The sequence below is a fragment of the Paenibacillus etheri genome (assembly GCF_001012825.1).
In the GTDB taxonomy this organism is placed as follows: domain Bacteria; phylum Bacillota; class Bacilli; order Paenibacillales; family Paenibacillaceae; genus Paenibacillus_AQ; species Paenibacillus_AQ etheri.
On record NZ_LCZJ02000034.1, the window covers coordinates 82,787 to 140,457 of the forward strand.

Sequence of the window (57,671 nt, forward strand, 5' to 3'; positions counted from 1 at the left end):
ACTCTCTGCAAGGACTGCTTCGCTATCCTCACCTTCGGCTCTTTATCGTGACTAAAGCTAAACCCAAGAAATTTCCGTCTCCATGGGCGGTCCACCGCACTCTTCGCTTGGTTCACCTTTAGTTTTAGTCTTGTCTCAATGAATATAGTAATGGATGCCTTCACTCGCTCTCCTGCTCTTGGTGTTTTCACATAGATGTTACAGTCGTCCGCATAACGAACGAAGCGGTGTCCACGTTTCTCGAGTTCCTTGTCGAGCTCGTCCAAAACGATGTTAGATAACAACGGACTGAGTGGACCTCCTTGCGGTGTCCCTTCTGTTGTCGGTTTTACTAACCCGTTCTCCATCACTCCTGACTGAAGATATTTTCGAATCAGCAGGAGAACTTTCTTGTCCTTCACTTTAGCCGAAATCTTCATCATCAGTCGGTCATGGTTGACGCGATCAAAGAATTTCTCCAAGTCCAGGTCAACGACGTATCGATAGCCTTCTTTCATGAATTCTCTAGCTTTCCTTACCGCCTCATGTCCTCGCCTTCCCGGACGAAATCCATAACTGTGGTCAGAAAACTCTGGATCAAATAATGGGGTTAGTACCTGAGCGATTGCTTGTTGAATCATTCGGTCTGTCACGGTAGGTATTCCTAATAACCTAACGCCTCCGCCACCGGGTTTCGGGATTTCGACTCGGCGCACGGGGCTCGGTTCATAGGTTCCTTCTTCTATCGCTTGCCGCAAGGTTTGCCAGTTTTGTACGATGTGTTCTCGTAAGGATTTTACGGACATCCCATCTACGCCATGACTTCCTTTATTCGCTTCAACACGCTTTAAGGCTTGCAGAAGATTTTCCCGTGACAACAGTTGCTCCAACATTTTTTTTACCTCTCTTTACGTGATTTGTATCTTCCTCTTGTGCCAGAGATGAATTCTGCCCTGCCGAAGCTCCTCACGGGATTCACCGCTTCCTTCTTCAGTCAGGTCCTTTCGGATTTTTTTTTTTTCTGCTTTCATTACTCATCTTGAACGCCTGGATGTACAAATACCTACTTCATGTTCAGCCCTTCCGCAGCTGTTGCAACAGCTTGCGTACTATGGCGTCTGCTGACTTCTGTGCGTTCAGCCTGCTCTCACAAGCAGGGTTACGAAGTGGCTTCGCCTACCGCACAGATCTCCCCAGGTAAGGACGCTATCTTCCTCTCCATCTATCTGCTTCATTTACTCTCGTATGCCTTTGACAGTATGGACTTTGGTTTGTTATGCAACCTCATCCAGCCTACGTTAGCCTTGTATGAAGTTCGCGTTCCTCAGACCGGAGATTTGCCGCCGGCTTCCTTCAGATTCCACCTCGCGGTGGACACCCTTGCCTTAGGCTAATGGCTACTACTGCCTTCGCCATTCGGGACTTCAACCCTATAGATAGCGCCCATGCTGGGCGCACATAGTAAAAAGAGCCCTCCTTCTATTGAAGAAGAGCTCTTCTATATCTTCAAAAATCCAATCAGAATTTATTTAGTCAGGGATTGAATATCCACAAAAGGAGTGGCTCCTCCTGTTACAGACGGCAGCACGCCATTCCATTTTTCTAACGCTTTCTCTTGGACCTCTATTTGCTTCAGCTGCACCAGTTCAGGGGTAACCTCCTGCTTCTTAAGCCTTAAAGATTCGGCTTCGGCTTGAGCCTGTGCGATCTTTTGCTTCGCTTCGATTTCAATCCTCCGGAGATCATTTTCGGCCTTCAGCGCCTGCTGCTGGGCGACCTGTTTCGCTTCAATCGACTGGTTGAACGCTTCCGAGAATTTAAAGTTAACGATGTTAATATCGTTGACGATAAGGTCATATTTTGCCAGCCTGGCAGTTAAATGCTCACTAATCTCACTCGACACTACATCACGACGCGTAATCAAATCTTCTGCTGGATATTTTGCCGTCACTTCCTTGACGATTTCCTGAATGGCCGGATTGATAATTACATTATCAAAATTACCTCCGATATTGTTCATCAGATTAAAGGCGGAAGTCTTATTTACGGAATAATTCACCGCCACATGTGTGGACACAGGCTGAAGATCTTTTGAAGAAGCTGAAGTATCGGTCTCCGCCTTCGTTACCTGCGTATTGACCTGAATCACCGTCTGGATAAACGGAATTTTAAAATGAATACCGGGTGACAATGTATTGTCATTTAATTTGCCAAAGGTTTTGTATAAACCTACATGCCCATATTCTACAGATACAAAAGAGTTCGCGCCAATCAACAATACAATGAGGACTGCTGCAACACCGCTAACTATTTTTCCCGGACGCAGCTGTTTCAATTTCGGATTCATTTGCATATTCATCCAATACCCCTCCTAGATTATGGATAATCTTTTAAGCTTAACCGTCTATACGGAGGTTTGGGGTAAATGGTCGCAGGAAATATTTCAGCACAGCAACATTCCAGCGGTAAATGTAGGCACTCATCGGATTTCCATGTGCGGCTCCCCCTCAATAGATCCATCCTGATCAACATCCAGCTCCTTGGAATGTCCGGTATATATCTGGAGCAATCCCGAGGGATTACCGCTATAAATGGCATACAAAAAACCCGCATCAAATGCGGGTTTGAGAGGAAAGTTTCAAGAACCTAGCAGTTCACGCGCCAATAGTCGGTAAACCTCTAGCCGTTTCTCCTGTGAGTGTGGGATGCTGCATATCATTGCTTCCTGGAAGCCATATTGTGCTTGTTCTTCTTGCAAGCGGACAGCGATATCTTTAACCGCTCCAACCAAATGAATCTTACGCCCTTCCATGATTGCCATCCGGTCAATTTCCGATAACGATATGTTCTGAGCTTCTTCTGGTGTCAGCACCTGAGTAATCCTGCCCTTGCTCATCATCAAACGGAAAATATCCTGAGGTAATGCCTCATACTCGGCTTCTTCCTTCGTTTCTGCTGTGGTCACCATATAGGATACACTAATCTCAGGTTTGTCCATGAAGATAGAAGGCTGGTAGTTATTCCGATATTGATCCAAGATCTCATTACTCATCGCACCATTAAAAAATTGCGCAAAAGAGTATCCGACTCCCATCTGTGCTGCTTTTCGCGCACTGTTGCCGCTTGAGCCTAACAACCATACTTCAGGGAGCGCCACCTTCGTTGGAGCAGCGAGATTTTTGGCATATAGCTCATCTTCTGGAATCTGATCACTAAGTAGCTGCATGGTAATGCCAAGCTTGTCATACATATTATGCAGCATTAACTCGCGGCCTTCAGACAGAGCGTACATGGCGCTTGTATCGCCACCAGGAGCTCGTCCCACACCGAAATCAATTCTCCCCGGGGAAAAGGCACTTAACGTTTTAAATACTTCCGCCAGCTTAAGTGGAGAATAATGCATCATCATTACACCGCCGGTGCCGATTCGAATACGGTTGGTCTTGGCGGCTAAACGGGCTGCCGTTACTTCTGGAGCTGAGCTAGCAAATGTATTTCCGCCATGGTGCTCTGCCATCCACATTCTGCTATATCCCAGCTCATCTGCTAAAATAGCCAGTTCTTCTGCTTTATTCAGGGCACCTTCCACTGTGTTACCGCTTGTCACAGGTGCCTGATCCAATACGCTTAATCTCATGCGAATACATCCCTTCTTTGGTTAAATGACCATTTTATTGCTGACCCATTCCTCTAAGGCTGCAATCTTATCTTTAAAGCGTTCACCACGCATTTCCTCCGACAACGAAGCAATAGTCTCCCGCTTTAATACAGCTTTCCAGGAGGATTCAGCTTCTTCCATCAGATTCGTTAACAGGCAGCAGCTGTCTTCTTTTTCTAAATCCAACATGTCTACCAGAATACCATTGGATGAATACAGCGACTGCTGTCCCTCCACCGCGAGGTAAACGTCATATACACGAATATCTTCAGGTCTCTTCTTTAATTTAAAACCGCCTTTAATGCCAGGAACAGACGTGATGATGTCTGCGGTTACCAGCTTTCTTAGCAGTTTCTGAAAATAGGTTGCCGATGCTCCGAGCTGTTGGCTAATCGCTTCTCCAGACAGCACCGCCTTATCTGGCAGCATGTTGAGCAGAACCAGTGCATACACTGACTGTTCTACCCCTGTTTTCATATGCATGTACAGCACCTCGATTTAAGTAAATAGCTTGATCAAACTGGAGATTCCATTATCCGCGTATAAAGCGGATAAACAATATCCACTTTATATTTTATATCAGTTTGCACCGAAAGTAAAATCTTGCTCATCTTCTATTACAGTTAATATCTGCTATAAAAAAAAGATCACGCATATAGCGCAATCTTTTTTCAGGGTATCCGTTATTTTTCTTATATGTCCTACTGTAATGATAATCCCACCCGCTGAACCAGCTGTGAGCTCTGATCATTAAGTCCGGTAATGGTGACTTTTTTGCCATGCCCGGCGTATTTGCTCATCGTCTTCGCTATGGCATGGACTGCGGATTGGTCCCACACATGGGAGTGTGAAAAATCGATAATAATATGATCCGGATCGCTATCGTAGGCGAATTCATGAATGAAGTGGCTTGTCGTGCCGAAGAACAGCTGGCCGGAAACCGCATATGTTTTGGAAGAGGTTGCTTCCTGAACAGTTAGGCGGATCGAAGCTATTTTCCAAGCAAACGTTAAAGCACTTAGCAGAACCCCAAACAAAACCCCAATAGAAAGGTTGTCCGTAGCCACCACGGTGACCACCGTCACAATCATAACCAGCGCATCGCTTAGCGGAACACGGGGTAGAGATTTAAGCGAGCCCCATTCAAAGGTGCTGATACAGACCATTATCATTACACCAACGAGGGCGCCCATCGGGATCTGCTTCACCACATCGCCAAGTACGATAATTAGAAACAATAAAAAGATCCCTGACACAAACGTGGACAGACGCGTGCGCCCTCCTGACTTCATGTTAACCATCGACTGGCCAATCATTGCACAGCCTGCCATCCCTCCGAAAAAACCAGTGACTACATTGGCAAGCCCCTGTCCCTTCGCCTCTCTGTTCTTATCACTACCTGTGCCCGTAATATCGTCTATTAAGGTGGCTGTCATCAGTGATTCCAATAACCCAACTACGGCGAGAGATAGCGAATACGGTAAAATAATAAGAAAAGTATCCAGTGTCAACGGGATCTGCGGGAGATGGAACAGTGGCAATGTCGCTGTAATATTGCCCATATCGCCAACAGTTCTCACGTCTAGATGAAGAGTTATACTAAGGAATGAAACAATAACAATCGCTACAAGTGCTGAAGGTACGGCTTTGATAAACCGAGGAACCGTGTAGATAATAAGCAATGTCAGAGCTACCAGGCCATACATCACCCAGCCTTGTCCCTTAAAATGGGTAAGCTGCGCCATAAAAATAAGAATCGCCAGCGCGTTAACAAACCCCGTCATAACCGGCTGCGGCAAAAACGTGATAAATCGCCCCAGCTTCAACATGCCCATCAATATCTGAAACACACCAGCCAATACAGTTGCTGCGAACAGATACTCTATTCCGTGTTCTAGTACGAGACTCCCGACTAACAGAGCCATGGCCCCAGTAGCTGCCGAGATCATTCCGGGTCTGCCTCCGGCAAGTGCAGTTACAATAGCAATGCAAAAAGAGGCATATAAACCAACCATCGGGCTTACTCCCGCAAGGATCGAAAAAGCGATCGCTTCAGGAATCAGCGCAACGGCCACGGTCATCCCCGATAAAATATCGGTTCGAGTGTTAGAAAACCACCCATTATTTAAGGTAAGCTGCTTCAAAATCTAATTTCCTCCTGTGACTATTAAAATGTGTGGACCTTTTTTCAGAAAAGACCCGGGGCCGGTGCAACGCTAATGTTACTTATTGTACTCGCCCCACCTTCACCTTCACAAAAAGATTAATTAGACTTGTAAGCGCTTATTCACCTCATTTTCTAGCGAATCCTTAAAATATCTTTCAAATTCTATATTTCTAGATTACCGGTACAATCCGGAAGCTTTCACTTCATTAAAGAAGGTGTTAAATTCATCAATGTTCAGCTGCTGAGCGGCATCAGACAATGCGGTTGCAGGATCAGGATGAACTTCCACCATAATACCGTCAGCTCCAGCTGCGAGTGCGGCTTTCGCACATGGAATAAGAATGTCTTTGCGGCCTGTCGAGTGCGTTACATCAACCAATACTGGCAAATGGCATTCCTGTTTGAGAATTGGCACTGCTGAGATATCAAGCGTGTTGCGGGTCGCTTTTTCATAGGTACGAATTCCACGTTCAATCAACATGATCTGTGTATTACCACGAGACATGATGTATTCCGCTGCATGGATGAATTCATCGAGTGTGGCAGCCAATCCGCGTTTCAGTAGCACTGGCTTATTGACTTCTCCGACCGCTTTTAGCAGCTCGAAATTGTGCATGTTCCGTGCACCGATTTGAATAATATCTACATAATCTAAGGACTCTTCAATATGTCTTGGATCTACAATTTCACTGATGGTCAGCAGGCCATAATCATTTGCTGCTTCACGTAATATTCTTAGGCCGTCCATACCTAGACCTTGGAAGTCATAAGGGGAAGTCCGCGGCTTGAAAGCACCTCCACGCATAACACGTACGCCAGCTTTTTGCAGAGCTGCAGCTACGGTGCGGGTCTGTAGTTCGCTCTCCACGGAGCAAGGACCAGCTACCATCAGTGAAGAAGAACCGCCAACAGTCACATCTCCCGGCAAGACAATCACTGTATCTTCTTTGTGACTCTTACGTGCTACTAGTAAAGTCTTTTTATGTTCATCGGATTGTAAGTCCAGAGATGCTGAAAAAATTTGTTTGAAGAGGCTGCGGATAGTCCCGTTAGTGAAAGGTCCTTTGTTACTCGCTACGAGCTGATCTAGCATTTTCTTTTCACGTTCTGGATCGAATTTAGGCACACCTTGCTTTTCTTTAACTACTCCAATCTCCTGCACAATTTTAGCCCGCTCGGAGATCAGCTCCAGCAATTGCCCATTAATTTCATCCAGACGACCTCTAAGAACATCCAATTCCACGTTACTCATTACCCTTCCACTCCCTCTTCTTATTTATAATTTGAAACGCAAAAAGGCCCCCCGTCGCAAGGGACGAGGAGCCGTGGTACCACCCTTATTTAGAATTAACCCGAATACTAGCACAAAGGAATAGATTATCATGTTCCCCTGACTAAGAATTAATTCTGTCTTTCACCCGGTAACGCGGGGCGCGGGCCTCCCTACTCATACCTGTCACGACCTGTGACAAACTACTTCAGGGGCCGACTCGGAAGTGAACTTCGGCATTAATCGTCTCATGAGGGTGCTCTCAGTCTCCGGCACGCCTTCCCTGTTAAGATCCGCTATAATGCTTACTCTCTTCGTCATAGTCCTTATTTATGTCAGCGCGTCTTCTGCGCTGGTTTCTGCTATCTTAATCAAAAAATGTTTCCGATGCAAGATAATAATGGAACGCTGAGTAGCTTTAACGTATTAAAATAACATGAGCTAGAATTGTTCTTATAACAACTCGCTTGAATAGGCTTTGAAATATGAAATAACCCATATCCATACTATTCTAGTACCGCTTTAAAGGTTCCAACCCCTTTCTAGGTACGAAGTTGACAGTGATATTTTGATTGTTTACAATTAAATCATTGAAAATATTTCCTATTTTTATTCACTGGCAGCTTTAGCATTTACAATACATAACTGAAGGGATGTAGTAGCATGAGCATTTATCCATATACAGCACGCAGTATTCGTGGAAAAGAGATCGAACTAGAGGAATACAAAGGTAAAGTACTTTTGATTGTGAATACGGCAAGTAAGTGTGGCTTTACCCACCAATACTCCGACCTGCAGAAGCTCTATGAGCGATACGAAGATCGCGGCTTCCAAATTCTCGGTTTCCCTTCTAACCAATTTGGGGAGCAGGAGCCTGGCAGCAATGAAGAAGTAAATGTTTTTTGCCAAATCAACTACGGCGTTACGTTCCCTCTCTTTGAGAAGGTTGAAGTAAAGGGTGAAAATAAGCATCCACTCTTCACTCACCTTACAAAGCAGGCCGGATTTGAAGGCTTCGACATGAACCATTCTTCAGGAAAACTGCTCCAAAGCATGCTTGAGAGCAAAGATCCGGAAGCACTGAACAATGACGAAATCAAATGGAACTTTACTAAATTTCTAATTGATCGCGAAGGCAATGTAGTTACAAGATTCGAATCGACTGTGGATCCGCTGGATATTGAGCCAGCGATCGAAGCACTGCTATAGATTTTTTTAGATATATACCGAACTAATGATATTAGCTTAAAGCACAGTAGTCACTGCGGTGAATAATTGGACTTCCGGCCGCTGTTGTCCCCAGACTTCTTGATTGAAACCGCTCTTCGCGGTGGAAATCCCGGGACAAAGGCCTATATAGATTGAATTTCTATACAGCAATAAGCCGCCCAGACTCCAACTCTGGGCGGCTTTTTCATGTACGGTACTGCTCGGTAAATACTTCAAAATAAGGGGTCGTGTCTCTTTCAGCCATCGAGCCGTTAGCGCCCGGACCCCAGCCGATCTCAGCCCGCCAGCTCCCTAACAACCCCGTCTGGATTAACGCCTCCTCACTTACACCGATCAGCTGATCTGCCTGTGGCGCTACATAAAGTGCATCTACAGGGCAATAAGCTTCACACATAAAACAAGTCTGGCAATCTTCCTGACGCGCAAGAACCGGAATCTTCCCCTGCATTTCGAATACGTTTGTCGGACATACTTTCGTGCACAGTTTACAACCCACGCAGCGTTCCACGCTGATTAGTTCGATCATATCGCCTGCCCCTCCTTTAGTAGATTCAGTTCATGAGCATGGGGCACAGCCTCGGTACCGATGCTTATTTGCTCTATACCGGATACAATCAGCCGGTGGGTTTGACGCGGATCAAGCTCCGGATATTCCGCGAGCTTTTGCAGGCCGCGCGTCTCCTTCCGGGCAAGCGCGGCGGTGTACATCCATCTGCCAACCGCGAGCATCGCCGCGGCTTCACGCGCTTGCACGATGCCCTGTACGGTGGCGGAAACCCGCCCGTTCAAGAAGGGCATCAAAGCATTCAGCCGCTTCAAGGCTGAAGAAATACCCGGTTCGCTGCGGAAATAATTAATCTGCAGCGGTAAGATTTCACGCTGGATCGCCGCGACTAGCGGCTTCACCTCCAGCGTTTCCGAGGTGTCGGCGCCAGCCGCCAGCCCGTAGCGTCCCGCTGCGGTCAGGTTGCGGCTGTTCGCCTGCCCCCGGCAGGACCGCGCATGCTGCGCGGCTCCCTGGCCTGCCCAGCTTCCGCTGCATATAGCCCAGGAAGCGTTATAAGCCCCGCCGCCGGAGATAGCGCCGGTCACTTTCTCTCGAGATGCGGCATCTCCGGCCGCATAAAGTCCAGGCACGGTCGTCCGGCAGTCTGTGCCGCTCAACCGCAAACCTCCAGTGCCGCGCATCGTTCCCTCATAGCGCAGGGTGAGCGGGAATTTCTGCTTAAATGCATCAATCCCCGCCCGCTCCAGCGGCATAAAGAATATCGGATGCGCTTTTCGCAGAAAGTCCTGTTTCTCCGCTGTATCTGCCAGATCCAGCGAAGCATAAACCGGCCCCTTGAGCATCATTTCAGGGATGCTGCCAAAGGTCCGATCCCCTTTATGCAGCGGATGACCGTCCGCATCATAAAGTGTGGCCCAAGCCAGCATACGACCACGTGTTACGGTTCCGTCCGCAAAACTCGGCGCATATTGGCGGCTGAATTCCATGCCCGACAGATCGGCTCCCACTTCGGCGGACATCAGCAGCCCTTCGCCTGTCAGTACGTTGCAACCAAGACCTTTGCTGAGAAAGGCACAGCCTCCGGTTGCCATCACAACGGCATTAGCCTTCACTTCCCAAGACGCTCCTGTCAGACGGTTGATCCCGCGTGCCCCGCCAACCCCATGTTTATCATTAAGAAGCTCCAACGCTGGCGACTGATCGAGGATGGTGACCCCCGCTTTGCGGACAACTCTTCGCATAATCCGCATGTATTCTGGTCCATGCAGATGTGTGCGCATTGAGTTTCCAGCCTCATCTTTTGGAAAAGGATAGCCCCACTGCTCAACTAGAGCCAGATTCAGCTCTACCTGATCCAGAACTCGGTGAATCCAAGCATTCTCCGACAAATATCCACCGGATTTTAGTCTGGATTGAACCGCCTGCTCTCGCAATTCGGCAATCGGAGGAATAACGAGCAGCGTTGTACCGCCTGGAGCAGTGGCGCCGCTTGTGCCCAAGTAGCCCTTATCTGCCAGAACTACCTGAACACCTTGCGACGCTGCACTCCATGCCGCCCAAGCTCCTGCGGGACCTCCGCCAAGCACGAGCACATCCACTGTCATTTCCTTCTTAAGCTGCGACATATCTTTTCCTCCCAAGTATTTGCGCTTTCCAAGCATCATTATTTCAGCTGCCAATCACCAATATTGAAGTCTTTTTTCGCTAATTTTTCTTCGACAAGAAAGTTCTTGGTACCCTCCAGCAGCTTGGTTCCTTCGTCTGTGAATGCGGTATCCTTGATATCGCTGATTGGATTTACTTGCTTCGCCAACTCAGGTGTTGTATCTCCGATTTCGGCCAGAAATTGATAATATTCATCCTCGTGCTGCTTCAAATCCGCCAAGGCTTTCTCACGAGCTTCGTTCCACACCTTCGGAAAGTCTGGGAATTTCGCCAGATATTCCTCAGACACGACAGTTGCACTAGTGCCAAGCAGGTTCGGGTGCTTCGAGGCATCGTCTAAGTGAGTGTAGCCTTGGTCAATTAACTTCAGCGCAGGAACACCCAAGTTAGTCGTAGCATCTACATCTCCACGAGCCAAAGCTGCGGTAGCATCCGGAATGAGCATATGCACGAGTTTGTAGTCAGTTACATCTTCCTCCTGAAGTAATCCAACGACATAGCGGTGCATGAAGGAGCCTTTTTGAATGGCTATAGTCTTCCCTTGCAGATCTTTCACCGTCTTAGATCCATCCTTCTTACCGATTAAATAACCGATAGTGTTGGCTGAAGATTGTGAAATCAGACGTGTCTTGGCGCCAGAAGCATAAGCAATAATAGCAGGGGTATCCCCAAGGCTGCCGATATCCAGCCGACCACTAATTAAGGATTCTGTCTGATCTGGTCCGTTTGGAAAACCCGTAAGCTTCACTTCAGTAATGCCATGTTTCTTCAGCTCTTCTTGAATAATCCCCTTATAAAAGCCCCAGCCCTCCGCGCCACCTGGCATATTCAGCTTATTGGAGCCGATAAAGCCGAAGTTCAGTACCGCAGGAACGTTACTTGTTGCCTCGCCCCCAGATTTCTCTGTATTAGAGCCACCGGATGCAGATGCCCCATTGCCCCCAGCGTTATTTCCGCAAGCCTGAAGCACCAGCATGACCATCATAATCGTAGTTAAAAGCGCAAAGCGTATCCTTTTAGATCGTGTCCCTTGACTCTCTCTGTACGCTTGTTCCATTTGTTTCTCCCCCTCGGTTTATGTTATTTATCTAAATTTGCATCAAGATCAGAACCCTGCCCTCGACGCCAATTTGTACATAAAGTCATGACTTGCTACCGGCTGTCTGCCTTTGCCCCAGCCTACCTTTTCACGATAACCACCAAGTAGCCCCTGCGCTTTAAGCCCTGCCTCTGTCACCCCGATCACTTTCTCTGAATCTGGTGCAACGTAGAGAGCATCCACAGGACAATACAGCTCAGACATAAAACATGTCTGGCAATCGCTCTGCCGGGCAATAACAGGAATGCCATCCTCTACCCGTTCGAAGACATTAGTCGGGCAGACGGATACACATTGGTTGCACTCTACACATCTGGCAGCGCTGATCACCTCAATCACGATAGAACACCCTCCTTGGCCACGGCTTCTGTCTTTACCCATACCTGATCCAATCCACCGCTAATCAAGCGATGATGCTGACCCTGATCCGTTCCTTTAAAGTCCTCACGCTTATGCATGCCCCTCGTCTCCGTACGGGCAAGCGCAGAATTGTACATCCAGCGGGCGGTTGCAGTCATGGCTTCTGCTTCACGCGCTTTAACCCCTTCAGGTGTACGCTGAATCTCACGGCTGCGCTGTTCTTTCCACAGTTCATCCAGACGACCTAATGAAGAGGTCAGCCCTTTGTCCGTACGAAATAAATTAATGTCATACGGCTTCACTTCAGCCTGCACAGCAGATACAACCTCTGTCGTTTGAGCTGCCACTCCAGGCTTCACTTCTTGGTGAACCAGTGGGGAAGACGATAAGCCAACTGGATTACGGTGTATTGCATGTGCCCCAAGGCTCTGCGCATAGACAGCAGCCCCTTCTCCTGCAAAAGAGCCGGATGACATAGCCCAAGCCGCATTATGGCTGCCACCACCAGTAAATCCCCCGCAAATCAGCTCACGGGTAGCTGCATCTCCTGCCGCATAAAGTCCAGGAACACCTGTGCCACAGCTTTCGTCTATGATATGAATACCACCCGTCCCACGGACCGTTCCTTCAAGACGAAGCGTAACCGGAAAAGCATCCTTGAAAGGATCGATCCCTTGTCGATCAAAGGGGAGGAAAAAGTTCGTCTGCGCCACCCGCAGCAGCGGTCTTAAATCCTCGGGCGCTCCATCCAGCTTGGCGTACACCTGATTGCCTGCTAGTAGATTCCGAGCGATGACTGAACGCCCTTTCTTGGAACCTGCACCTTCCACAATACTCCCATCCTCATAATAAAAGCTGGCATAACTGTAGTACGCCGTCTTAGTCACCGATGAGAACGTAGGGCAAATCGCGTAGGCATTAGAGAACTCCATACCTGACAGATTCGCACCAGCCTCAGCAGCGAATAAATAGCCATCACCAGTAAGCACGTTGCAGCCAAGCGCCTTACTTAGGAAAGCACACCCACCAGTAGCAATCACAACAGCTCCTGCTTGAACCGTCCAGGTTTCCCCACTCTGTGTATGGACTCCAGCCGCTCCGGCTACGCCATGCTCATCCGCAAGGAGCTCCATGGCTGGGCTATGATCTAAAATTTTAACGCCCGCCTTTTTCACCAGCTTACGCATTAATTTCATATATTCCGGTCCCTGAAGACTCTTACGAAACTGATTACCCTGCTCATCTACAGGGAATGGATATCCTGAAACGCCAAGTTTGTTCATATTGGCATAGGTACGGTCTAGCACTCGGTCCATCCAGCGGGATTCAGCCAGCTGACCGCCCAATATATAACGGCTTGCCTTAGCTTCCTCCCGGAGCTTTTCATCCGGCTTGACATACCAGACCCCTGTTCCCGACGGCGCAGTTGCACCACTCGAACCGCAATAGCCTTTATCTGCGAGGATTACTTTGGCTCCCTTTGCTGAGGCTGTAAGGGCTGCCCATGTTCCTGCCGGTCCTCCACCTATAACGAGCACATCCGCCACCAAATTCAACGATCCTTTTTGTACCGATCCACTCATATGTTCAAGACCTCCTCAGTTTGTTTACCCTTCGTAACTGTCGCGCCAGAACAGGAACCTTCGTTCAATGATCCGGAATAAGGAATCTATCAGCTTACCAACAATAGCGAAAATAATAATCCCTACGAATACAATCTCTGTATTAGAGTTCTGCTTCGCCTCATTGATCAGGAATCCGATTCCGGACTGTGATCCAATGAGTTCAGCTACAACAAGACCAATCCATGCGACAGCCAATGACAGCCGTAAACCTAACAAAATCCCGGGTAATGCTGCCGGTAATATTAGCCTCCGCAGCTTCTGGTAAGGGCTAAAGCCTAACACCCGGGACACCTCAAACAGCTTATTGTCCACATTGCGGATGCCCATAAACGTATTAATATAGAGTGGAAAAAATGAACCTGTCAAAATGATCACTACTTTGGACATCTCCCCAAAACCGAACCACAAAATAATCAGTGGAGCTATAGCTAGATGTGGGACAAGCCGCAACACTTGTACGCTAGGATCGAGCACATATTCCACACTGCGAAACAAACCAGTCAGTACTCCGAATAGAAGGCCTAGAACACCTCCGATAAGAAACCCAATTCCCGCTCTCCCCATACTGACACCTAGATGATGTGTTAATTCACCAGTAATCAATAGGTCTGTAAAAGCTCTGGCGATCGACAATGGAGTCGGCAGAAACTGCGCAGAGATCAGTCCGGTACTTCCTGCCAGCTGCCAAAGGAAGATCGTCACCACTGGAATGATAGCGCCCGTTCCCCAATCCGACAGCAGGGATTTCCATGCTATAGCTGCTGCGGATTTCTTCGATTTCTTTATCGGTAACGGAGCAGCATCACTGCTATCTAGCGAATCTCTTACCCTTGTAGTGTTTTTAAAAATAGCTTCTACTCCATCGCTCATGGTCCATCCCCCTTTCGTTTCATGCGCGTATCCGTTTATCCACGATAGTTGTCCTGCCATCTCAGCAACCGCCGTTCAATGTAACGAACAATAGAATCACTCACCAATCCTGCAATGGCAAAAATAATAATTCCTACGAAGACCACAGGTGTATCCGCAAATTGACGCGCGTCCGACATCATATACCCAATGCCTGAAGTGGAAGCAATCAGCTCAGCCACTACCAGACCTAACCAAGAAAGCCCTAAGGAAAGGCGCACTCCGAGAATAATGTTCGGCAGCGCCGCTGGAAGTACTAACCTTACAACCTGCTTAATAGGGCTGAATCCAAGCACTCGAGAAACTTCAAACAGCTTATTATCCACGCCGCGAATGCCCATGAACGTATTAATATAAAGAGGGAAAAATGCTCCCTTAGCAATCAATAACACCTTCGACTCCTCACCGATCCCGAACCATAAGATGAACAACGGCACTACCGCCAAACTCGGTATCATGCGAATCATTTGCAGAGATGGATCTAGCAGCTTCTCAGATCTGCGGAACAGTCCAACGAGAATGCCTAACAGAAGACCAAGTCCGCCACCGAGCAGGAATCCGGAAAGGGCTCTGACCAAGCTGATCCTAAAGTTCGGCCATAAATCCCCTGAAGCGGCCAAGGTTACAAATGATTCCGCAATCGTATACGGTGTCGGGAACAGCATCTCTGAGATTTCTCCATAGTGTCCAAGGGTCTGCCACAGAATCAGCACAGTTCCCGGCAGCAGAAGGCCCAGTCCTAATGTTGTTACCTTTCCGGGGCGTCCGGAAGTTCTTACGGCCATAGCCTGATTTGTCATGCTCTGCCCCCACCTTTTTTAGCTTTTCAATCTCTTTAAATAACAAAAAGAGACCCTCGAATATTGAACAATTCCGGAGGTCTCCATTGATATGGTCGACATATTTATATTCCTGCCCCATCTATAAGTTCAAGCTCATCTACTTTTTCAAAATAATTCAATACCTTCAGGCGTAGCTCTTGAAAGGAAGACGTTGTTTTTTTTCGTGGATAAGGTAAATCAACCGGCACAATCTTACGTATTTTCCCGGGGCGCGGTTCTAGAATCACTACCCGATTGCCTAGGAATACAGCCTCATCAATATCATGCGTTACAAAAATCATGGTTGTTTTGTTAGCACGCCAAATGTCCAGCAGTACCGTCTGCATATGTGCTCTAGTGAAAGCATCCAGTGCACCAAACGGTTCATCCAGCAGCAGGATTTTGGGATTTCGTAGTAGTGCACGGGCTATCGCCACCCGTTGGGCCATCCCACCCGATAGCTCCCGGGGATAGGATTTCTCAAATCCATTTAACTTGACGAGATTAATCAACTCATCGACCTTACGTCTAATTTCCTTGTTGCCTAGCGGCAAATCGGAAGCGATATTCTTCTCTACGGTGAGCCAAGGAAAGAGACGATGCTCTTGAAAAATAAACCCCTTATCGATTCCGGGACCCCCGATCTCCGTCCCTCCTAAGGTAACGCTCCCCGTATAGCCATTGTCCAAACCGGCCACGATGCGCAGCAGCGTGCTTTTACCACAACCACTGGGACCGATCACTGTAATGAATTCCCCCTCTTGCACATGGAGATCAACATTATACAGTGCCTGAACATGCCCTCCGGTAGACTCAAAACGTTTATTTAGATTTGAAATAGATAGCAATGCTTCTTCCACCGTGACCCCTCCTTCTAGTTTGAGTCAAGTATAAACACCTTCGGCGTCCTTATATTCACAAAAAAAAACAGAAGTACTGCGCTTTTACATTCGCAATACCTCTGTAGGAACAGTCGGTAAATTTATTCAAAGTAAATCAATTGGAATTATAATATTTAAAATATCATCCATTTGAAAAGCTGTCAACAATAAAACTTATTTCAGACACACTTGTTCACATCAGATATCTTAAATATAAATATATGCTTGAGATCACAATGGACAGTAGCATTAAAGGGAAGCCCACCTTCAAGTACTTCATGAACGAAATCGGGTAGCCCTCTTTTCCAGCTAGACCAGCAACGATCAGATTGGCACTTGCACCTATCAATGTCCCGTTGCCACCCAAGCAAGCACCCAAGGCCAAACTCCACCAGAGGGGCTCCAAATTAGTGATCCCCATCTGCCCCATCTCCTGAATCAAAGGAATCATCGTTGCTACAAAAGGGATATTATCAAGAAACGCAGAAGCAATTGCACTGACCCATAAGATCATCATCGAGCTCATAAGCACATCCCCACCAGTTAAATCAATCGCTTTGGCAGCCAGCTCCGCGATGACACCTGTCTCGACGAGTCCTGATACCAAAACAAACAGTCCGATAAAAAAGAAGATCGTAATCCATTCCACGCTGTGAAAAGCTTTTTCCAGCATGTGTTCTCCTCCGGTTAATAAGAGCAGTAAAAAAGCCCCTGCTAAGGCAACCGTCGCTGACTCCAAATGTAACGCCTGATGTAAAAAGAAGCCCGTAATCGTAATTCCAAGTACAATCAAACATTTTCGCAGCAGCTTATGATCTGTAATCATTGCCTTCTCATCCATGTCCATGATGCTCTGCTGCAATTCCGGTGTAGATTTAATTTGCTTACTAAACATCAGTAGTAAAAGCGGGATATACGCTAACATAATGATGATAATCACGGGTGCCAGATTGTTGATAAAAGACATAAACGTTAGCTCTTTCACAGCACTGCCAATCATAATATTAGGCGGATCTCCGATCAATGTTGCCGTTCCGCCGACGTTTGATGCAATAATTTGTGACATCAAAAAAGGCAGCGGATTTATGCGCAGTTGCCTTGTAATACTGAAGGTAACGGGTACCATTAGCAGCACTGTTGTAACATTGTCCAAGAAAGCTGAAGCGAGTGCAGTAATAACAAACAAGGCAATCAGTATCCGTCTAGGCTTTCCTTTCGCTAACTTAGCTGATTTCACAGCCGCATATTTAAAGAGTCCTGTCTCAGCAGTAATCCCTACAATCATCATCATCCCTACAAGTAGTCCAAGAGTATTAAAATCAATATGATGCAGTGCCGTCTCCTGATCTACAATGCCCATCGCCACCATAACAATAGCGCCTAACATCGCTAAGATTGTACGGTGAATTTTCTCAGAAATAATCAGTCCATAAATCAGTAGAAAAATACCTATCGCCCAAATCGCTTGCTGTTCCATGATATCCCCCGGTCCTTCTCTTTAATTTCGTTAATGTATAACCTACTCATTATATAACCTATTTATCATAAAATAGATTTTTTTTTCGCACTGGGATTTTAGAGTCCAATTCAAAGAAAACGACCCCACCGAATATTCTTCGGCGAGCCGCTTAGGTGTTAAATATTATTTCATCTTTAGAGCCTGAGGCTCCTTGAAAGCAGTTAACTTTCCTTTGCTCTGCACAATGATCATACCGCTTTCCAGCAAGGTTGGTCCAAATACTCTATCCGATGTTTTGAGCTGCACAATCGGTTTTGCGGAAATCAAATCTATCGCGATTAATTTGCCGTCAGTCTGGGCTACATACATGCCATGTCCGAGCAGATCAAAGCGGGCAATTGGATTGCTGATTCCACTGTACTGGAACACAGATTTATTAGAGATTTTAACGCCATAGATGCTCTGTTCGTTGCTGAAGAGGATTCTTCCGTCGTAAGGCCCCGCCGCGTAGGACAGCTTAGCTCCAATAGACGCGAAGGAATAATTATCTCGTGTTACGGTAGCAGGATCAACATTGACTGGGTAGCCAAACACTCCTTTTTGTCCCCCAATATATATTCTATCCCCAATGATCCAGGCTCTACCTCCGCTAGTCATATATTCTTCATTTGGTGCCGGATTATTAGGGTCTATATTATTAGGGTTATACTCTACAGACTTTACAAGCTTACCTTTCTTCACATCCAGATGATCCAGTGTCGTCAGAGGAAGAAGATCTACTAAGGTTGCTTCCCGTTGTGAGATAAGCGTACTACTATCTGCTGCAATGGGAAGACTATGATTACCACTATTCCAAAGCTCCTTACCCGTTGTTCGATCAAACGCATGCAAGATGTTATACGTATAAGCTCCAGATACTGAGTTTTGAGCTAATACTAGATCCCCCTCAACCATGAACGGTTCAAACAGCTGCTCGCCAAAATCATCGCGCCACTGCAACTTGCCATCCTTCAGACTGTAGGCCTCGATATCACCATTGGCGGCAAATAGCTGATCTTTATCAATAACCAATTGGGTGGAACCTTTACTATTCGCTGATGAGCTCCATTTATTTTTACCAGTAGCTGCATTAACTGCATAGATTGTACCCGCTTCCGAAGTCACATAAGTCACACCGTCTTGATACAGAAGCGGCATCTTTAATTTAGAACCGTATTTCCACGCTACTTTACCGGTCTGAACGTTAATAGCTAACAGTTGGCCCTTTTGAAGTATAAAAGCCTTACCTGCGCCGACTGCAACGACTCCCTTATTACTCATGAGGTAATCCGTCGGTACATTTTCTAAAGCTGGTACATCCATTGTGGTTGACCACTCAACCTTTGCAGCAGGCAGGTTTGCATAATAATCATCAATATTCGAACCTATATACGAGGTGTGTGAATCAACCGCAGCAACTTGTACCGGATTTACCATAAGCAATACCCCTAAACCAATAACCGCAGTACGAAGATATGATTTCAACAATATTCCTCTCACCACCACACGCCTCCTGTTATTAATGCCTCCATTGGATAGATTCTCAAAATTAAATATAATACTATTGACGAGCATGTTGTAAAAACATGGATTATTATTCCTCATTTTGCCATTAGTAAAAGCAGAAATCAAAACATTTACTCATAAACTTACAATTTGTAAGTCATTGTGTTATAATAATCACATTCTTCCATAAACGAACAAGCTTTATCAAATATATAAATAACAAGGGGTTTGCGATCATGAGTAACGAGGTAAACACAGCACCAGCATCCGATTTTGAATTCGGTATCTACACCCTAGGAGACATAGTAGCTGATTGTCATACCGGTGATAAGATCAGCCCGAAACAACGGTTGGACGAAGTTATAGCTGCGGCCAAGTTGGCGGATGAGGCGGGGCTTGATGTGTTCGGTGTAGGTGAGCATCACCGACTTGATTTTGCGATATCTTCGGTTCCAGTCGTTCTGGCAGCCATCTCTCAGGTTACCCGTAGAATTAAGCTGACGAGCGCCACTACCGTATTAAGTACCATTGATCCCGTCCGTGTGTTCGAGGATTTCGCCACACTTGATTTATTGTCGAATGGCCGTGCAGAGATTATTGCTGGACGTGGGGCTTTTGTGGAATCTTTTCCACTCTTCGGGTATGAACTTGAAGACTATCATCGACTATTCGCCGAGAATATCAATCTGCTTCTCGAGCTTAATAAGCATGAAATTATGAACTGGGAGGGTTCCTTCCGTTCATCCCTGAAGGATTCTGAGATTGCTCCACGCCCTCTTCAACAAAGCCTTCCGGTATGGATTGGCGTAGGAGGTTCTCCTGAAAGCGCGGAGAAAGCTGGCGTACTCGGAACTGGAATGGCCATCGCCATTCTTAGCGGTAGTCCAGAACCCTTCCAAGAGCTTGCCGCAACTTATCGACGCGCTGGAATTCAGGCTGGGCATGCACCTGAAGCTTTAAAGATTGCGATTACTAGCCATGGCTACATTGCCGAAACCTCACAGCAGGCGCTCGATGAATATTATCCTTACTACTATAGTTATCGTAATTCCATCAGCCCAAAACCTGGACAAGAATACAAAGTCTCTCATGACGACTTTGGGCAATATGTATCTCCTGATAACACAATGGCTGTGGGTAGCCCGCAGCAAATTATCGAAAAAATTCTCTATCAGCATGAGCTATTCGGCCATAGCCGCTTTATGACTCAGCTCGACATCGGCGGCCTTCCTTACGCCAAGGTAGCTAAGGCTATTGAACTATTGGCAACAGAGGTTGCCCCTGTCGTACGACGCGAGATTGCCAAGAAGAGCAACCGATAAAACTGAAGGCTGTCCCAGTAAGCAAAGCAGCGCTTCTCCCGTTCGTGGAGAAGCGCTGCTTTGTGTTTTGCTTCATTGTGACTTGCTGCAGCACGTTATGTAGAGCATCTTCACAAGGCTGCGTTGATCCCAATTTCGTGCTAAATATAGATATTCTCTCGATTTTCAGGGAGCTTTACCCTAATTACTCTAAAAAAAGAAGCTGCCCATAAGTAGATCACTACTTTTGAGACAGCCACTTATGCTTGTTACGCAAAGGATGGTTTATTATTGTCTACCTTCCCGCTAATAAGCTTCTTATATTCATCATCTCCGCCATCTAAAGAAGGCGCAGTATAAATTTGTGCTGAAGCTGGTTGTTGAGCGGAATGACTCGACCCTGTTTTGCTTGTGGTACTCTTATTATCTTCTGCACTCCTGCTTCCACCACTTGCAGAGCGGAGAACAGCACCCGATAAGTTGTTAATACCCTTTATTCGCTTCATGCTGAATCCTCCCCTACTAAATGATTGATGGTACGGAATAAATCCTGATTATTCCCAACTACCGCCTTAAGATTATCCGCAGATAATCCATCACTCCCTGAAAAGTGTACGGAAAGAACATACTTCTTACCTAGAGGATAGCATAGGATATATACCTCCGCAACTTCCGTGCGTTGAAAAAAAGTCCATTTGCTCGATAAAAATGCATCAACCACACTAGGCTGCTTCTCATTTCCTTTCGTTACAGTCAAAGAATAGGAGTGACCACGCCCGACATTCCCACCCACCTGAACAAGCTGTTCCTTCTCTTGAGCCTGCCAGATTGCAGCACCGATCACTCGACAATGCTTCGGAGGTAAAAAGGAATTGCGGATCGCCTCACTGAGTGCGTGATACTTCTCTCCATCCTCAGAGATAGCCACATTACTATTATATTGCCAAAAAAAATGAAGGATACTTTCTTTCCGCCTTAATTCCATCTTTAGCTGCTCTAAATCTTTCACCGGGTCACGGAATCTCCCAAGCCCCTGAACACTATCAATAATCTTACCACAGCTCACATCCACAGCAGCCGTAGGATTATCATGATGCATCTCATACTCTAAAGCTGTAATTCCCGACAGATCGGACAACAGATGATATTCTTCAACATTCTCTCCAGGGATTAAATCGCCGCGGGCTGTCACCTGATCCGGCACTAAGCAAAAGACGCGATTACGCCGTAATCTAGCCCAAAACAAACCCATTTCAAACCCTGTATTATCACGAGTAACATAATAAAATTTACCGCGTATTTTGGCAACATCATCTGGTGAGAACACAAATACGGCAAAATCGCTCTCATCCAAATTTCTCTCCAGTGCCTCCATCGTGTATTCATTCGCGCGAAAGGCATTGGCATACCAAGGATGTACTTCAGCATCCCTCTTCAGCTGCTCATGAATCGCTCTTGCATAACGTATGGATTCCCTGGAAGATCCAATGAATAGCTTTGGTTTATTCACGGCAGCACTCCTTCATCCTTCCCGATATGTAATAATTATACAAGTGTTTAGACCACCGGAATAGAGGCCAAGTTCTCAAAAATATCTAAAAACATTATTCTAAACCTCGTAAAGTGGGTAAAAAATTACGACTACTTTGAAAAAGCGAGGATACTATGAATAAAATGATAGGTGTCACATTGCTCACAGCTTGCCTTTTGGGTATAGCAGCGCCACAGTCTGCTGAAGCCAAAACATCAGCGGGGAGTTATACCGCTCAGGTATACGCGAACTCTTTAAATGTACGCAATGAGCCGGCGAAGAATGCAACTGTTGTAGGATCTATTAAGAACGGAGCAAGGGTAACTGTGACCGATGAGCAGCATGGGTGGCTAAAGGTTAAGACCGGGAACACTTCTGGTTGGGTAGCTGGCTATTACCTTAAAAAGGTGAACAATAGCGCTAAGCAAACTGGCGCTTCTGGATCATCTTTTTCTTCCAAAGCCAGCACTACTTCCTCCACCTCAACCAGCGCTTCGGGTAGCACCACTAAGGCTACAGTTACGGCAGATTCATTGCGCATCCGAAGCGGTCCAGGAACACAATATAAGGTACTCGGGTCTTTAAAGGCTAAGGATACCGTCGCTCTCCTCCTTCGTCAGAATGATTGGATACGAATTCGGACAGCTAGCGGTGAGATCGGTTGGGTCGCGGCACAATATATCCGAACTGGAGCCACGCCAAGCAGCACAAGCACTACAAGCACCGTTTCGCGCACTGGTAATTTACGAGGAAAATTAATCGTCGTAGATCCCGGTCATGGAGGCAGTGATCCGGGGATGCTCGGCACTACATATAACACCATGGAAAAGGATTTGAATCTGCATACCGCACTTTATCTCCGCGATGCCCTTTTAGCTAAAGGTGCACGGGTCGAGATGACACGTACCCGGGGGGATCAGAAACCTACACTTGCTAGGCGGGTTCAGATGAGTGAGGCTCTGCGTGCAGATGCTTTTGTAAGCATTCATTATAATTCCTCTCCGAAAAAAGTTTCCGGGACACTGACCTTCTTTTACTCCGAATCTGATGATCTTAAGCTGGCACGGGCAATTGAATCCCGGCTGGGACAAGGTATCGGTCTAAAGAGTAACGGGTTGTCCTTTGGCGATTATCACATCCTGAGGGAGAATCGAATTCCAGCTACCTTAGTTGAACTCGGATTCCTTACCAATCCTACAGATGAGTCTATGGTCCGCAAATCCTCTTATCAGAAAAAAGCTGCTAAAGCGATCGCCGATGGTGTAGCAGATTATTTTAAATAAAACAGGATCCGTCAAGAATAAAAGCCCGACCCAAGGTATCCTCCAAGTCTGACCTGAGGAGATCCGTGAGCCAGGCTTTTTAACTGCCTGCTTATACAAATATTTGATATACCAAAAATAAGTTTAACGATACAACGAGACCGGAGATGATCCACCCAAGAGCAGCTGTCATCTTACGATTCACTAACCCGCCCATAATCTGACGATTACTTGTAAACATAACCAGTGGTACCAGGGCAAATGCAATCCCAAAGGACAAGATCACCTGACTGATAACGAGCGCCTTCGTTGGATTTACACCAAAGCCAATGATAGCCAAAGGTGGAATAATCGTAATCGCACGGCGTAAGTACAGGTTAATTCTTTTGTTGATGAAGCCTTGCATCACCACATCACCAGCCATAGTTCCTACCGATGAGCTCGATAATCCCGCGATGAGTAATCCTAAGCCAAACGAGATCGCCGTTACCGGTCCAGCTAAATGGCTAAATTGCTGAAACGCAACATCCAAGTCCTCAACCACGAGACCATTTTTGAAAAACAATGCCGCGGAGACAATAACCATCGCCAGATTAACCGCGCCTGCAATAATCATCGCAATAATAATATCTATGAATTCCAATTTAAAGATCTGTTTCTTCTCCGCTTCATTCACCCCTACGATGCGGTTCTGAGTAAGTGATGAATGTAAATAAATCGCATGCGGCATCACTGTAGCGCCTAGAATTCCTGCGGCCAAAAGGATGCTGTCCACCCCTTCAAACTTAGGTGTGAACATGCCTACAGCAACCGCGCCCATATCCGGTTTAGCTACAATAACTTGAAAGGCGAATGCTAAAACGACGATAAGAATCATTGCAGCAATTCCGGCCTCAAGTGAGCGGTATCCCCGGCGCTGAAGCTCTAAGATAGCAAAAGAACCAACGGCAGTAATCATTGCTGCAGGCAGCATAGGGATATCAAACAATAGATAAAGTCCTAATGCTGCCCCGATAAACTCCGCCAGATCCGTAGCTATTATCACCAGTTCACTTTGAATCCATAAGAAGATCGATACACTCTTCGGGAAACGATCATGAGCAATCTCCGGCAGGTTCTTCCCGGTAGCAATACCAAGCTTGGCCGACAATGCCTGAATAAGAACAGCCATTAAGTTCGAGGCCACAATTACCCATAATAAGAGATAGCCGTATTTTGAACCCGCCGTAATGTTGGTCGCAAAATTACCCGGATCCAGATAAGCAACCGCAGCGATAAACGCTGGACCTAAAAATGGGAGTAATCTTTTAATTCCTTTGGTCTCCCCATTAAGAACGGCTTGCGCTGAAATGGAGTTCTTATGTTGTTTTATATGTGGTGTTTCTACTAAAGTTTGTTCTAGCATGTTAATTCCTCCTCTTGCCCGAAAAAGTTGTCTATATACACGAAAGTTTCCTCTGTGCAACTTATATTTAAAGTATATGCTCATTTCTGAAAAATGTAAATATGTTTCATGAGAAATTTTCATTTGCTTGCACACTACTGATCGACAAAAAAACCGGACGACATCAGGAATTACCCGATCTTCGCCCGGCTTAAGCCAATTACTTCTAATTTCTTATGTTGTGAGACTTTGAATATCCCTTCTCATTTGTTCATTCTGTATTTTCAGCTCATTCAATTCTTTCTGAAGCTCCTGATAGTCAGGTGACGCTTGCTTTCTCGACCCATGACCATGACCGTGTCCGTGTTTCCCACCCAGTCCGAACATCATAAATAACATCATTAAAGGGCAGATCAATGTGATTAACCAAGACCAATTCATAGCTTAACCTCCTAGAATTTCATTATGACCTCTTTATCATAAAGAAAAGTTATGGAGAAAGGATGTGCTGGCGATTACGAATTCTTCTTCCATGTATCCTTCAGCGGCACAATTCGGTTCAGTACCAGCTTATCTGCTGTGGTATATTTCTTATCCACACAGAAGAATCCATGCCGGATGAATTGAAATTTATGTTCTGGAAGCGCACTTTCCATGGAAGGCTCTAACAAACAATCCTTCAAAATTGTTAAGGAATCCGGATTAAGATACGCATCCCAGCGTTCATCGTCTTCTTTAGGACCGTCGTTATCTTTTAGCAATCGCTCATATAGATGAACTTCCGCCTTGATTGCGTGTTTTGCAGATACCCAGTGGATGGTCGCTTTAACCTTACGTTCATTAAACCCACTTCCACTCTTCGTTCTCGGATCATAGGTGCAGCGAAGCTCTATAACTTCTCCGGTTGCTTCGTCCTTGATCACTTCATTGCACTTAATGAAATAGGCGCCCTTTAACCTTACCTCATTCCCTATAGTCAGCCTGTGATAACCTTTGGGTGGCTCCTCCATGAAGTCCTCTTGTTCAATATACAGCGTCCGTGAAAAAGGAACTTCTCTTTCTCCCAGCGTCTTATCCTCACTATTATTCTCAATCGTCAGCCATTCGCTTTGATCCTCAGGATAGTTAGTAATAACCACCTTTAAAGGCTTGAGAACAGCCATCACGCTAGTTGCTTTCGCCTTCAAATCTTGTCTGAGCGCATGCTCTAACATGGCAATATCCACAATGGTGCTATTTCTGACAAATCCAATTTCCTTCACAAAATTCCGAATACTTTCAGGTGTGAAACCTCTTCTCCGCAGTCCGCGAAGCGTTGGAAGTCTTGGATCATCCCATCCATCCACATATTGTCCGGTAACCAGTTGTCTGATATACCGCTTACTAGTGACGACGCCAGTGATATTTACTCGTCCAAACTCCCTTTGCTTAGGAGCCTCAAGGGTATCTAGTTCATTCAACACCCACTCATACAGTGGTCGGTGATCCTTGAACTCAATTGAGCATAAGGAATGCGTAATGCCTTCGATAGCATCTTGTATCGGATGGGCAAAATCATACATCGGATAGATGCACCAATCGTTACCCATTCTATAATGCTCTGCATGGATGATTCTAAATATCACCGGATCACGCAAGTTAATATTAGGTGAGCTCATATCTATTTTAGCCCGCAATACTCTGGCTCCCGTCGGATAGGCTCCATTCCTCATCTCCGTGAATAACTTCAAATTCTCTTCCACAGAACGCTCCCGATAAGGGCTGTTCTTTCCCGGCTCCGTAAGCGTTCCTCTATAAGCTGACACCTCTTCAGGTGATAAATCACAGACATACGCTTTTCCTTTTCGGATTAATGTGACTGCGCTATTGTATATTTTTTCCGAATAGTCTGATCCATAAAAAATATGGTCCGGCGAGTAGCCCATCCATAGCATATCTTCGCGAATAGCATTTACATACTCCAGATCCTCTTTTAAAGGATTGGTGTCATCAAAGCGCAAATGGAACTTCCCGCCATACTTTTTCGCAGTCGTATAGTTCGTGTGAATAGCATACGCACTGCCAATATGCAGATACCCGTTAGGCTCCGGTGGGAATCTCGTGCAAATATCTCTACTGTAAGTCCCAGCTTCCAGCTCTTCTTGAATCAATCTGTCGATGTAACTCTCTGCTAATATTTCCGGTTCCTTGTTCATTGGTATTACCTCCTGTTTATAAGTGATATCCGCCTCTGTAAAATAAAAAGAACCTCACCTCCAAGACTTATGGTCTTGGGGACGAAATTCTCGCGGTACCACCCCAGGTTCATTAATACGTCGCCATATTAATCTCATCAAGTACGGCATCGCAGCTTGCGCAGTGCTTATACTCTAGCTCTATAACAGGAGCTCCCGTCATACCATCCCCGTCGATCGGTTCCGATATGCCGCTCAGAGGCTTGTTTCGATAAAATCCCCCTTACCCTATTCTCATCATCCAGGGCTCTCTGTGAAGGAATGATTCCATTTACTCTTCTCGTCATCGCGTTTGATTATTTTGTATAGAATAACAAATAGATGGTCCTGTGTAAATGGTGCTTATACTCCAGTCAGACGTATGCTCTATTCCTCGCTCAGAGCCGTTATCAGTTCCAGCACCACTTCATTATCCGGCTCTACAGCCAAAGCCCTACGCGCGTATTCTAGTGCAGCCCCTTCAGCTCCAAGCTCATAGTTACAAATCGCCATGCTATATAGCACCGATGCTAATGGTTCTTCCGCATTGGCATGCATAGACCGTTCTAAGTAGACTAATGCTTCCTCGAACTTATCCATTTCATACAGCAGTAACCCAGCATCCAGTGAAAGGTCATAGCTCTGTTCCATCGGATAATAACCTGTCCACATGAACTGTATACCTCGCTGAAGATCCAGCATTTCTTCGTCACTGGCACCCAGTAATAGCTCCGAAATCTGTTCAGCGCTATGGATAAACCATTCTGCATCGTACCCACCTAAGCGCCAAAAGGCCAAAATTTGCTGCAGCCCCATCGTATCCAATTGCTGATCCATCCATTCCTTCATACTGAAGAAATCATCCGGACCAAAACGCTCTATAAACCGCTTATAACCCAGCCGTGTGTTCGTGTAGCTCATCGGTGCTTCCAGCATAAGAATACATCCGATGTTCAAGTTTTTATAATGATGAGCAGTAAATAAGGAGTGAGCCCCTTTTTGCTCGAGCGTATGCTGAATCGCATGATAATTCGCCGTTAAGGAGAAGCTACCATGATGAATCAGCATAGGCGGCTCCGCAAATTCCCAATTCTCTATACGGTGATCTCCCTTATCCGCTGTAAGCAGCACGAATCCCTCTGTAGAGAGTCGCGCAAGCCGCTCCAGACAAGTGAGCCCCACCACCGGAAAGAGTATATGTGAATCCTCTAGCTTCTGCTGATAAAGCGCTATAACGTCATGATAGGGATAAGTCTCCGCTTCATAACTAGTCGCACGACGATAATGATACTGTGGGATGATTTTGCCGAGTACATCTGAGGGGTTGTCCAAATCTACATCCTCAGAATACTGAACCGATACCTCACATTCATATATTTTACCTTCATCCACATAAATCAATTCCTGCGGGATACTGTCAAAAAAATAATTCGCCACAAGCAGCAGCGGCTGCTGTAAATCACCTGGCTTGATACTGAGCTTAGCGTGTACTAAGTAAAGTTCAGTATCCTGTACAGCATCAAAACGTGCGAAATCCAGAATACCCTGCTCTACGAATGGAATTAAGCTTGGGTGCTGCTGCCAGCTGCTTATATTTTTAGCGGGTAAATCACTCATCACATAACGAAAAGGAGGAAGTGGAGTTCCTGCGTAATCTATGATTTCGCATAATTTCTTAAGGATATGGAACGCTAATCGACCCGCTCCCGCTCCCAATTCCAGTACAGTGACTGTTTCAGAGAGATGTCCTTGTCCAGCCCGGTCTTGCAGGAATCCAAAGACCATTTCCGCATATGCTGTCGCAATCATAGGATTACTCGTAATGTACTGCGGAACTTGATCATTATTCCAAGCCTTTAATCCTTGTTCTTCATAATAAGCCCGCTGCAATTCCCAAATGGGTGCTTCACTGAAGCGATAGTGCTGCCCTTCGTTACCTGTCATCTATTTCTTAACCTGCTCTCTGTATATCTTGTTAGAACACCTATAACTTATTCTGCTCTCAATGTACGTGATCTGAAAATGACGTATTCAGCCTCTGCAGGAATGGAAACGGAAAATGACAATAATCCCGCCTTAGAGGTTAACGAATCAGGTCCTTTTAACGTTTGGTAATAAGAATTCCCTTTGCTGTCCACACTCACCAGTTCCAGTTCCGCATTCCCTTTAGGGATGAAGAACCCGGAGGTATTTTGCACACCTAAGGTTAGTTTGTATTTTTTCCCAGATTGAGTCTGTGTTAGTGTGCACGGATATAACGGATATGGATGTGCTGTCGTTTCCACTGGGTACGGGGCAAGCGCTCGATCAGCCTCAGGCTTCGCCCATTCCTCCCCTTTTCTAGCGCCAATGCCAAGGGTTAATTTATTCACGTTATTGAACTGAGTTTCCCAGCGAAATTTCTTTAACCCCTCTAGAATAGGGGATGCTGGAACAAACAGGATTCCATCCTTGATCTCTGGGGCGATCCCTAATGAATCTTCTGTCTCCCCATTAAATTCTGCCTCTAGCTGCCCTGCTTTAATCTTCCCAACCGATCGATCCAGTAGCGAAACCGTAACACTATTCGTTAATGCGTCATAGAGCAAATCTGCACCAATCGCACTCGAGAACGCCCGAATCGGCACCATTAATTTACCTGATTTAAAATAAGGAGCGAGTTTACCTGGAAAAAGGACGTAATACCCTCCGTAAGACAGTGGCATTACCTGAGTCCCCAACTGAACAGCCGCCGACACCGATGTAGGTGTAACCGCAGAACCCGCGGCGAACATGATCACTAATAGACCTATGACATAAGCTCTTATTTTCCCTAATCGTTGTAAGGACTCCTTAATATGATTCATCTTAAACCTCTCTCCCTCTCTACTCCGTCTAGAACCTTAACCTATATAAGTAATAATCAATGATCCCTTTGCCCCTGTCAACTTGTTCCACCTTTGCTATTCATCATAAAAGACAGGATTCGCCAAGAAAGACAAATATCCCCCAGCCCATTCGAAGCGATGGCGCAGGGGGATTAGATAAAGGACCACGTGATATTATGCGGGATTTGGAGAATCCGGACATGTTTGTCCCTCCTGTGACCGATGCCGGTCTCGTCCCTAATTTAAAATTCTCTTTCTCCGATGCGCATATGCAGCTTAATCATGGTGGCTGGTCGAGAGAGGTGACGGTCAGAGACCTCCCCATCGCCACAACACTAGCTGGCGTAAACATGAGCCTAACCCCAGGTGGAGTACGTGAACTCCATTGGCACCAACAAGCAGAATGGTCCTATATGCTGTTAGGTCGAGCTAGAATTACTGCGGTGGATCAAAATGGTCGGAATTTCATAGCAGATGTGGGACCTAGTGACCTATGGTATTTCCCCCCGGGTATCCCCCACATACAAGGTCTTGAAGAAGGCTGTGAGTTTCTGCTTGTATTCGACGATGGAAGTTTCTCTGATCTGAACACCTTGTCGTAGTGAAATACCCTAAGCCAAGCAAAAACGCCTCCGACGTCCTTTAGGAACGTCGGAGGCGTTTTTGCGAGAAATATAAGGATACTTCACCTGATAACTATTCGCCAGACTCCGCAAATTGTTTGATTCTTTCCCCAATCTGGTCACGCACACGCTGGAACACTGCCCACTTCTCTTCATCGGTCCCTTGTGCTTTTGCCGGATCATCGAAGCCCCAGTGTTCCCGTTTGACCTTCGGAGGCGTCATTGGACATTTATCTGCAGCATCCCCGCATAAAGTAACGACTAGATCAGCATTATTCAGCAGATTAGAATCAATCATGTCCGAGGTCTGTCCGGTGATATCAATTTCTACTTCGCTCATGGCTTGTACAGCTTTTGGATTTAGACCATGGGCTTCGATTCCAGCGCTATACACGTTCCATTCTTCCCCTAAATATTGCTTCGCCCAGCCTTCAGCCATCTGACTCCGGCAAGAGTTTCCTGTGCATAAAAAATAAATGGTTTTCTTGTTCATCATGATCTTCCCCTTTTCAAATTAGGTAACCAATAACCACAAATAAAGACCTAGAAGCGTAATAAACAATGTCGGGATAGTCAATATAATCCCTGTCTTAAAATACGTTCCCCAGGATATCTTCACACCTTTAGCCGAAAGCACATGCAGCCACAGCAGTGTCGCTAGTGAACCAATCGGGGTGATTTTAGGCCCTAAATCCGAACCTATAACATTTGCATATATTAAAGCCTCTTTAATAATTCCGGTTGTATGCGTTGCATCAATTGCGAGTGCGTCAATCATTACAGTAGGCAGATTATTCATCAATGATGAGATCAATGCAGCTATAAAGCCCATACCCATGGTTGCGGCAAACAGGCCCTGATCAGCGATCACCCCAATCGCCTTAGCGAGTAAATCTGTTAGTCCCGCATTCCGAAGTCCGTATACTACGACGTACATTCCAATGGAGAAGAACACAATCGCCCAAGGTGCTCCTATAATCACTTCTTTCACCTTGACGTAAGGGCTTCTTCTAGCGAGGAGCAGGAACAGAATTGCAATGATTCCCGCAATCACTGATACTGGAATATTCAAAAATCCACTAATGAAATACCCTACTAAAAGAATAGCCAGTACAATCCATGACAGACGGAACAATTTCTTATCTTTGATAGCCTCTTCCGGATCTTTTAGCTGGGAGTCATTAAATTGCTTCGGAATACTTTTGCGAAAAAAGATATAGAGCACCACGATACTCGCCATCAAAGAGAATAGCGTAGGTACAATCATCCTACCTGCATACTCCATAAAGGTAATTCCAAAAAAGTCGGCCGATACGATATTCACCAGATTGCTGACCACAAGCGGCAATGAGGTAGTATCCGCTATAAAACCACTGGCGATAATGAACGGAAATACTTTCCTTTCATCAAAATTTAGCGCCCTTACCATCGCGAGCACGATAGGTGTAAGAATAAGAGCTGCTCCATCATTTGCAAAAAAGGCTGAAACCAACGCACCAAGAACGATAACATACACAAACATTCTTGTTCCGTTCCCCCGTGCCGCCCGCGCCATATGTAACGCAGCCCATTCAAAGAATCCAATACTGTCTAAAATCAAAGAAATTAAAATGATGGCAACAAACGCCAAAGTAGCATTCCACACCATCTGTGTTACTTCAAGCGCATCATTAAAGCTAACGACACCAACTAATAAAGCGATGATAGCCCCGCCGCAGGCTGACCATCCAATCGATAAATTTCGAGGCTGCCAGATTACAAAGATTAAAGTTACTATAAATATAAATATGGCTAGAATGGCCATTGCGCCATCCCCCCTGAACTATACAACCACATCTTTCTCAACACTCCTATAATCTACGAATATATCCTACATCACCATATAACTATATAGTTATATATAGTCTAAAAAAATCTACAACTACATTTTAGTCGCAGCAGGGTGCTTTAACTTCTTTGTTCAGAGCAGCCAATATGGATTCAGAATTAGGCATCTCCTGAAGAACAGCCTTAAGATGCGGTTTATCCTCGACATTTAACGAATAATGTACCCACTGTCCTCGTTTGCTTTCCCTTACGATCCCTTTACTCTTCAATTTCCGTAAATGCTGACTAATCGCCGGCTGGGATATATCAAAAATATCAACAAATTCACACACGCACCATTCCCGTTCCTTCAGAAGAGCAAGCATGGCCAGACGTGTCTTGTCTCCTAATAGCTTCAAGTCATCAGCAATATCCGTCAGTGACTGCATTCCTTCTTCTCCTCCTTCCCACCTTATATAAGCGAATACTTATATTGTAATGATCTAGCTATTGAGAAGCAAGAGTTTTATGTACCCGCAAATCTTTCAGACCATGGAAACAACAAAAATATAATTTCAAACAAAAAAACAAGCCATTGTAAACATCACTTTGGCTTGTTTAATATGTGGTTTAGGTTCTAGGGATTGTTACAATAAACTGGGTTCCTTCTCCGACCTTACTCTCCACTTCAATTTTACAATCATGTATCTTTAGAATCTTCATCACAATGGAAAGTCCAAGTCCATTCCCTTTAAGAGCGCTACTCCGCGCTTTTTCCACCATATAGAATCGATCAAAAATAAGCGGAAGTGCTTCCTCAGGTATACCTTTTCCAGAATCTTTAATATATACCTTTACAAATTGCGCGGACATCTCAATTTCAACATGAATGGTACCCTCTTGCCCGGTATATTTTATGGCATTATTTATTAAGTTCTGCCAGACCTGATCAAATAAATCTTTATCTACCGTCACTTCGCAAGGTAATAAATCCAATTCAATCATAATATCTTTTCGTGCCCACTGTGGTTCCGCCAATACGATTGTTCTTCTTAATTGTTCGTCTAATTGGAATGTAGTGAGATTGACCGGATGGTGCTCAGAATCGAGTGATGCCAATCGGAGCAGGTTATCACTAAGCCTAGATAGACGCAATGTTTCTTCATAGATAATATCCAGATGCTCCTTTTGCTCTTCTAATGGAATGACACCATCTTGCAGTGCTCTTGTAAATCCTCTAATCGAAGTAAGTGGCGATTGCATTTCATGGGAAACATTGCTGACAAAATCGTCACGAACAGAGTCCATTTTTTGCAGCTCACTAGCCATGCGATTAAAGCTCTCCATCAGTTCACCAAATTCATCTTTATTACGATAAGTCAGTCGGACAGATAAATTACCTGACGCCATTTCCTTAGCTGCAACCGTCAGCTTTTTGATCGGCTTCACAATGTACCCGGACATGAACAGGATAAGCAAGCTTCCGATGACTAGCACAGCTAATAGTGTAAATAAGAGCGTGATTCTCAACCCTTTTACAATCGATGAAAAATCAATTTTGATAATGAATACACCTTTCCCATCATCTATCTTGGGAATCCCTACGATAGCAAGTCCGCCCTTACCAGATAGAAAAACTGCATCCGTTGTGTTTGTATTGAATAAGGTAGACATTTTTTCCTTATCTAACGAAAAGACAGCGTCACTCGGCTCACTAACAATCGCCATATCTATACTAAATCTATTAAGGAGATCTCGAAACGCATTTACTTTTTCCGGGTCATCGATTAGATTTATCACCTTGGCTATATCTTCAGCAATACTAATGAACATATGGTTTGGGGTATTATTCTTCTCTGAAAGCTGCATAAAAAGAAAAAAGGATATAATTAAACTGGTTAAAACAATACCAATAAATGTAGCAACGATTCGAAGACGCAGACTTTTTCTCACCATCTAGACTAGCTCCAAACGATAACCAAGTCCTCTTACTGTAGAAATGACGAACTGAGGGATAGGCTCAAGACGTTCTCTTAAGCGTTTGATATGCACATCAACCGTCCGCTCATCACCTTCATAATCCATTCCCCATACATTTTCTATTAGCTGAGTACGTGTGAAGATTTGCCTTGGCGAACCCGCCAAAGCAAATAACAATTCACATTCCTTCTTTTTCAATTCAACCATTTGATCGGCATTAGCGACCGTTAAATTCCCTAGATCAATCGTTACTGCCCCTAATTGAATAACATTTGAAGGGGTCACATGATATCTCTTTAATAATGATTTCACACGCAGAACCAATTCTATGGGATCAAACGGTTTTACTAAATAATCGTCTGACCCGGCATTAAATCCTCTTACTTTATCCTTAGACTCTCCTTTGGCTGTAACCATTAGAATCGGCATATCGATATACGATCGAATATCTTCTGTTAGTTCAATCCCATCGACATGCGGCATCATTACATCCACAATTGCTAAATCAACTTTTGTATGAGCTAGAATGTCTAAAGCTACTTGACCATCTTCTGCTTCCACTACGGAAAATTGATCTTTTTCAAGATATAATCGTATTAATTTACGGATATGGGAATCATCATCAACTACTAGAATTGTGTTCATTCATCAATTATCCCTTCCAAAGTCGTATTTATTCGTATCGTAGAGATTCCATTGGATCGAGCTTAGCAGCCTTCGATGAAGGCATCAAACCAGCAATAATACTAATCCCTGTACTTACAACTAATCCGAATACGATATAAGATCCAGATAGGTTAATAAGCTTTACTCCAAATGCATTTTCCAGAAGTATATTTAACCCAAAGCTAATAACTGCTGCAAAGATTATCGCGAAAACACCACTAAATATTCCTAATAATGCAGATTCGGAAAAGAATATACGCTTGATATCTTTCTTTCTTGCGCCAATTGCCCGAAGGATCCCGATTTCCTTAGTCCGTTCCACTACACTAATGTAAAGCACAACCAATATCATAATCCCTGATACGATGAGTGAAATCCCTGCAATACCAGATAGAACGATCGTAGCCATATCCACATAAGTCGTGATACGCTCCATGATAGATGCCGTTTGGGAGCCCGAGAAGCCCGCATCAACCGCAGCTGCATTAATATCATTCACATATTTCATATCGGTCGCAAAAGCATTAACCTGAATCGGGCCAATGGTGATCCCTTTATTGGTATACATTTGCTCCAGTGTCTGTGTTGGAATATATCCTGTTGGTGCCATTTGCGCTCTTGGATCAGTGGCTTCATAAACACCAGAGACCGTAATTTCTTTTTCCAACGTGATCGGTTTATGATGAGCATCCATTTCATTAATATACAGATGAATAGACTTCCCCACCATGGCATTCGGTTGGTCATTTCCACTTAATTGACTCGCTATTTTCGTTGGTAATAACACTTCATTTTCTTTCGGTAAAGTCCCTGCTTTAATTGTCGCTTTATCAAACGTATCGTTTAAGGTGGTTAATTGTGTTAGACTACCCGTTTGTTCCCCAAAAACCATAGTAGATTTGCCTGAAATGGTTGTTATGGTCTCTACATGATCTACATTTGGAAAGTTACGAATCGTTTCCACATCGGCCTTTGTAAACGTGACGCCTGGTAGCATCATCGCTTCTGGACCTTTCATGTCCTTGGCTTCTGGATTTGGCTTAGTGATGTCCACAAGCAAAGGGTCCATACTTGAATTAATTTCATTATTAATATAGCTCGTGATCCCATTTCCTAAGGAAAGCATCAAGAGTACACTCAAAATACCTATCGATCCACCCAATGCTACCAATACATTACGTTTGGCGTTAAGCTTCATATTTTGAAGGGCCATTTTGAAAGAAGCCATTAAGCTGAGATTTCGGGCTGAACCATCTCCCCCATCGTAGATAGCCATGGAACGTTCCTTCAAATGAATATCGTCTTTGACCAATCCCTCTTCAAGCTTAACGATACGGCTACCGTAATCAGCTACTTTTTGCGAGTGGGTCACGGTAATGACCAAGATTCCTCTTTTCGCAATACTGTCCAACAAAACTAAGATTTGATCACCTGTATCTTTATCCAGCGCACCCGTAGGTTCATCTGCCAAAATAATGTCTGGATTATTCGATAATGCGCGTGCAATGGATACCCGTTGCTTCTGTCCACCGGACAGTTGATTCGGACGTTTTTTCAGATGATCCTTTAATCCCACTTCAGTCAAAATCTCTATAGCACGCTTATTACGTTCCTTCTCACTTGTATTCGTCATCTGCATCGCAACCGTAACATTCTCTAAGACTGATAGATGGGGAATCAGATTGAAGTTTTGAAATACGAAGCCGATATTGTTCTTGCGATAATCATCCATTTCCTTTTCGGTCATCTTGCTTAGGTTCTTCCCACGAACAAGGACATCGCCCTCATAATCGGAGTCCATTCCACCAATGATATTCATCAGTGTGGATTTACCGCAACCAGACTCACCGAGGATGGAGACAAATTCACCTGTCTCAAAGCTTAAATTCACATCATGGAGTACTGGAACCTTTTCCTTACCATACAAAGTATACGATTTTTTAACATTCTTAACCTCTAATATTTTCATTCCGATCTCTTCCTCTCCTGGGTCACGCTCTTTATCTCTTCCTTTGATGTTTCCTATCCTAACAAATTTATGTGAACTGATAATGAACTGGAGGACCTCCTGTGCGCATGCAAAAAAAGACAACCTTCAATAACTGAGGTTGTCTTCTCCTGCTCTTTAAGAAATTAGTGAGTCATATAATAAGCCATTCGCCCAACTTCTTTTCCTGCGTAATAAACGATATCAAAGATTAGCACTGCTAAGATAACTTTCGAGAGCAACGGATACTTTTTAAATAAAGGCTTAATACTCTTCTCTATGAACTCCATTCATGCTCCCCTTTCTTTAAGCTAGCGCTCTTTTTCGTATCAGCCTAATTTGACCTCTATGATTAATTTCATCTTCAAATACGTGAAACCACATGAAATAACGATTCGCAGGTTTGTTATACCAGAACGCTTCTTCTACATATAACCAGTCATCATCCACAGTCGCGAACAATGCATACGTTCTTTCTCTTACTTCATTTAAACGGTCTAAATAATAGTTAAGATCATTTCCTTTAATCATCACTCGACCTTCATCCCCTAAGTTCAGTGCCGGCCCCCATATCATTAACTCTTCTTCAGACAAATCTCTTCCCTCAAATGTCGCAACTTGATACGCATACTCTACTGCAGCGTAGTGTAATAATAATGCTCCAATAGAGTTACTCTCCGAATCCAATAAATAGTCTAGTTGATCTATAGTTAGATCCTTAACCGCCGCTAATGTTGTATGTCTTGCGTAGTTCATCATGGATAAAAGATGACTAATTTGTGGGGAGTAACCTGGGATATCAGTAATCAGATATATTTTGTCCATGTCGATCATAATGAGTTCTCTCCTTCATATCTTCGAAATTGTAAATTTAACAAGACTATCTATTAGCAAAAGTGCTCCGTTCTAACAAGTCCCAGCCGCTTTCCCTCCACGATAGCTTCGGATCTGGAATGTACACTCAGCTTCTCGAATATTCTCGTCAGACTATACTCCACAGTCCTTTGTGACATTAAAAGTTTGCTGGCTATGTCTTTGTTGCTTTTTCCACCGGCAACTTCTTGGAGTATTTCTTGTTCCTTTTGATTAATAGATACTTCTTCCATGCACTGATCATCATTGTTATTGGGTATCTTGATATCATTTCTGCGTAGCTGCTTGAGTAAAGAAACTGGAATGACAGCCTCATTTCTTAGTGCGCAGCGAATAGTATTTAATAACTGTTCTCTGGAAGCAGTCTTGGAGATAAATCCTGTGACCCCCGACTCCATCAACAGGTTATAATGCGCACTGATTTCATATCCGGTATAAATCACCACTTTAGATTCGGGATCACGCTGTACAGCTCTTTTGGTGAATTCAACTCCGCTAATGGTAGGCATATTAAGATCGCATAAGATCACATCAAATCCTTGCTGCTCCAGCATATCGAAAGCTTCCATCGCTGACAAAACAAAGGTTACCTCCATATCAGCATCCTGCTCAATCATATTCTTGGTTCCTTCTCCAACTGAAGGATGATCATCAACCAACAAGATACGTATCATCGTCATCGCCTCCTCTATTTTTCTCCCTTTACCCTTTTCCAAGTTAACCGTGAGTGAATGGTCCCCACAAAATGAATGATAAGAAATGCAAAATCGCAAAGTAACCCTGATATGAAAAAACAACGGAGTTTCACTCTCATTTGAATCCCCCGGAAGAACAAAATTATACATATTTGTAATTCAGATCATGTACCCTCTACCATTTTAAATGAATTTAATAGGAAATAATATACTTTCATGCATGATATTCCTTCATTCGTGAACGAAGATCCTGTGCTGATTCTGGGAGTAGCAGCATCCCAAGCGCCATTGCCCACACAATAATAATCCAATTCTAAAATGGCAATAAGGACATTTCACCGAAAACTACTGCCGTTAAAACCGCAAATCTTTTACGGTGGTGCGCCTTATCACCCCCTCGCTGGCATAAAATTCAAACTACCTTCTCATACTATGGGGAGAAGATGGAGGTGAATGTCATGCCAAAAAATAACGCCAGTCCCAAAGGTGAACCGGGCAAACATCAACCAAGTAAGAAAAATAACGCACAGAATAACAATAACTTTAATGAAGCGGCTCAGATGGTAAACATCGATAAAGCTGCCGATTATGTCCCCAGCTTAAACGGTGTATCCAAAACTGACGTCTAAACCGCACTGCTAAACAAAAAAACACTCCTCAGAATATTCTGAAGGAGTGTTTCATTTCAAGAGATTATATGCGATACGTTAAGCCTACTACACCGTTACTGTAAGTTTTTGAGTCCACAAGATGAAGAGGGACTTGATTCGTGATCTCATCAAAAAGACGCATTCCAGAGCCAACGACTACGGGACAAATATTAAGCCTAAGCTCATCTAACAATCCATTTTGTAATAAGGATCGAATTAATCTCGGACTGCCAGGGATCTGAATATTCTTTCCAGGCTGTTGCTTTAGCTTCACAATTTCTTCGAAGATCTTGCCCTTAATCAACGTCGCAGGTTGCCATTCGAGTGTATCCTCTATCATTGTATTCGAGACCAGATACTTGGTAGAATGGTTCAGGAATCTTGCCATGGGGAGGTCATCACTTTGATGCTGCCAGAACTGGGCTAACATCTTGTAAGTACGTGGTCCAAGCAGTACAGTATCCGCCTGCGCGACACCTGCAGCAATCGTCTCGTTCATTTCAGTGCTCCCCCACTTCTTAGGTGAGGCTTCAAGCGAGTCTACCACTCCATCCAGCGACATGAATAAACCTGCCACAATCTTTCTAGATGGATTTTCCGCATCTTGTTTATGATGATCTATGGGCACACTCATCGCTCCTTGTACCAGAAATGGAGACCTAAAAATACGATCTGCAATATGTAGCACTTGCTGTTTATTTCAAGTTTTCTAACTCGACGGTCACTTTTTCAATCAGATTCACGAAGGAAGCCAGCTCTTGAGAACCCTTCACCTGATCTCTGGAATACATGGAATTGTGTTCCGATTCTTTTTTCACCTTGGACAGTGTATAGTTGATATTGTTCAGCTTCTCATCAATCGTTCCTATTGAATCTTTAGAGCGACGAGCTAGCTTTCGTACTTCATTCGCGACGACTTCAAAGCCTCTTCCGTACTCCCCTGCTCTTGCCGCTTCAATGGCCGCGTTTAATCCCAAAAGATGCGTATGATCAGCCACTTCTCTAATCATTGTACCCACTTGATGAATAGACTCTACCTCTTTATCGAGATATAACACAGTTTGATGTGTTTTCTCTTGATAATCAGCATTCTTACCAGCTAATTCCTCTATGGATTCACTGCTATCTTTTAGTTGAACCATTAAAGATACTAGTTCTTGAACCGCAGAACTAACACCTGTAAGCAAGTGGTTTTGCTTTTCCAATAAATTTTCTATTTTTGCTTTTTCATCGACTTCGTAGGCTTCGAGAACCAACTGTGAATCCAGATTAAACATCTTGGTTAATGCATGAATGATGGGTTTCCACTCGATCGGCAATATCCGTTCAAAATAAGCTGTAGCGAGATCCAAATATAATATGTAAGTGCCCAAATACCAATTCGTTGTCAGACCAATACGCGAGTGAATTTTACCTATAAGCAGTCGTCTTTCAATAAATGCTTCATCAATCACACCCGATGCCATGGATAAAAAATACCACTGCTGCGTTTCCTTCAATCGATCAAGCGTACTGTGCTGTTCAATGATGTGGAGTAGCTCAGGTTCCTCTATCATCTGCTTATACAATTCATCTACAAGGGAGCTTACGATTTGCTTGAATTCTTTTTCCTTACTTTTCAATACATTTAAATCGGCCTCAGTAATCCCAATATAGCTAACTTGCTGTTGTCTCTCTGAACTAAGATTGATCATAATTTGGTCAACTTCCCTCTCATACTGTTTATATAATGATCATCGCATCTTCCATGCCATCCCCTATGGCATCTATTTATCTTGATAATAAAGGTATTATTTGTATAAATTTTAACACTTTATTTACTTAAATAGTTATTAATTTTACAAACTTTGCATTTTGTACATTATTCTAAGATCACACAAAAAAGAGGAGCTCCTGTAAAGGAAGCCCCTCTTAAAATTATACCCTTATCCTACACAGCAACAACTTGTTTCAGCAATTCTATCGTCATCCGGTCAATGAATTTCTTGAATTTCTCTTTCCCTTTGGCATTGGCCTTATAGTAGTTAATCAATGATAAAATCACTGGAATGAGTTGATCTTCAGTCAGCCCTGATCTAAGGGATTGTGCGATTGAAGTCTTAAGACCTTTAGGTTCTCCTCCAACAAAAACCTCATAGGTATTACGCATTTTGACAACGCTAATGTCTTTCAACAAAGGCTCGCTTGTTCCGAGTGCACAGCCCGCATAACCAATCTTCAGTGGCATAGGTGTTTCAATCCCTGCTATGGACTGATTTAACTTCTGTGCAACTGCCAGACCTGCTTCCTCAGCCCCTTTACAAAAATTACAAGCAATCAGGCTTTTCGTGACAAAACCCGTTGGATATACTTCTAACCCTATACGCTCAAGTTGCTCCACAATCACTTCACGTTGTTCAAGAGGCACCTCCAAATAAAGCTGTTTAAAAGAAGTCATTTCAATTTTTGCATTCATCCCTAGAATAGCTCCTATTGTAGTAAGCTGCTCAGGTGTAAACAGGCTTCCCCCAACTTGAATTGAAGGCGCAACTGCGATTTTCGTTATCTCTCCCATATCCTTATCTTCGTCTCCATTCCTTCAGTGATTTAGTTACGGATCTTCACACGTTGCAGACGAAGTGCATTAAGAACAACGGAAACCGAACTGAGAGCCATTGCCGCACCCGCTACCCATGGAGCTAAGAAACCAAGTGCTGCAATCGGAATGCCAAGTGAGTTGTAGCCAAGTGCCCAGAATAGATTTTGTTTAATATTAGTCATCGTTTTACGGCTCATGTAGATGGCGTCTGGAATACTGGATAGATCGCCGCGCATTAAAGTAACATCTGCAGCTTCCATAGCCACATCCGTACCGGTACCAATTGCCATTCCAATATTTGCCGTAGCAAGGGCTGGAGCATCGTTAATGCCATCGCCAACCATGGCTACTATCTTTCCTTGCGCTTGTAATTTTTTCACTTCCTCCGCTTTTCCTTCTGGAAGCACTTCAGCGCGTACATGATCAATGCCAACTTGGGCTGCAATCGCCTTTGCCGTACGTTCGTTATCTCCGGTAATCATGATGACCTGGATTCCCATTCCCTTCAAGCGACTGACAGCAGCCTGAGAGGTTTCTTTAATAGTATCCGCTACAGCTACCATACCCACGTACCCTTTATTTATAGCAACAAGCATTGCTGTTTTTCCTGATTCTTCTAAAGTGGACATGATGTTATAAGCATGACTTGCCTCTACACCGTATTTGTCCATGAGACGCCGAGTACCAATTAACAGCTCTTTGCCTTCCACGACAGCTTTGATCCCATAACCCGGTATAGCCTCAAAAGACTCTGTCCCTGGCAATTCAATATTTTTTTCCAAGATGCCTGCGACAATAGCTTCTGCAAGTGGATGTTCAGAATTTTTCTCGGCTGCACCCACCAGTCTAAGAAATTCTGTCTCATTACCTTCGACCAAAATATCGGTAAGCTCAGGTTTGCCCTTTGTCACTGTACCTGTTTTATCCAAGATGATCGTGTCAATTTTATGCGTTTGCTCTAAATGCTCTCCGCCTTTGAACAGGATTCCCAGTTCAGCTGCACGTCCGGAACCAGCCATAATGGAGGTTGGCGTAGCTAGACCCAAAGCACAAGGACAAGCGATAACCAGAATGGCGATTGCTTTTTCCAAGGCTCCTGCAAAATCACCCGGTGTTACGATGAAGTACCACACTAAGAATGCAATAACGGCAATCCCAACAACGATAGGAACAAAGATACCGGAGATGACGTCAGCAACCCGTTGAATAGGAGCCTTTGAACCCTGCGCTTCTTCTACCACTTTGATGATCTGCGCAAGAGCGGTTTCTTTACCTACTTTTGTTGCTTTGATTCGAAGCATACCGTTTTTATTAATCGTCGCTCCAATGACGGAATCTCCGGCTTTCTTTTCAACAGGGAGGCTTTCGCCTGTCAACATGGATTCATCTACCGACGAGATCCCTTCCAGAACTTCACCATCCACAGGTACTTTATTCCCTGGACGAACAAGTACTATATCACCGGTAATAACTTCCTCTACAGGAATGCTTAATTCTTCACCATCGCGGACAACTAAGGCTGTCTTGGCTTGCAGTCCCATCAAGGATTTAATAGCTTCCGAGGTCCGCCCTTTTGCCAAGGATTCGAACAATTTCCCCATTAGAACCAGGGTGATCAATACTGCACTCGTTTCATAATACATTTCTGGTCCATGATGTGCGCTCCCACCATCGACAGCCCAAACAATTGTTAAATACAGGCTGTAAAAAAAGGCCGCTGAGGTCCCAAGTGAAACTAGAACATCCATGTTCGCACTGCCGTTACGTAGTGCTTTATAAGCACCGATGTAAAATTGTTTACCAATATAAAATTGAACTGGTGTTGCCAAAATCAATTGGAACCATGGATTCATAAAAAGATCAGGCAGCCATATCCACGAAGTAAAGGAAAAGTGGCTCACCATCGCCCACAGTAGTGGAAACGATAGAATCGCGGAGATCAGAAGCTTACGTTTTTGCTTGGATAAATCTTGTTGTCGTTGTTCCGCTGGGTCACCTTGCTCTTGTTTGGGAACAGCCTTGTATCCAAGCTTCTCCACCCGCTTCTGCATATCAGATACAGAAACTTCAACGGGATTATATTCGACATGTGCTGTTTCCATCGCAAAGTTCACATTGGCCGTGCTTACGCCAGGCAGCTTGTTCAGAGTCTTCTCAATTTTCAGTGCACAAGCAGCGCATGTCATACCTACCAGTTGTAAATCTACAGCTTCTTTAGCTGTGCTGTATCCAAGCTTCTGAATACTTGCTTCCATCTTGCTTACGTCCACTATGTTCGGATCATAAGTCACTGTAGCCCTTTCCATTGCAAAGTTTACGTTGGCTTCTGTTACACCTTCTAGCTTGTTCAAGCCTTTTTCTATGCGGTTTGCACAAGCAGCACAAGTCATCCCCGTGATTTGTAATGAAGTTTGTGATTGTCCCGCCGCAGCAGTAGTCATTATATAAACACCTCTTCCACTTTTGTGATGATTTCTTATCATCTCTTCTTGATGTTAGTATACCCCCCCACCCTATATTATGTCAAGCGACAAGCTCTACTCAAATGCACCTAAAAAGGAGCCTTCTCAGTAACAGAAATCCTGTTTCTGAGAAAACTCCTTCATTTCATTGATCAGATTTGAAGAACTCTTCGCTATGTTAAGCGGCCATTTCACGGCAAATTTTCACACAGGCAAAACATGCTTCTGCACATTGCTGGCAATGATCATGGTCATGTTTGTTACATTCGTTGCCGCAGGCTTCACAAGCTTCAGCACAAGCCAAACATAAGGCTTTGGCATATTTACTGTTCATCGACAGGGCATGCGCAGTGAATCCGCATATTTCTGCACATTCACGATCCAGACGAATACACTCCTTCATCATGCCTACATGATCTTACTCCAAGCAAGATGAGTAACAGTGATTACAAGCAACCATACATTTCAAACACTCTTCAATACACGCTTTGTAGTTTTGATGTGACATTATAAAGCTCCTCTCAAGATGAAGTTTAGGATAGCCCCCTACTCTATATATACCCAATCGAGAGCTAACTTATCATGCTCAGAGAAATTGTCCGGAACTGAACATTAGACAAGCAGCTGTTTCTCAATTTCTTGACGATTGAATACAAATCCGAAGAATACCTGATTGTTAATGAAAATGGTAGGAACCAATCTTTTTCCAGTTCGATTAAACAGCGTATCTGCATGGTCAGGATGATCTGCAATATTAAATTCAGTAAATGGAATATGATGCTCACTTAAGAACTTTTTAAAATTTCTGCAATCCTCACAGGTCGGTGTTGTAAATACCTCTACATTCATATGAGTCGCCCTCCTTCAGTATAATTTCTAACAATATTAGTATACCCCCCTATACTATATTTGAATCTATATAAAAAAGGATTCCAACGAATCCTTTCTAATATCGATTATTTGATTAATTTATTGATGGTAATTAATAACTCATCTAACACTTCATTTTCACCATCTTGAATTCGTTCCACAACACAGCTCTTCATATGATGCTCTAACAAAAGCTTACCTACACCGTTCAAAGCGGATTGGACCGAAGAGATTTGGTGCAGCACATCATCACAATAGGTGTCCTTTTCAATTAATCCCTTTAGCCCTCTAACTTGCCCTTCAATTCTATTGAGCCGGCTAACCAGGTTTTTTTTTGTTTTCTCAGAGTGATGACTCTTTCGTTCACCCGTGCTACATGATTCGTGCTCGTGCGTATGATCTTCCATGCACCAATCACTCCTTTCCATATAGTTATATTATACTATAGCCCCCCTAATCTATTCAAAATATAAAATACCGTTTAGACTTTCATTACTTCATGGGATATCACCGATGTCTCAATTTGAATAGTAGTATGCTGGATTTTGAAGCGTTCCGCTATTAACTGAATAGCTTGCTGCAAAATACGTTGATCATCTTCCTGATCTTTAATTAAGAGATGGCAGCTTAGTGAATCAAGGCCCGAGGTAATTGTCCAAATATGAAGATCATGAACATTTATAACGCCCTCGATATTTTCTAGAACTGCTTTCACCTCAGATGGATTCACTGTAATCGGTGTGCCTTCCATAAGAACATGAACGGTATGTTTGATGATTCCCCAAGCGCCTCTAAGAATTAATAGAGCCACTAGCACACTTATAATCGGGTCGGCAATATACCAGCCAAAAATCATCATAACTAAACCTGCAACAATAGCTCCTACCGAGCCTAAGGCATCGCCTAGCACATGAAGATAAGCACTGCGAAGGTTAATGTTATTCTTTACATCCCCTTTTCTCATAAGAGACCAAGCACTAGCGACATTGGCTAAAAGTCCTATACATGCGATCAGCATCATAGAACCACTTGCAACCGTAGGCGGCTCGAAGAATCGTCCATAAGCTTCCACGATGATAAAACCAGCAACTACAAATAACGTGACCCCGTTCAATAGTGCCGCTAGAATTTCAAAGCGATGAAATCCATAAGTTTTATTGGGAGAGGCAGGTTTAGTTGCAAACCAGACTGCTACTAGGCTTAATGCTAAGGAGCTCGCGTCGTTCAGCATATGCCCACTGTCCGATAGTAGCGCTAAGCTGTTGGTAAGCAGTCCGCCAAAAAACTCCAAAAACATAATTCCTACCGTAATTATTAATGCAATCATAAGTCCCTTTTTGTTTCCGCTAGGATCAAAATGATGATGACCGTGAGGTCCATGGGAGTGATCATGTCCTGCATGGGAATGATTGTGATCACCGTGATCGTGATCGGAGTGTTGGTCGTGTACGTGCTCTGCCTGATGATTGTGATTATTCTTCTTGTTCTTCATGATTTGCCTCCTAATTGCCTTCAGCAAGATAGTATTTGTATGCGCGCGCAGTGGTATTCAAAAGCTCCAGATCATAATAACATATGAACAAGTGCTCATATGTTATTATGATCTGGATTTTTCTTCTTGTCAATAACGAACCTAAGAGTATAGCTTCAGCTAGAAGTATATAATTCTTCTGAATTTTAAAAACACAAAAAAACATCTCTATACAATTTCTGTATAAAGATGTTTTAGCTTATCTTTCACTTCTTAATCTTAAAGAGAGATTGCTGCTTCTAGAGCAACTTCCATCATGCTATTGAAAGAATTTTGTCTTTCTTCTGCCGTGGTTACCGCATGAGTGACTAATGAATCTGAAATGGTAAGAATACATGCCGCTTGTTTACCTAATACTTTCGCATTATGGAACAATGCATAGCTTTCCATTTCTACACATACACAGCCATGTTCATTGTAAAATTCATTGTGACCAGGCACGTTGTCTTCATGATAGAATACATCGCTGGAATGAATTCTCGCCGTCAAAAGTGGCTTGTTAATACGTTTAGCCGCTGCTTCAATGACTTCGTTCAATTCTTTACTTGGCAGCTGCACGTCTCCTTCTACACCGCTTTGGACATAGGCGTATGTAGATTCACTCCACGCACTATCTGCCAGCACCACGTCAAATAAATTCAATTTATCTGTGTAGGCACCTGCACTACCGATGCGAATGATGTTTTCCACACCATAATTTTTGTATAGTTCATAAGAATAAATACCGATACTTGGCATTCCCATTCCCGAACCCATTACTGACACTTCTTTACCTTTGTAAGTGCCTGTATATCCAAACATATTCCGTACCGTATTAAATTGGGTTGGGTTCTCCAAATAGGTTTCTGCGATATACTTCGCTCTTAACGGATCTCCTGGCATTAATACTGTTTTGGCGATTTCACCATTTTGTGCTGCATTGTGTGGCGTTGGCATGATTTATTCCTCCTAAGTTTATTACTCAACTACTATCTTACTATACCATCCATGAATTTAAATATACGTTTAAAATATTCTTTTGTTTCAGCAAAAAAGAAATGATCCTTCTGCTACAATTTATTCGCAAACTCGTTAAGCTTTTGGGACATTAAATTTATTTCCTCAATAAATGCAGAGGTATGCTGAACAGATGCTGCCTGCTCTTGTCCGATAGCCGCTATCTTCTCTATCGAAGTAGCCATTTGATTCGTAATCCCCTTAAACTGAGAAATCCTCATAAAATCCTCCAAAAAAGTTTACAAAACCCCTTTTTTCTCACACCATATAGCATACAAAAAAAGCCCCCACTTTATGAAAAGTGAGGGCTTTGGGTCTTTTGCTATTATTATCGATTAGTTACGGATCAGATAATCAAATGCACCTAAAGCTGCAGTTGCACCCGATCCCATCGAAATGATGATTTGCTTATAAGCACTATTAGTGCAATCGCCAGCAGCAAATACTCCTGGTACGTTGGTAGCGCCATGGCTATCTACAACGATCTCGCCAACGCGAGTACGTTCAACCATGTCACCTAACCAATCTGTGTTCGGAACCAGACCGATCTGTACAAATACACCTTGCAATTCGATATGGTGAGTTTCTTCTGTCGCACGATCGATATAAGAAATACCATCTACCTTATCCGTTCCGGTAATTTCTTTCGTTTGCACGTTCTTAAGCACAGTAACGTTAGGTAGGCTGTAGAGACGGTCTTGCAGTACAGCATCCGCTTTGAGCTCTGGAGCAAATTCCAGAACCGTTACGTGCTTCACTATACCCGCAAGGTCAATAGCTGCTTCAATCCCTGAATTACCGCCGCCGACAACGGCAACATCTTTGCCTGCAAACAAAGGACCATCACAGTGTGGGCAGTAGGCTACGCCTTTATTCTTGAATTCAGCTTCACCAGGCACACCCATATTGCGCCAACGAGCACCTGTCGACAGAATGACGGTCTTACTCTTTAGAACAGCACCGTTCTCGAGTTCAACTTCAATCAAATCATTCTTATCTAAACGTGTGGTACGCTGTAACTTCATCACATCAATGCCGTACTCTTTCACTTGCTCTTCGAGTTTAGCCACTAGCTGAGGACCTTCAATGTAATTTACACTAATGAAGTTCTCAATGCCAAGTGTGTCGTTGACCTGACCACCTAAGCGTTCAGCGACAATCCCTGTGCGAATCCCTTTACGTGCCGCGTAAATTGCTGCACTTGCACCTGCTGGGCCACCGCCAACAACAAGTACATCATATGGAGCTTTATTGTCAAACTCTGATGCGTCGACAGTACTACCCATTTTAGCTAGAATTTCTTCAACCGTCATACGACCACTTTCGAAGAATTCACCATTAAGGTAGACGCTTGGAACAGACATAATTTCTTTACGTTCTACCTCTTCTTTGAATACTCCGCCGTCAATCATCGTATGGGTAATTCCAGGATTGAAGATACTCATTAGGTTCAGTGCTTGTACAACATCAGGGCAATTATGACAGCTTAGGCTGACATAAGTTTCAAACTTATATTCGCCGCTAATGCTTTTGATCTGATCAATGACACTTTGTTCAACCTTAGGAGCTCTTCCGCTAACCTGCAACAGAGCCAACACTAATGAAGTAAACTCATGTCCTAGCGGAGTTCCAGCAAAGGTTACACCCGTATCTTCGCCCACACGATTTACACTAAAGCTTGGGGTTCTAGGTAGTTCGGTCTTCTCTACCATTATCCTAGCTGACATTTTGGCAATTTCATCAACCAGCGCTTCCATCTCTTGAGATGCTTCGTCAGAGCCTGCACTGATTTTCAGTACTACGTCGCCTTCCAAGAGTTCTAGGTATTGTGCTAGTTGAGCTTTAATTTCCTGATCTAATTTCATTTAGCTTTCGCTCCTTAAATCTTACCTACAAGATCGAGACTTGGTTTAAGAGTTTCTGCACCTTCGGACCATTTCGCTGGGCAAACTTCACCTGGATGATTGCGTACATATTGTGCTGCTTTGATTTTGTTAACAAGGGCACTAGCATCGCGGCCAATACCACCAGCGTTAATTTCAACGGTTTGGATAACACCGTCTGGATCAATGATGAATGTACCACGATCAGCAAGACCGTCAGCTTCGATCAGAACATCAAAGTTACGGGAAACTACATGAGATGGATCGCCGATCATAATGTATTTTACTTTGCCAATGGCTGCAGAGCTTTCATGCCATGCTTTATGTGTAAAGTGAGTATCTGTGGAAACCGAATATACTTCAACACCCAGTTGTTTCAGGGTTTCATATTGATTCTGCAGATCTTCAAGTTCAGTTGGGCATACGAATGTAAAGTCAGCTGGGTAGAAGCAAACTACACTCCATTTACCTTTAAAGTTTTCTTCTGATACATCGATGAATTTCCCATCTTGAAATGCGCTTGCTTTGAATGGTAGGACTTCTGTTCCGATAAGTGACATATTATTTAAATCTCCTTTAAGTTTTATTTTTGTGGATACAATATTCAAATCTGCAAACATCACAACTCTGAATACTATTTGTAATTATTATAATTAACCAAATTAAGGCCTGTCAAGTTATTTATAATAATTCTAATATGATAATCGTTGTCAGTCGCTAAATGTTCATAAATTATCATACTTATGAACTAGTATGGGTCAGTTTACACGTTTTATGTAGGGCAATTTCTACAATTCGAAGTCATCTGCTATTAGATTGATAATATTTAAGGATTCCCTCGCTACCTTTGGTTTAGAATATCTATTTCCATTATATGTGATTAGCGCTTTCCATAAAGCCCACCCTCTTGCTCTATTCCAAGTCTCTTCATCCATCTGTAATACATCTTTAAATACCTTTCTACTATCCTCATCAAAAAAGGTCCAAGCCATTGCCGCATCACAAGCAGGATCTCCTACACCCAATATTCCGAAATCAATGACTGCACACAGCTTTCCATCTTGAACTAGTAAATTCCCTGGCGCAATATCTCCATGAACCCAAACCGGCTTGGAATTCCATTTAGAATCTAATGCCAATTCCCAGATTTCTCTCAATAGATCTTCTTTAAAAATATCTTTATTATGCTCAATCGCATGTCTAGACTCTTCATCATATACAGCTAAAGATCCACCTCTATAGAAGTTATGTTCTCCTGCTAAAGGTCCCCCACTAGCATCAATAGATTGTAATTCTATTAAAAATGCTCCCAAATCTCTTGCAAACTGGTTAAGATCATTAATATTTTGGTACGTTAATGTCTCACCCTCTACCCACTTATTGATAGACCACGGCAATGGATATTCTTCGTTAGGCTTCCCTTTGGCTAATGGTATTTGAATAGGTAACGTGAGTTCTTTACTTAATATGGGCAACCATAGTTGCTCTTTCTCCACTTGTGGAGCATAAGCTGCTGCACTTGGTAACCTCACGCTCATATGCTCACCTAAATGAAACGTTCGATTATCATTCCCGCTGAATTTCACAGGTCTAATCTCTAAATCGGACCACTCGGGAAATTGTTCTTTTATTAATCTTGCAACTAATTCGACAGTAATCGTATTCATAAAATACCTCGCTAACATAAGTTTTACTAGCCATTTCCATAACAGACATCTAATATAATGTTATCTTTACTAGTGTCTGTATGCAAACTATGCAATTAGATCGGCCGCAAAAGGGACAAGCTAAGTAAGTAGAAAGCTTAATATTATTACGAGGAAGAAGGGTGTTCCTTAATGACAACTAGCAAAACGAATCCTAAAGTAGATGGATTTATAAGGAAAGTAAAACAGTGGCAAGAAGAATATGAGACTTTGAGAACTATCGTTCTTGACTGTGAGTTGACTGAAGATTTTAAGTGGATGCATCCTTGTTACACACTTGAGAGCAAGAACATAGTCTTAATCCATGGATTTAAAGAATATATTGCGCTGCTGTTTCATAAAGGTGTCTTATTAAAGGATACCCACGGGATTCTAATTCAACAAACGGAGAATGTACAAGCAGCACGCCAGATTCGGTTCACCAATATTCAAGAGATCATTGAAAAAGAAAGCATCATAAAAGACTATATTTATGAAGCCATCGAAGTTGAAAAAGCCGGTTTTGAAGTGGAATATAAAAAGAATACAGATTTCATCATTCCTGATGAATTTCAAAATAAACTCGATGAAATGCCCGCCTTAAAAACTGCTTTTGAAGCTTTGACGCCCGGGCGGCAAAGAGCATACCTTCATCATTTTAATGAGCCCAAGCAATCCAAAACTCGAGTATCTAGGGTTGAAAAATGGATGCCGCAAATTCTGGATGGAAAAGGATTAAATGATTAAGTTGTATAGGAAGAAGCAACCTTAGAACGGTGAACAATCCGAACTGAGGTTGCTTCTTCTTTTTTAACTAAGACAGACTTTTATTCTACTTCAGGTAGGTTCCTGTCACTCCGATTCCACCGCTACCGTTCAATACATACACTCTCGCGTTTCCTTTTCCGGAGCATACCAGAGTGATTGTGCCGTTAGTAACGTTTTTGGTATCGCCAGTCACCGCATCCACGTAAGTTCCGTTCGGAATTCCGGTAAATGTCGCATTTCCTGAGATCGTAACTAATGCAAAGCTATCGATCCCTTTGGAACTGTCGGTGTATCTTCTTTTAAATGCCAAATCACCTGATACATTTTCTGTAGAATATTGGCCTTTTTGCAAGGCTGGAACCGCTCTTCTGATTAAATTGAGTTGTCTGATATGTTTGGCCAAAGGATAGTTCAATGAATCGGCAAGTGTGCCAGTAGCATTTGTATATTTACCGTAATCTTGAACAGTAACACTACCCTCAATGTGATCACCGAAGTAAGCACGCCCTGTTGAGCTGAGCGGTGCATTAGGACCTACATCGATGACTGATCCTTTTTTGAATTCAACTTCAGAACCATAATAGATCGCAGGTATTCCTCGGAAGGTGAACATCAGAGCAAGATTCTCAGCCCATGTGTCTTGTGTCCCTGCAAATCGTTGATTCTCTGGTGCTTGGTCAGGTGCATAGTCATGAGAATCAATATAAGTTACATTCCAGGTGGCATCGTTATAGAATTGATCACCGCTCTTCATACTGAATGCTTCCTGTGCAGTCTTGAACGCCCAATGCATTGGAAAATCAATCACATCCATACCGGATTTCATCGAATAGTCAGGCGCGTGATAATTATTACCTATTAAAAAAGCATTGTTCGAGGTTGGCTGCCCTGCTGTAGTAGAGTTATCTGCCCACTCTTGTTCCACTGACAGCTTGTTGGAAGCGTAGTCATTTTGTCCATCACCTGGATAAGCTTTCGAGCTTTTCCATGTATAGAATGGAGTCGATATTGCCGGAATCCCACTGTTCCATACATCTCTGTACCGAGTAGCCACTTCACCAAAGACAAAGAAGTTTGAGCCCCCTCTTGTTTTCCAAGCAGGAACAAAGTATTTGTTAAAAATATACCGACTCACATGCTTCACAGTATCGACCCGGAAAGCATCAACACCCATATCAATATATTGATTATAGCTGTCAATCAGATACTGATTCACTATAGGATTTTCCGTATTTAAGTCCACGGCGTCTCCTGCAATCTGTCCTGTTTGTACGGTGTAAGATTCCCAGGAAAGACTTTTTTCGGTATGGTACATGTTATTGTTGGTTTCTGCATTTTTCATGATTGCGAGTCTGGCCTGATATTGCTGATCAGGGGTCATCGTATCATAGTTAGCTGGCAGTTTATCCGTAATTTTGAGCATGTTATTTACGGTGTCGGCTGCAGTTGGATCTTTTTTGAACATCGGTAACAGATTCTCTTCCCCAAAATTACCGGTATGATTCACAACAACATCCTGAATAACCTTTATCCCTTTAGCATGTGCCGCATTAATCAACTCCTGATAAGAGGCTCCCGCTGACTCATATCTTGGATCTACTTTGGAAAAGTTTATCGCATGGTAGCCATGATAATCATACCCGCTGGCATTCTGCACCACTGGCGTAATCCAAATGGCACTGAATCCGAGCGCTTTGATGTAGTCAAGCTTTTGAATCAGTCCCTTAAAGTCACCTCTCCAAGCTGGGTCTGAGTCCGGATTGCCTGCTTTGGCATCTTCCCATGAATGTACATTGTTACTCGGATCACCATCATAGAATCGTGAAGTAATCACGAAATAAATAGTGTCTTCCCGGAAATCGCCTTTATTTCCAATCGTGTAGACAAAACTCTGTTTCGTTTCATTTCCGGCACCGTCAACCACCAGGAACTTCAGTGTCGTCGTCTTATTAATAAGGATGGACGGTCCTGCCAGAGCAGTTAAAGCATTGCCCGAGATATAGAGATTTGAACTGGTAGTTGGTTCCGTACCATTATCAGTGTAATATGCGGTGGTCGTTGCCGCTTTGTTATCTTTTATATTAAAAGATACGGTAACCGCAGAACTTGAATTCCCAACTGGTAAATTCGCTGTTATCGTTGGGGCTTGCAGATCGAGATTTAGGTCAATGACATAAGCAAAAGTGCCTATACTGCCTGCTTGACCTAAGGAGTTAACACCAAAAGCTTTGATAGTCGTAGTAGAGACTACTTGGATTGGAGTCGTGTACAAGGTAGAAGATGTCGTAGGTGTCGACCCGTCTGTCGTATAGTAGATTTTATCGCTGCTATTAAGACTGGTAAGCTTCACGGACTGAGCAGAATCATATGTCTTAGGCGTAGGAGAGACTGAAATCACAGGGATCTTCGGAATTTCTGGATTAGCGTCATACCACACATTATCTGCGGAATACCAGCCCTCTTTTACACTCCGGGACAAGTCTGTGGTCTGTTTGCCGTTGCCATCATTAAAGATAAGGCTTGTGCCGGTGGCGTTGGCAATAGTATAGCTGTACCAGTCGTTTCCGTCCGATTTCATCAGAATTCCCGGCCAAGCTCCGCTTGTTGGAACCGTTGTCGGACTCAGATTCCAGTAATGAATTCGAACTGTTGAACTCCAGTTAGCTGGTTTCTTAAAATGAACCGTTAAGCCAGCCGAAGTTGGCGTTGGTGCAGGAGTAGGCGTCACTGTTGGTGTAGGCGTTACGGTTGGTGTTGGTGTCACTGTTGGTGTCGGCGTAGGAGTTGCGGTTGGTGCAGGAGTCACTGTTGGCGTTGGTGTAGGAGTAGCGGTTGGTGTAGGAGTTGCTGTTGGTGTTGCTGTTGGTGTTGGCGTAGCTGTGGCTGAAAGGGTCACATAGTCTATATTGATATTTCCAGTATCGTCCGAGTCATATTTGTAGGCGATCGTATTATTCCCTGCCTGTAAAGAGAGTGTTTCTGTTTGGTCACCCCATGCTTCCCAGTTTGCCAAGTTCGCTAAAGTGGTCTGCTTTATCTTTACTCCATTCACATAAATGGAAACTTGCCTGGCACTGCCAGTCGCATTGGCATAGCGAAGCGTGGCATTATAGGCGCCTGCAGCGGAAGATTGAACATTGAAGGTGGTAGTTGCTCCTGTGGTTGTGTATCCATCAACAAAACCGGTGCCGGTATATCCGGTGTGATTCGTATTTATTTTTGCGCCACCCGACAAGGCTGCGCTCTCAGCTTCGTATTTCCCAACGACCGGAATAACAACTGTCCAGTTCTTTCCTCCGTTGCTATCCCAGCTATCCGTTGGCGCCGTGATGTGATAACAATAAATGAGTGTTGCGCCCTCCTGAACATTGAGGTTGGCCGTAAACGTGGTCCCATTTTTTGACATGACAGTGTCCGTAGTATTCGTCCAGTTATTCGTGGTCCAATGTAGTGTTACAGCAGATGCTGTGGTGTTCGTATAGGAGACTGTATAATCAGTGTTGCTGGCTGAAGCCCCGCCGGATAAACCGAATAAACTAAAGATTAGCGAAAAAATGATCAACCAAGTAACAAACCGCCTAGATTGTTTTCGTACCAATTAAATAACCTCCTCATTAATTTTAAGTGTAAATTTTGTTGTGCAAACGTTTGCAAAAATGAGAAAAAGAAACAATCTGACTTATCCAATATCCTCCTTCTTAGAAAATATGGAAAAACCTCATTGTATGCGTTTACAAATAGAACTATTGAGAGATCCTCAGGTTACAGATAGCTCCATATCTAATGAATTTTCCCTGTTTATGATTATAGGCTCCAACCTTTTCCGGGTCAATGCATCTTTTAGGCTAAAACCATAAAAATTTAATGGTTTAAACACACAAAGTTCAATCGTTTTCATTCATCAGTTGTTCAGGCACATCAAAATCTTAGACTACCGATATTTATAGAATTTTTCCATCAACATATTATTTTGTATGTCCCTAAATTAAATCGTCGCTGATGAGGAAGCAGTTGCTTGGTCAGCTTTTACACAATCAATTGCCACAACGAACGCAATCATGATTGCCTCCATCTCCTCATCCAATATTTGTACCTTGTAGCTATCGCCCCAAGTAAACCATTCCTTGTTCACTTTACCTATGACTACACCATGCTGTAAGACCTGAAAATCCATGTCCCACCAGTTACCATGTACTTCAATGTCAGCCGCATCAATCGTATAACGTGCTTTAAAGAAAGAAAACTCCTTCTTAATCGTTAACACCTCTCGACCATTTACCTGAACAAAAAACTTCGGTAAAAAACTAAATACCTTCTTCGTGATAAGTGCGACTTCATCTCTTGTTGTATTCATAATGGAGAACGTCTTTGGTATTTGCATAAAACTGCCCTCTACATAATAGACATCCTGCTCCTGCTGATTCTTTACCGTAAATTTACCACTTAGACTGAATACCTTCTGCTTTATATAAAGTTGCTTCATTCCAATGCCTCCTTCGATTTAAGCATATTATTAAAGCGTAGATTTTATCATAGATATTAATAGTGATAGCCACCTAACCAAGAACAACCTTTCGTTAGCCTTCTCATTATTGAACTATCGTTCCCCATTAGTTGAACGAATGATTGTCATCATGTACTTTAGTCACCCATCCGTGTTTTCAATGGTTCTAAAACTTCCGTTTATGATACGGAAGACCCTCGCCTTCTTCGCAATACTGTTTAAGACTGTACAAAAAAATAGCCCAGTTATAATTACATACGCGATAAAATGCGGTCACTTCCTCCCAATTCATCTGACGAAAAATGATTGAAGTCTTCCCGTTTTTTTCCTCCATATCAAAAGAAATTGTCGTACCTATCCATTCTGGATCTGAATCAACACACTGCCACAAAATCTTTTTATCGGTAACAAGCTCATCAACTCGCATCTTTGTTAAGCCTTTGCCACCGAATCGGAACTCATTTAAGCAACCGATCTGATCATTGACTATTAGTTCATTTGTCCATATTTCTGAAAGTCCTTTTGCAGTGGTTAATGCTTCATATACCGTTGAAGCTGGAACATTCACGGTCTGTAAGTGCTCGATATTTGCCATATAGCTCATTCCCCTTTTTTATAAGGATTTTAATTTATGTAATTATTTGTATAAGAATATTATACCATGGTACGGTTGATGTGATTTCTTTCCGATTGCTCATTTTTGAAATAACGCATTAGGGAAGGTTGTTTAACTATGCTGCCCTTTAGTTGAACAAAGGATTACCTCTATGTAGCGCTCTCATTATTGAACTATAGTTCCTCGTTAGCCATCCATGCATCCTCTGCAATGCACCACAGAGCATGAAAGTTGACCCGTTCTTTCATGGTAGTTGAACGACATGTTCTAATTTGTGTTACGGTTCTCCGTATCGCTCTAACGGCGAACCGAATTACAAAAACATAACAAGTTCAAATAAATACACCTACAAAGAATCAATCCAAATTCTTTGTAGGTGTGCATCATAATGGGTTTCAGGTCTGGGCTAAATTTTTCGTTCCTCATACTCAAAGGGTTCTTCACAAGAGTAAATGTCATGGAAAAATCCCTTATACGGGATATCGTCCTCCAAACATTTTATGAGATACGACAATTCCTCGTCACACTCCAGTTCCTTACCGGTGTTCTGCATTACCTCAAAAGCATCTACAATACTTTCCATAATGCATACTTGAATAAATAAGGGCAGCCTATCCAACATTGAATCTTCGAGTTTGGTCTCGAATCTATATCCCGCGAGGACGGTTTCAAAATAATCATCCATAAACTTTCTGCGTTTACCAGCGTCTGGTTCAGATTGAGTCCAGCCCACTCCGTGAGTCCAGAGACTTGCCAGGTCATAC

General features: G+C 43.7%; 54 protein-coding genes, 2 pseudogenes and 1 other annotated feature (1 of these 57 cut by a window edge). Of the genes and pseudogenes, 7 read left to right on the top strand and 49 right to left on the bottom strand.

Annotated elements, in window-relative coordinates:
- Nucleotides 1–872, bottom strand: an 872-nt coding sequence (gene ltrA, locus UQ64_RS22920; protein ID WP_060625804.1) for a group II intron reverse transcriptase/maturase, incomplete at its 3' end; no start/stop codon positions are given.
- A gap of 177 nt (nt 873–1,049) precedes the next feature.
- On the opposite strand from ltrA, the gene UQ64_RS30335 reads away from it, so the two are divergent.
- Complete coding sequence (locus UQ64_RS30335; RefSeq protein ID WP_209445868.1) at nt 1,050–1,373, top strand: hypothetical protein; 324 nt, start codon at nt 1,050–1,052, stop codon at nt 1,371–1,373.
- Nucleotides 1,374–1,504: 131 nt separating this feature from the next.
- On the opposite strand, the gene UQ64_RS22925 is transcribed toward UQ64_RS30335, so the two are convergent.
- The 5 genes from UQ64_RS22925 to UQ64_RS22950 form a co-directional block, all read right to left on the bottom strand.
- On the bottom strand, nt 1,505–2,338 hold the full coding sequence (locus tag UQ64_RS22925; protein ID WP_082651281.1) for a prohibitin family protein: 834 nt from the start codon (nt 2,336–2,338) through the stop codon (nt 1,505–1,507).
- A 279-nt stretch (nt 2,339–2,617) separates the two neighbouring features.
- Nucleotides 2,618–3,616 (bottom strand): LLM class flavin-dependent oxidoreductase, encoded by a 999-nt coding sequence (locus tag UQ64_RS22935; RefSeq protein WP_060625751.1) that lies wholly within the window; start codon nt 3,614–3,616, stop codon nt 2,618–2,620.
- A 21-nt stretch (nt 3,617–3,637) separates the two neighbouring features.
- Nucleotides 3,638–4,120 (bottom strand): RrF2 family transcriptional regulator, encoded by a 483-nt coding sequence (locus tag UQ64_RS22940; protein WP_060625752.1) that lies wholly within the window; start codon nt 4,118–4,120, stop codon nt 3,638–3,640.
- A gap of 218 nt (nt 4,121–4,338) precedes the next feature.
- A complete protein-coding gene (locus UQ64_RS22945) occupies nt 4,339–5,784 on the bottom strand; it encodes a SulP family inorganic anion transporter (protein ID WP_060625753.1) in 1,446 nt (481 codons plus the stop codon).
- A gap of 195 nt (nt 5,785–5,979) precedes the next feature.
- On the bottom strand, nt 5,980–7,056 hold the full coding sequence (locus UQ64_RS22950) for a bifunctional 3-deoxy-7-phosphoheptulonate synthase/chorismate mutase (protein WP_060625754.1): 1,077 nt from the start codon (nt 7,054–7,056) through the stop codon (nt 5,980–5,982).
- Nucleotides 7,057–7,737: 681 nt separating this feature from the next.
- On the opposite strand from UQ64_RS22950, the gene UQ64_RS22955 reads away from it, so the two are divergent.
- On the top strand, nt 7,738–8,283 hold the full coding sequence (locus UQ64_RS22955) for a glutathione peroxidase (protein ID WP_060625755.1): 546 nt from the start codon (nt 7,738–7,740) through the stop codon (nt 8,281–8,283).
- Nucleotides 8,284–8,488: 205 nt separating this feature from the next.
- On the opposite strand, the gene UQ64_RS22960 is transcribed toward UQ64_RS22955, so the two are convergent.
- The 10 genes from UQ64_RS22960 to UQ64_RS23005 form a co-directional block, all read right to left on the bottom strand.
- Nucleotides 8,489–8,830, bottom strand: a complete 342-nt coding sequence (locus tag UQ64_RS22960) for a 4Fe-4S binding protein (RefSeq protein WP_060625756.1) — start codon at nt 8,828–8,830, stop codon at nt 8,489–8,491.
- Nucleotides 8,827–10,437 (bottom strand): FAD-binding protein, encoded by a 1,611-nt coding sequence (locus UQ64_RS22965; RefSeq protein ID WP_060625757.1) that lies wholly within the window; start codon nt 10,435–10,437, stop codon nt 8,827–8,829. Before UQ64_RS22965 ends, UQ64_RS22960 begins: the two co-directional genes overlap by 4 nt.
- Nucleotides 10,438–10,475: 38 nt before the next feature.
- Nucleotides 10,476–11,534 carry an ABC transporter substrate-binding protein gene (locus UQ64_RS22970; RefSeq protein WP_060625758.1) on the bottom strand — a complete coding sequence of 353 codons (1,059 nt, stop codon included), beginning with the start codon at nt 11,532–11,534 and terminating at the stop codon, nt 10,476–10,478.
- A 48-nt stretch (nt 11,535–11,582) separates the two neighbouring features.
- On the bottom strand, nt 11,583–11,915 hold the full coding sequence (locus UQ64_RS22975) for a 4Fe-4S dicluster domain-containing protein (RefSeq protein WP_060625759.1): 333 nt from the start codon (nt 11,913–11,915) through the stop codon (nt 11,583–11,585).
- A complete protein-coding gene (locus UQ64_RS22980) occupies nt 11,912–13,519 on the bottom strand; it encodes an FAD-dependent oxidoreductase (RefSeq protein ID WP_060625760.1) in 1,608 nt (535 codons plus the stop codon). Before UQ64_RS22980 ends, UQ64_RS22975 begins: the two co-directional genes overlap by 4 nt.
- Before the next feature lie 24 nt (nt 13,520–13,543).
- Nucleotides 13,544–14,431, bottom strand: coding sequence for an ABC transporter permease (locus tag UQ64_RS22985; RefSeq protein WP_060625761.1), 888 nt, complete (start codon nt 14,429–14,431; stop codon nt 13,544–13,546).
- Nucleotides 14,432–14,466: 35 nt separating this feature from the next.
- Nucleotides 14,467–15,270: an ABC transporter permease gene (locus UQ64_RS22990; RefSeq protein WP_060625762.1), complete on the bottom strand. Its 804-nt coding sequence runs from the start codon at nt 15,268–15,270 to the stop codon at nt 14,467–14,469.
- Nucleotides 15,271–15,374: 104 nt separating this feature from the next.
- Nucleotides 15,375–16,151, bottom strand: a complete 777-nt coding sequence (locus tag UQ64_RS22995; RefSeq protein WP_060625763.1) for an ABC transporter ATP-binding protein — start codon at nt 16,149–16,151, stop codon at nt 15,375–15,377.
- A gap of 214 nt (nt 16,152–16,365) precedes the next feature.
- A complete protein-coding gene (locus UQ64_RS23000) occupies nt 16,366–17,649 on the bottom strand; it encodes an ArsB/NhaD family transporter (RefSeq protein WP_060625764.1) in 1,284 nt (427 codons plus the stop codon).
- 165 nt (nt 17,650–17,814) lie between these two features.
- The gene (locus UQ64_RS23005; protein WP_060625765.1) at nt 17,815–19,170 is read right to left on the bottom strand and encodes a PQQ-binding-like beta-propeller repeat protein; all 1,356 of its coding nucleotides are present in this window, start codon (nt 19,168–19,170) and stop codon (nt 17,815–17,817) included.
- Nucleotides 19,171–19,412: 242 nt separating this feature from the next.
- On the opposite strand from UQ64_RS23005, the gene UQ64_RS23010 reads away from it, so the two are divergent.
- The gene (locus UQ64_RS23010) at nt 19,413–20,498 is read left to right on the top strand and encodes an LLM class flavin-dependent oxidoreductase (RefSeq protein WP_060625766.1); all 1,086 of its coding nucleotides are present in this window, start codon (nt 19,413–19,415) and stop codon (nt 20,496–20,498) included.
- 248 nt (nt 20,499–20,746) lie between these two features.
- Here the strand turns inward: UQ64_RS23010 and UQ64_RS23015 are convergent, their stop codons facing one another.
- A complete protein-coding gene (locus tag UQ64_RS23015) occupies nt 20,747–20,983 on the bottom strand; it encodes a hypothetical protein (RefSeq protein WP_060625767.1) in 237 nt (78 codons plus the stop codon).
- Nucleotides 20,980–21,987 carry a TIR domain-containing protein gene (locus UQ64_RS23020; RefSeq protein WP_060625768.1) on the bottom strand — a complete coding sequence of 336 codons (1,008 nt, stop codon included), beginning with the start codon at nt 21,985–21,987 and terminating at the stop codon, nt 20,980–20,982. Before UQ64_RS23020 ends, UQ64_RS23015 begins: the two co-directional genes overlap by 4 nt.
- 155 nt (nt 21,988–22,142) lie before the next feature.
- Between UQ64_RS23020 and UQ64_RS23025 the strand changes: the two genes are divergently transcribed.
- The gene (locus UQ64_RS23025; RefSeq protein ID WP_060625769.1) at nt 22,143–23,291 is read left to right on the top strand and encodes an N-acetylmuramoyl-L-alanine amidase family protein; all 1,149 of its coding nucleotides are present in this window, start codon (nt 22,143–22,145) and stop codon (nt 23,289–23,291) included.
- Between the two features lie 91 nt (nt 23,292–23,382).
- On the opposite strand, the gene UQ64_RS23030 is transcribed toward UQ64_RS23025, so the two are convergent.
- From UQ64_RS23030 to UQ64_RS23050, 5 genes are all read right to left on the bottom strand, one after another.
- Nucleotides 23,383–24,675, bottom strand: coding sequence for an Nramp family divalent metal transporter (locus tag UQ64_RS23030; RefSeq protein ID WP_060625770.1), 1,293 nt, complete (start codon nt 24,673–24,675; stop codon nt 23,383–23,385).
- Nucleotides 24,676–24,888: 213 nt separating this feature from the next.
- Nucleotides 24,889–25,095 carry a DUF2933 domain-containing protein gene (locus tag UQ64_RS23035; RefSeq protein ID WP_060625771.1) on the bottom strand — a complete coding sequence of 69 codons (207 nt, stop codon included), beginning with the start codon at nt 25,093–25,095 and terminating at the stop codon, nt 24,889–24,891.
- A 74-nt stretch (nt 25,096–25,169) separates the two neighbouring features.
- Nucleotides 25,170–26,849, bottom strand: coding sequence for a glutamine--tRNA ligase/YqeY domain fusion protein (locus tag UQ64_RS23040; RefSeq protein ID WP_060625772.1), 1,680 nt, complete (start codon nt 26,847–26,849; stop codon nt 25,170–25,172).
- Nucleotides 26,850–26,923: 74 nt separating this feature from the next.
- Nucleotides 26,924–27,184, bottom strand: a binding site (T-box leader).
- Between the two features lie 70 nt (nt 27,185–27,254).
- A complete protein-coding gene (locus UQ64_RS23045) occupies nt 27,255–28,811 on the bottom strand; it encodes an SAM-dependent methyltransferase (RefSeq protein WP_060625773.1) in 1,557 nt (518 codons plus the stop codon).
- A 47-nt stretch (nt 28,812–28,858) separates the two neighbouring features.
- Nucleotides 28,859–29,713 carry a copper amine oxidase N-terminal domain-containing protein gene (locus tag UQ64_RS23050; RefSeq protein ID WP_060625774.1) on the bottom strand — a complete coding sequence of 285 codons (855 nt, stop codon included), beginning with the start codon at nt 29,711–29,713 and terminating at the stop codon, nt 28,859–28,861.
- A 98-nt stretch (nt 29,714–29,811) separates the two neighbouring features.
- Here UQ64_RS23050 and UQ64_RS23055 point away from each other — a divergent pair.
- Nucleotides 29,812–30,333, top strand: a pseudogene (locus UQ64_RS23055) (cupin domain-containing protein); the annotation flags it as partial.
- Nucleotides 30,334–30,430: 97 nt separating this feature from the next.
- Here the strand turns inward: UQ64_RS23055 and arsC are convergent.
- The 9 genes from arsC to UQ64_RS23095 all read right to left on the bottom strand — a co-directional run bounded on the left by arsC (nt 30,431) and on the right by UQ64_RS23095 (nt 38,343).
- Nucleotides 30,431–30,850: an arsenate reductase (thioredoxin) gene (arsC, locus tag UQ64_RS23060; RefSeq protein ID WP_060625775.1), complete on the bottom strand. Its 420-nt coding sequence runs from the start codon at nt 30,848–30,850 to the stop codon at nt 30,431–30,433.
- A 21-nt stretch (nt 30,851–30,871) separates the two neighbouring features.
- On the bottom strand, nt 30,872–32,161 hold the full coding sequence (locus UQ64_RS23065; RefSeq protein WP_060625776.1) for an arsenic transporter: 1,290 nt from the start codon (nt 32,159–32,161) through the stop codon (nt 30,872–30,874).
- A gap of 124 nt (nt 32,162–32,285) precedes the next feature.
- On the bottom strand, nt 32,286–32,612 hold the full coding sequence (locus UQ64_RS23070) for an ArsR/SmtB family transcription factor (RefSeq protein WP_060625777.1): 327 nt from the start codon (nt 32,610–32,612) through the stop codon (nt 32,286–32,288).
- A 181-nt stretch (nt 32,613–32,793) separates the two neighbouring features.
- Nucleotides 32,794–34,119 carry a sensor histidine kinase gene (locus tag UQ64_RS23075; protein ID WP_060625778.1) on the bottom strand — a complete coding sequence of 442 codons (1,326 nt, stop codon included), beginning with the start codon at nt 34,117–34,119 and terminating at the stop codon, nt 32,794–32,796.
- The gene (locus UQ64_RS23080) at nt 34,120–34,788 is read right to left on the bottom strand and encodes a response regulator transcription factor (protein WP_060625779.1); all 669 of its coding nucleotides are present in this window, start codon (nt 34,786–34,788) and stop codon (nt 34,120–34,122) included. It lies immediately after the preceding gene.
- A gap of 28 nt (nt 34,789–34,816) precedes the next feature.
- Nucleotides 34,817–36,778 (bottom strand): ABC transporter ATP-binding protein/permease, encoded by a 1,962-nt coding sequence (locus UQ64_RS23085; RefSeq protein WP_060625806.1) that lies wholly within the window; start codon nt 36,776–36,778, stop codon nt 34,817–34,819.
- A gap of 164 nt (nt 36,779–36,942) precedes the next feature.
- On the bottom strand, nt 36,943–37,086 hold the full coding sequence (locus UQ64_RS31065; RefSeq protein WP_156417651.1) for a hypothetical protein: 144 nt from the start codon (nt 37,084–37,086) through the stop codon (nt 36,943–36,945).
- Nucleotides 37,087–37,102: 16 nt separating this feature from the next.
- Nucleotides 37,103–37,630, bottom strand: coding sequence for a DinB family protein (locus UQ64_RS23090; protein ID WP_082651284.1), 528 nt, complete (start codon nt 37,628–37,630; stop codon nt 37,103–37,105).
- A 53-nt stretch (nt 37,631–37,683) separates the two neighbouring features.
- On the bottom strand, nt 37,684–38,343 hold the full coding sequence (locus UQ64_RS23095; protein WP_060625780.1) for a response regulator transcription factor: 660 nt from the start codon (nt 38,341–38,343) through the stop codon (nt 37,684–37,686).
- A 479-nt stretch (nt 38,344–38,822) separates the two neighbouring features.
- Between UQ64_RS23095 and UQ64_RS31070 the strand changes: the two genes are divergently transcribed.
- Entirely contained in the window at nt 38,823–38,993 is a 171-nt protein-coding gene (locus tag UQ64_RS31070; protein WP_156113190.1) for a hypothetical protein, read from the top strand.
- Nucleotides 38,994–39,057: 64 nt separating this feature from the next.
- Here the strand turns inward: UQ64_RS31070 and UQ64_RS23100 are convergent, their stop codons facing one another.
- The 13 genes and pseudogenes from UQ64_RS23100 to UQ64_RS23150 all read right to left on the bottom strand — a co-directional run bounded on the left by UQ64_RS23100 (nt 39,058) and on the right by UQ64_RS23150 (nt 51,001).
- Nucleotides 39,058–39,642: a dihydrofolate reductase family protein gene (locus UQ64_RS23100; RefSeq protein WP_209445869.1), complete on the bottom strand. Its 585-nt coding sequence runs from the start codon at nt 39,640–39,642 to the stop codon at nt 39,058–39,060.
- 67 nt (nt 39,643–39,709) lie between these two features.
- On the bottom strand, nt 39,710–40,708 hold the full coding sequence (locus UQ64_RS32615) for a globin-coupled sensor protein (RefSeq protein WP_060625782.1): 999 nt from the start codon (nt 40,706–40,708) through the stop codon (nt 39,710–39,712).
- A gap of 236 nt (nt 40,709–40,944) precedes the next feature.
- Nucleotides 40,945–41,568, bottom strand: a complete 624-nt coding sequence (locus tag UQ64_RS23110) for a nitrite reductase (RefSeq protein WP_060625783.1) — start codon at nt 41,566–41,568, stop codon at nt 40,945–40,947.
- Between the two features lie 32 nt (nt 41,569–41,600).
- Nucleotides 41,601–44,033, bottom strand: coding sequence for a heavy metal translocating P-type ATPase (locus UQ64_RS23115; RefSeq protein WP_060625784.1), 2,433 nt, complete (start codon nt 44,031–44,033; stop codon nt 41,601–41,603).
- Between the two features lie 199 nt (nt 44,034–44,232).
- A pseudogene (locus UQ64_RS30340) lies at nt 44,233–44,562 on the bottom strand (four-helix bundle copper-binding protein).
- A gap of 104 nt (nt 44,563–44,666) precedes the next feature.
- Nucleotides 44,667–44,903, bottom strand: coding sequence for a glutaredoxin family protein (locus tag UQ64_RS23120; protein ID WP_060625785.1), 237 nt, complete (start codon nt 44,901–44,903; stop codon nt 44,667–44,669).
- Between the two features lie 107 nt (nt 44,904–45,010).
- On the bottom strand, nt 45,011–45,331 hold the full coding sequence (locus UQ64_RS23125; RefSeq protein ID WP_042131123.1) for a metal-sensitive transcriptional regulator: 321 nt from the start codon (nt 45,329–45,331) through the stop codon (nt 45,011–45,013).
- A gap of 74 nt (nt 45,332–45,405) precedes the next feature.
- Nucleotides 45,406–46,416 (bottom strand): cation diffusion facilitator family transporter, encoded by a 1,011-nt coding sequence (locus UQ64_RS23130; protein WP_060625786.1) that lies wholly within the window; start codon nt 46,414–46,416, stop codon nt 45,406–45,408.
- Between the two features lie 258 nt (nt 46,417–46,674).
- On the bottom strand, nt 46,675–47,391 hold the full coding sequence (deoD, locus tag UQ64_RS23135; protein ID WP_060625787.1) for a purine-nucleoside phosphorylase: 717 nt from the start codon (nt 47,389–47,391) through the stop codon (nt 46,675–46,677).
- A gap of 113 nt (nt 47,392–47,504) precedes the next feature.
- Nucleotides 47,505–47,672 carry a hypothetical protein gene (locus tag UQ64_RS31075; protein WP_156417652.1) on the bottom strand — a complete coding sequence of 56 codons (168 nt, stop codon included), beginning with the start codon at nt 47,670–47,672 and terminating at the stop codon, nt 47,505–47,507.
- Nucleotides 47,673–47,786: 114 nt separating this feature from the next.
- Nucleotides 47,787–49,316 (bottom strand): alkyl hydroperoxide reductase subunit F, encoded by a 1,530-nt coding sequence (gene ahpF, locus UQ64_RS23140; protein ID WP_060625788.1) that lies wholly within the window; start codon nt 49,314–49,316, stop codon nt 47,787–47,789.
- Nucleotides 49,317–49,330: 14 nt separating this feature from the next.
- On the bottom strand, nt 49,331–49,894 hold the full coding sequence (ahpC, locus tag UQ64_RS23145) for an alkyl hydroperoxide reductase subunit C (protein WP_060625789.1): 564 nt from the start codon (nt 49,892–49,894) through the stop codon (nt 49,331–49,333).
- 228 nt (nt 49,895–50,122) lie between these two features.
- Entirely contained in the window at nt 50,123–51,001 is an 879-nt protein-coding gene (locus UQ64_RS23150; protein ID WP_060625790.1) for an aminoglycoside phosphotransferase family protein, read from the bottom strand.
- 171 nt (nt 51,002–51,172) lie between these two features.
- On the opposite strand from UQ64_RS23150, the gene UQ64_RS23155 reads away from it, so the two are divergent.
- Nucleotides 51,173–51,766, top strand: coding sequence for a YdeI/OmpD-associated family protein (locus UQ64_RS23155; RefSeq protein ID WP_060625791.1), 594 nt, complete (start codon nt 51,173–51,175; stop codon nt 51,764–51,766).
- 85 nt (nt 51,767–51,851) lie between these two features.
- Here the strand turns inward: UQ64_RS23155 and UQ64_RS23160 are convergent, their stop codons facing one another.
- The 4 genes from UQ64_RS23160 to UQ64_RS23175 all read right to left on the bottom strand — a co-directional run.
- On the bottom strand, nt 51,852–55,385 hold the full coding sequence (locus UQ64_RS23160; RefSeq protein WP_060625792.1) for an alpha-amylase family glycosyl hydrolase: 3,534 nt from the start codon (nt 55,383–55,385) through the stop codon (nt 51,852–51,854).
- Between the two features lie 387 nt (nt 55,386–55,772).
- Complete coding sequence (locus UQ64_RS23165) at nt 55,773–56,270, bottom strand: LURP-one-related/scramblase family protein (protein WP_060625793.1); 498 nt, start codon at nt 56,268–56,270, stop codon at nt 55,773–55,775.
- Nucleotides 56,271–56,457: 187 nt separating this feature from the next.
- A complete protein-coding gene (locus UQ64_RS23170) occupies nt 56,458–56,886 on the bottom strand; it encodes an SRPBCC family protein (RefSeq protein WP_060625794.1) in 429 nt (142 codons plus the stop codon).
- A gap of 427 nt (nt 56,887–57,313) precedes the next feature.
- Nucleotides 57,314–57,671: the 3' portion of a phosphotransferase enzyme family protein gene (locus tag UQ64_RS23175; RefSeq protein ID WP_082651285.1), read on the bottom strand. Its footprint extends 743 nt past the window's final position; the window shows 358 of its 1,101 coding nt (coding positions 744–1,101); its start codon lies off the right edge, out of view — the gene reads right to left on this strand; its stop codon occupies nt 57,314–57,316.

Excerpts from the sequence above, each read along its gene's own strand:
- UQ64_RS22970 (WP_060625758.1), bottom strand. The coding sequence starts at position 11,534 with ATGGAACAAGCGTACAGAGAGAGTCAAGGGACACGATCTAAAAGGATA.
- UQ64_RS23165 (WP_060625793.1), bottom strand. The coding sequence starts at position 56,270 with ATGAAGCAACTTTATATAAAGCAGAAGGTATTCAGTCTAAGTGGTAAA.
- UQ64_RS22955 (WP_060625755.1), top strand. The coding sequence starts at position 7,738 with ATGAGCATTTATCCATATACAGCACGCAGTATTCGTGGAAAAGAGATC.
- UQ64_RS23090 (WP_082651284.1), bottom strand. The coding sequence starts at position 37,630 with ATGATCGACATGGACAAAATATATCTGATTACTGATATCCCAGGTTAC.
- UQ64_RS22980 (WP_060625760.1), bottom strand. The coding sequence starts at position 13,519 with ATGAGTGGATCGGTACAAAAAGGATCGTTGAATTTGGTGGCGGATGTG.
- UQ64_RS23115 (WP_060625784.1), bottom strand. The coding sequence starts at position 44,033 with ATGACTACTGCTGCGGCGGGACAATCACAAACTTCATTACAAATCACG.
- UQ64_RS23095 (WP_060625780.1), bottom strand. The coding sequence starts at position 38,343 with ATGATACGTATCTTGTTGGTTGATGATCATCCTTCAGTTGGAGAAGGA.
- UQ64_RS23110 (WP_060625783.1), bottom strand. The coding sequence starts at position 41,568 with ATGGGAGAGATAACGAAAATCGCAGTTGCGCCTTCAATTCAAGTTGGG.
- UQ64_RS22940 (WP_060625752.1), bottom strand. The coding sequence starts at position 4,120 with ATGCATATGAAAACAGGGGTAGAACAGTCAGTGTATGCACTGGTTCTG.
- UQ64_RS23080 (WP_060625779.1), bottom strand. The coding sequence starts at position 34,788 with ATGAACACAATTCTAGTAGTTGATGATGATTCCCATATCCGTAAATTA.
- UQ64_RS22935 (WP_060625751.1), bottom strand. The coding sequence starts at position 3,616 with ATGAGATTAAGCGTATTGGATCAGGCACCTGTGACAAGCGGTAACACA.
- UQ64_RS22950 (WP_060625754.1), bottom strand. The coding sequence starts at position 7,056 with ATGAGTAACGTGGAATTGGATGTTCTTAGAGGTCGTCTGGATGAAATT.
- UQ64_RS23150 (WP_060625790.1), bottom strand. The coding sequence starts at position 51,001 with ATGAATACGATTACTGTCGAATTAGTTGCAAGATTAATAAAAGAACAA.
- UQ64_RS23155 (WP_060625791.1), top strand. The coding sequence starts at position 51,173 with ATGACAACTAGCAAAACGAATCCTAAAGTAGATGGATTTATAAGGAAA.
- UQ64_RS23065 (WP_060625776.1), bottom strand. The coding sequence starts at position 32,161 with ATGGCCATTCTAGCCATATTTATATTTATAGTAACTTTAATCTTTGTA.
- UQ64_RS22925 (WP_082651281.1), bottom strand. The coding sequence starts at position 2,338 with ATGAATATGCAAATGAATCCGAAATTGAAACAGCTGCGTCCGGGAAAA.
- UQ64_RS23015 (WP_060625767.1), bottom strand. The coding sequence starts at position 20,983 with ATGAAGCGAATAAAGGGTATTAACAACTTATCGGGTGCTGTTCTCCGC.
- UQ64_RS23075 (WP_060625778.1), bottom strand. The coding sequence starts at position 34,119 with ATGGTGAGAAAAAGTCTGCGTCTTCGAATCGTTGCTACATTTATTGGT.
- UQ64_RS23040 (WP_060625772.1), bottom strand. The coding sequence starts at position 26,849 with ATGAACAAGGAACCGGAAATATTAGCAGAGAGTTACATCGACAGATTG.
- UQ64_RS31070 (WP_156113190.1), top strand. The coding sequence starts at position 38,823 with ATGCCAAAAAATAACGCCAGTCCCAAAGGTGAACCGGGCAAACATCAA.
- UQ64_RS23045 (WP_060625773.1), bottom strand. The coding sequence starts at position 28,811 with ATGACAGGTAACGAAGGGCAGCACTATCGCTTCAGTGAAGCACCCATT.
- UQ64_RS23050 (WP_060625774.1), bottom strand. The coding sequence starts at position 29,713 with ATGAATCATATTAAGGAGTCCTTACAACGATTAGGGAAAATAAGAGCT.
- deoD (WP_060625787.1), bottom strand. The coding sequence starts at position 47,391 with ATGCCAACGCCACACAATGCAGCACAAAATGGTGAAATCGCCAAAACA.
- UQ64_RS23125 (WP_042131123.1), bottom strand. The coding sequence starts at position 45,331 with ATGGAAGATCATACGCACGAGCACGAATCATGTAGCACGGGTGAACGA.
- UQ64_RS23000 (WP_060625764.1), bottom strand. The coding sequence starts at position 17,649 with ATGGAACAGCAAGCGATTTGGGCGATAGGTATTTTTCTACTGATTTAT.
- ahpF (WP_060625788.1), bottom strand. The coding sequence starts at position 49,316 with ATGAAATTAGATCAGGAAATTAAAGCTCAACTAGCACAATACCTAGAA.
- UQ64_RS23070 (WP_060625777.1), bottom strand. The coding sequence starts at position 32,612 with ATGCAGTCACTGACGGATATTGCTGATGACTTGAAGCTATTAGGAGAC.
- UQ64_RS31075 (WP_156417652.1), bottom strand. The coding sequence starts at position 47,672 with ATGAGGATTTCTCAGTTTAAGGGGATTACGAATCAAATGGCTACTTCG.
- UQ64_RS23130 (WP_060625786.1), bottom strand. The coding sequence starts at position 46,416 with ATGAAGAACAAGAAGAATAATCACAATCATCAGGCAGAGCACGTACAC.
- UQ64_RS22985 (WP_060625761.1), bottom strand. The coding sequence starts at position 14,431 with ATGAGCGATGGAGTAGAAGCTATTTTTAAAAACACTACAAGGGTAAGA.
- UQ64_RS23120 (WP_060625785.1), bottom strand. The coding sequence starts at position 44,903 with ATGAATGTAGAGGTATTTACAACACCGACCTGTGAGGATTGCAGAAAT.
- UQ64_RS22990 (WP_060625762.1), bottom strand. The coding sequence starts at position 15,270 with ATGACAAATCAGGCTATGGCCGTAAGAACTTCCGGACGCCCCGGAAAG.
- UQ64_RS23010 (WP_060625766.1), top strand. The coding sequence starts at position 19,413 with ATGAGTAACGAGGTAAACACAGCACCAGCATCCGATTTTGAATTCGGT.
- UQ64_RS31065 (WP_156417651.1), bottom strand. The coding sequence starts at position 37,086 with ATGGAGTTCATAGAGAAGAGTATTAAGCCTTTATTTAAAAAGTATCCG.
- UQ64_RS23030 (WP_060625770.1), bottom strand. The coding sequence starts at position 24,675 with ATGCTAGAACAAACTTTAGTAGAAACACCACATATAAAACAACATAAG.
- UQ64_RS23025 (WP_060625769.1), top strand. The coding sequence starts at position 22,143 with ATGAATAAAATGATAGGTGTCACATTGCTCACAGCTTGCCTTTTGGGT.
- UQ64_RS22965 (WP_060625757.1), bottom strand. The coding sequence starts at position 10,437 with ATGTCGCAGCTTAAGAAGGAAATGACAGTGGATGTGCTCGTGCTTGGC.
- UQ64_RS30335 (WP_209445868.1), top strand. The coding sequence starts at position 1,050 with ATGTTCAGCCCTTCCGCAGCTGTTGCAACAGCTTGCGTACTATGGCGT.
- UQ64_RS22960 (WP_060625756.1), bottom strand. The coding sequence starts at position 8,830 with ATGATCGAACTAATCAGCGTGGAACGCTGCGTGGGTTGTAAACTGTGC.
- UQ64_RS23170 (WP_060625794.1), bottom strand. The coding sequence starts at position 56,886 with ATGGCAAATATCGAGCACTTACAGACCGTGAATGTTCCAGCTTCAACG.
- UQ64_RS23085 (WP_060625806.1), bottom strand. The coding sequence starts at position 36,778 with ATGAAAATATTAGAGGTTAAGAATGTTAAAAAATCGTATACTTTGTAT.
- arsC (WP_060625775.1), bottom strand. The coding sequence starts at position 30,850 with ATGAACAAGAAAACCATTTATTTTTTATGCACAGGAAACTCTTGCCGG.
- ahpC (WP_060625789.1), bottom strand. The coding sequence starts at position 49,894 with ATGTCACTTATCGGAACAGAAGTCCTACCATTCAAAGCAAGCGCATTT.
- UQ64_RS32615 (WP_060625782.1), bottom strand. The coding sequence starts at position 40,708 with ATGATCAATCTTAGTTCAGAGAGACAACAGCAAGTTAGCTATATTGGG.
- UQ64_RS23035 (WP_060625771.1), bottom strand. The coding sequence starts at position 25,095 with ATGAATTGGTCTTGGTTAATCACATTGATCTGCCCTTTAATGATGTTA.